Here is a 57,671-nt window from a genome sequence, read left to right on the forward strand (position 1 = left end):
TGGGGGATCTCCCTCTCAGGACCCCTACCCATCGTAGCCTTGGTAAGCCGTTACCTTACCAACTAGCTAATGGGACGCATGCTCATCTTTCACCGTTGTGACTTTAATAATCAAACCATGCGGTTTGGTTATGCTATGAGGTATTAATCCAAATTTCTCTGGGCTATCCCTCTGTGAAAGGCAGATTGCATACGCGTTACGCACCCGTGCGCCGGTCTCAAGGCCCGAAAGCCTCTACCCCTCGACTTGCATGTGTTAAGCCTGCCGCTAGCGTTCATCCTGAGCCAGGATCAAACTCTTCATCGTATATTTTAATATTATATAGTCGATGCTCTTCCTATCGGTTCTTTTCGAATCTTCCGATTCTACTGCTCTTATTCTTTTTGTTTTAAGATCTCTCTTAAAACGGCTGTCAATTCAATATGTCTACGAACGTGTCTTATTCTCTTTCCGCCTGTGTTTCAAAGCGGGTGCAAAACTAAAACTTCTTTTTGTTTCCTGCAAGAAAAATTTAAAGTTTTTTTTGAGATCTTTTCAATCCCGTTTTCTCTAATTTTTCTCCCAGTCTCTCAATGAACTTTCCGTGTTTTGCGGGGTGCAAATGTAAAAAGCATTTTCAAATCTCGCAAGCTTTTTCGAATCTTTTTTTTTTTGAAAATTTCTTTTCGCCAGATTCTCCTTTCCTGCCAGTATTTCGATGAACGCCTTCGCTGTTGCGGGTGCAAAAGTAGCACCTTTATTTACATTTACAAGCCTTTTTTTTATATAATTTCAATCTTTTTTATAAACGGCTGGTTATGCGTTTTTTACAAGGCGAAGTTTTTTTCATGATTTTGGAATTACTGGGGCTTTTAGCCGTTTTACTCTATTTTGTCTGGCTTTACCGAAAAGGCAATAAGATGCAAACCTTCGTTTTTTTACAGTTTTTTTAATCTCGAAAAGGTATTAAGATGTAAAGGTTTCTTTTTTTTCTTCGTTTTTTCTTCTGAAATGGTCTTTTATTGCCGATTTTTTCTTCTGAAAACTGATGGCCCTAGCCCCGATAGAAGCGGAAATCCTTTTTGTGGCGGGGTTCGCCGCAAAAAGATTGTAGCGGATAGCGGGAATAGCTTCTAATTAAATTGCAAATAGAAAGGCTTCGACTTCGATCAGCGAGACAATTGATATATATTATAGCTATTGGTAACTAGATAATGTTACGGATAAGACGCACTGATGCGCGTCTCTACGGAAAACTGGATCTTTAATTTATTCTATACATATATATGTATAAAAATAAACCCGACACGTTTTGGAAACTGTCGGGTTGTATAAATAAAATCTACTCTTATATATAGTATACTTATATATGTATACTTTGGTTTAAAGTGTCGATTGCTTCTTTTGTGATTTGAATACTTTTTAGTTTTGCCTGATGATCGAAGATTGGGCTTGTTACCATTAGTTCGTCGATTCTTGCGTAATCGATGAACTTTTTTAAATCGGTTACTAATTGTTCTTTGTTTCCTGTGAAAGTTCCAGCTGTCATTTGATTGACATGGAAACGTTCCTGTTCGTTCATAATGTCGTCTAATGACAGAACTGGCGGCTGTAAACCTTTGCGGTCGTTTCTAATTAAATTCAAGAACATTTGATACAGACTTGTAGACAATAGTTCTGCTTCTTCGTTTGTGTCTGCTGCAATGATATTCACACAAGCCATTGTTTTTGGTTTGTCTAAATATTCTGAAGGCTGGAAATTTTCGCGGTAGAACTCAAATGCCTGAATCATTAGTTTTGGCGCAAAGTGTCCGGCAAAGGCATAAGGCAATCCGTAAGCTGCTGCCAAAGCTGCACTGTCCATACTTGATCCTAAAATCCAGATTGGCACTTTTAAGCCTTCGGCTGGGAACGCGCGTACTTTTCCTGTTTCATTTTCGCTTGAAAAATATTCTTGAAGTTTGCTTACGTTTTGCGGAAAACGCTGTGCTTGCTCAAAAAAGTCTTTTCTGATTGCTTCTGCAGTTGGTTGATCTGTTCCTGGCGCTCTTCCTAAACCTAAATCGATTCGGTTTGGATAAAGCGTTTCCAAGGTTCCAAATTGTTCGGCAACTACTAAAGGGGAATGATTCGGAAGCATAATTCCACCAGAACCTACTCGGATATTTTTGGTCTGACTTGCTACATAACCTATCAAAACAACCGTTGCTGTACTCGCAACGTGTGCCATATTGTGATGTTCTGCAAGCCAAAATCGCTTGTATCCTAAAGTATCTGCTAATTGCGCTATGTCTTTTGTTTTGTGAAATGTTTCTGTGGCATTGCTATCCTGAGTGATGATAGCGAGGTCTAATAATGAGACTGAAATTGGGTTTTTCATATAAAAAAATGCTAGTCTACAAAATTAACTCATTTATACGGATGCCTTTTGTTTTCTAATGTTAATAGATTTATAATATTTCTAAAACATTCCAAAAATGGAATTTTTAATAATTAATTATTGTTTTACGATAATTAATTATACATTTGCAATATCAATCTAACTTTTCAATAAATGAAGACAACTCATATTGTATCCAAAATATTATTTTACTTTACCCGATTTTTGTCTGTGGTTTATTTCTTTTTGGCCGGATATTCTGTTTTTACATTAATTACGGGATTATTTTTGACTTTTAAGGACAACGGAAAGTATTTTCAGGTTTGTTATCCGTTTACAACTCATCCAATAATGTTAGGTGATTATAATCTGCCGTATATTCTTTTTGATTTTTTGGCTCCGCTGAGTTTGTACGGGCTTTTCTTTTTATTAAGCAGTAATGTATTCAAAATATTTTTTCAGCCTAAATTATTTACTCTTAACGGAATTTCTCATTTAAGGCGTTTCTATTTATCCAATTTATTAATTCCAGGTATTGTAATATTTGTGGCTTTCTTTTTTGTTCCGCTGGATAATGAAGTTTCACTTTTTATATTATTACACGGAATGCTGGGTGTTTTCGCTTACTTTTTAGCTGCCATTTTTAAACAAGGTTTAAACCTTCAGAACGAACAAGACTTATTTATATAACTATGCCAATAATTGTAAATGTTGATGTAATGCTTGCCAAACGCAAGATGCAAAGTAAAGAGTTGGCAGAAAAACTAGATATTACACCTGCCAATTTATCGATTCTAAAAACTGGAAAAGCAAAAGGAATTCGGTTTGATACTCTCGAAGCTATTTGTAAAATATTGGATTGCCAGCCTGGAGATATTTTAGAATACGTGGCAGAATAGCTTTCTTTTAAATTTTATTTCACTCTTAATAAATCGGTTTTTGAAGCCGACAGGTATTCTATTGCCTAATTTTTTCAAATCATAGTTTAATTCAATCATCAAAATCAATCAAAAAATGAACAGTTTATCAATCAAAAATCTCAGCAAAACGTATGAGAACGGCACAAAAGCGATTGCCGATTTATCGCTTGAAATTACAAACGGAATGTTTGGTTTACTCGGCCCAAACGGCGCCGGAAAATCGACTTTAATGCGAACTATTGCCGCTTTGCAGGAACCTACCTCGGGAATTATTGAATTTAACGGAATTAATATTCTGGAAAATTCAATGTTTATCAGGCAAAATCTGGGTTATCTGCCTCAGGAATTTGGTGTTTATCCTAAAATTTCTGCTTATCGTCTGCTCGATCATCTGGCAGTTTTAAAAGGAATCGTAGATAAAAAGGAACGTCAGGATCAAATTTTGTATTTATTACAGCAGACTAATTTACTACAGCATAAAGACAAAGCAGTTCATTCTTTTTCTGGCGGTATGCGTCAGCGCTTTGGAATTGCTCAGGCTTTGCTGGGAAATCCGAAGATTATTATTGTGGATGAACCAACTGCTGGACTTGATCCTGAGGAAAGAAATCGTTTCAATAATCTTTTAAGTGAAATTGGCGAAAGCATAATCGTAGTTCTATCGACTCATATTGTAGAAGACGTTCGTGATTTATGCCCTAAGATGGCCATTATCTCAAACGGAAAATTGATTTTGGAAGGAAAACCAAACGAAGCGATCGATTCTTTGAAAGATAAAATCTGGATGAAGGCGATTGAAAAAGCACAACTAAAAGAACATCAATCGAACTTTAATATCATTTCGTCCAACTTAAATTCAGGGAAAATCAATATTCACGTTTTCTCCCATCAACGCCCAGATTCTGGTTTCGAATTGATATCGCCAGATTTAAGCGATGTTTATTTTAGTGTTTTAGCTCAAAATCAACTTAAAAATTAATGTTATGCTTTCTAAATTAATTCAATTTGAATGGCATAACACCACCAGAAGCTGGACTTTTTATGCCACGTTTATCATTTATTTGGTTTCAGGATTTTTTGTGAGTGCTTTTGCGAATTTTTCTTTTTCGGGTGCTTACAAAAATAGTCCGTACGTGCTCACGTATGCGATTGGTCTAATTTCGTTGATGACGATTTTTTCGATTACACTTCAGGTCGCACAAAGTTTTTTAAAAGAATATGAAACGAAATTCGATTCGATTATTTTCTCCTCTCCTATTACTAAACTTCATTATTTAGCTCCAAAATTTATTACCGCATTTATAATCGCCGTAGTTTCTTTTGGAATGTTTATCGTGGGAATGATGGTTGGACACCAAATCTCTTGGATTCCTAAAAGCGAGATCGGTTCTTTTGAAATTATAAATTATCTCTGGCCGTATTTTGTAATTGTGATTCCGAATATTTTTCTGTGCCTTTCGATATTAACGGCTTTAGCCTGGCTTACACGAAGTAAGCTTTTAATTTATGTTGGGGGTTTATTAATCTACATCTTATATATAGCCGGTTCAATTTTTTCTAATTCGCCCATCTTTGCAAATGCTTCTCCCTCTTCGGCCAAAGCCATGTCTTTGGCTGCAAAAATAGATCCGTTTGGTTTGGCAGCTTTTTTAGAACAAACGAGATATTGGACTGCAATTGAAAAAAATACCGAACTGGTTTCGCTTTCTGGTAACTTTTTATTTAACCGATTGTTGTGGATTTCAGTTTCTCTACTTTTACTTTTTGCTTCGTATAAATTGTTTTCCTTCCGAAAAACAAAAACTAAAAATGTAAAAGTGTCAAAAATTATTTCAAAAGAAGTAAAAATCCTTTCTTCGGAAATTCCAAAAAGTGTCGAGTTCAAAACTTTCAGACACAACTTTGCTGTTTTTAGAAGTAATATCAAACTGGATATTTTTTTAGTTCTAAAAGGAATTCCGTTTTTAGTGATTGTTCTTTTATTCTCGGGATTATTGGCAATCGAAATTTCGGATGAAATTGACGGTGGAATCCGATTAGCCGAAAAAATTACGGATACAGCTTTAATGATTTCCACGATAATGGATCGCCTGCCATTTATTCTGATTTTAATTCTCCTTTTTTACAGCAGTGAATTATTAAACCGAAGCGAAAATTCGAGATTTGAAACGCTGGAAAATACAGCACCATATTCTCAATTTGTCGTTTTATTGGCAAAATTGACAGCGCTTTTTATTATTCCGTTAATCATAATTAGTATTAGTATTTTAATTGGATGCGCCTTTCAGATTGCGAATGCCAATGCTCCAATCGAAACTGGTCTTTATCTTTCTTTGTTTTATTATCTCGGATTTCCGTTGTTGTTGATTTCGATTTTGGTAATTGCTATTCAGACTTTTATTAAAAATAAATACATCGGACTTTCGGTTGCTGCTTTTGTCTGCATTCTGTTTTGTACGGGAATTGGAGAACAATTGGGAATTTCGCATCCGTTATTTCGATTCGGAGATTCTTTTAAGAGAGAATATTTTGATTTGAATGGTTTCGGAAAATACACTTTTCCGTTTCATATTTCGATGTTGTACAATTTCGGATTGGCTTTATTGCTTCTTACTTTGACAGAAATCTTATGGAAAAGAAATGCTTCAATCGTAAAAACCTTTCGAAGAAATTCATTTAATGGTATTCAAAAAGCAACATTCTACTTGGGAATTATTCTTTTTATTGGTTTTGGGAGTTATCTTTTTTATAAAACGAATATCGAATATCCGTATTTGACCGAAGAAGATCAGAATAACTGGAGCGAACAATATGAAAAGCAATTTAAAAAATACACCAATCTTGCTCAGCCCACGATTGTCTATGTAAAAAGTAAAGTTGATTTATTTCCTGAGGAAAATCGTTATGAAGTAAAAGGCACTTATGAATTGATCAATAATTCTGAAAAATCAATTAATAGTTTACTCCTATATATAGATCGAAATTCGAAACTGACTTCTGTTGAAATTCCGAATTCGAAAAACCTGGATGATGCTTCAACATTTCAGCATTATTGGTATCAATTGGAAAAACCTTTACAGCCCCAGCAGAAAATGAAAATGAGTTTTTCTTTTGAGTCTTCGTGGTCGCCATTTAAAGGTCATACTGCATTTAATTCTATAATCGAAAATGGTTCGTTTATGCGAATAAGCCGTTACTTTCCGCTTTTTGGTTATCAGGAATCGAATGAAATCAGCAGTAAAAAAGAGCGGACAAAAAGACATTTGAAACCTCAGTCGCATCTTAAAAAACTGGAAGACAAATCGAAAATTAAATATGATTTTATTGATTATGATGCTGTAGTTTCGACTTCTAAAAATCAAATGGCGATTGGCGTTGGAGATTTAATTGGGAATTGGAAAAAAGACAACCGTAATTATTTTCATTATAAATCTAACGGCAAGATTCCGTTTCGATTTGCTTTTTCTTCTGCTGAATATGAAATTCAAAAAACGAATTATAAAGGTATTTCCATTGAAGTTTTTTACGATAAAGGACATTCGAGAAATATCAAAAAACTAATTCAGGATGTAAAAAATACTCTAGATTATTGCCAAAGTAATTTTGGTAAATATCCGTATAAAACAATTCGCTATGCCGAAGTTTCTGCTTTCGCCGATGGATTTGCTGCGACTTCATATCCGTCGACGGTTTTTATGAAAGAGAATTTCGGATTCTACAGCAACCTCAACAACAAGGATAAGGAAGATGTAATTAATCAATTAACGGCGCATGAATTGTCGCATGAATGGTGGGGAAATTCACAAATTAGTCTGGAACAAAAAGAAGGAAGCTGGATTTTGACTGAAACTCTGGCGCAATACACCGAACTGATGTTGTATGAAAAAGAACATGGTTTGGAAAAGGCACTCGAAACTTTAAAAATTCATCTGGATTTATATTTGAGCAGTCGGAGTTATGATCCTGAAACGCCTTTGTATAAAACGAATTATGACACACCGCATTTACCTTATGATAAAGGAATGCTGGTGATGCATCAGCTTCGGATTTTAATTGGTGAAGAAAAAGTAAATCTGGCTTTGAAAAATTTTCTGAATCATTATAAATATCCAAATCCGTTTCCTGATTCTGAAAATTTATTAAAAGAAATTTATGCTGTAACGGATAAAAAGCTGCATTCTAAACTAGACGAAATGTTTAAGCAGATTATTACGTATTCTTCAAAAATAGAATCAGTTTCAAGTAGTAAGAAGAATGGTTTTTATGAGGTTTCTTTTAAAGTTTATTCTAAAAAGTATCAGGAAAATGCGACCGGAGAACGTAGACAAATTGATAATGATACCACTATAGATATTGGAATTTATGATGAAAACGGAAAATTATTATGTTTCCCTTTCGCTGTCAAAAACAATAAAATTGAAGGTAAAATCAAACTCAAAACAAAACCTCAACGCATTGTTATTGATCCGTTTATAATGAATATTGATACTTTTATAAAGGACAACGAAAAGGAAATTGATTAGTTTTTTTGCCATTATCCGAGCGATAGCGAACAGGCTAATCAATTCACCAATTTTTACTAATTTTTAATTTTAGTTTTTCGCAAATGCTCAAAATATAGCTCGCGATTTCAACCGCGGGACACGTTACGAATTGGGTGTAATTATATATTGTGTACCCGTGGTTGAAACTACGGGCTATGTTTGAAATAAAAACCAGTCAACAAATAGAAATTAGAGAAATTCGTGAATTGCTTCGCCTGTTCGCTATCGCTCGAGTCGTGGCAAAAAATTATTTCAGCTGAATCAAAAAAGGAAAATGATTTAAAACCTACATTTGTACATCAAAATACCAATTCGGTTTTAGCTTATATGCAAATGACACACAAAATTTTAATTATAGACGACGAAGAAAAACTGAGAAGTCTATTGGTTCGTATTATAAAATCGGAAGGATTTGAAGTTTTTGAAGCAAAAGATTTAAAGTCTGGTTTTAAAAAACTAGAGCAAACTGATATTGATGTTGTTTTATGTGATGTGAAACTGCCTGACGGAAATGGCGTTGATTTTCTTCAAAACATAAAAGGAAGTTTTCCGCTGACAGAGGTTATTCTGTTAACTGCTTTTGGGAATATTCCGGATGGTGTTCAGGCAATGAAAAATGGCGCTTTCGATTATATTGTAAAAGGCGACGACAACGACAAGATTATTCCGCTTCTTTATAAAGCGGTTGAAAAAGTGCATTTGCAAAAAAAGGTGCAGCAGCTTGAAAAACGCATCAACGATAAATATTCTTTCAATACCATTATTGGAAAATCGAAAGGAATTGAACAAGTTATTGATCTTGCCCAAAAAGTTGCCAAAACAGATTCGACTGTTTTATTGACTGGTGAAACTGGAACCGGAAAAGAAGTTTTTGCACAGGCCATTCACGAAAACAGCAATCGTGTAGGGAAATCTTTTGTGGCATTAAACTGCAGTACTTTTACAAAAGAAATTTTAGAAAGCGAACTTTTCGGTCATAAGCAAGGTGCTTTTACGGGAGCTGTAAAAGATAAGAAAGGTTTCATTGAAGAAGCAAACGGAGGAACATTATTTCTGGATGAAATTGGAGAAATGCCAATTGATCTTCAAGCCAAATTATTGCGTGTTTTAGAAACTTCCGAATATATTCCCGTTGGCGACACCACTCCGAAAAAATCAAATTTCAGATTAATTGCAGCCACGAACCGAGATTTAAAAACAGAAAGCGACGAACATCGTTTCCGTTCTGATTTGTATTTCCGTTTGAATATTTTCGAAATCAAATTGCCTTCTTTGCGAGAAAGAATTAAAGATATTCCGCTTTTGGCTAATTATTACGTGAAGCAGTTTTCTGAAAAAACGAATAAAAAAGCTTTAAATATCTCTGATGATTTTCTGCAAAAATTAGAAAATTATTCGTGGCCGGGAAATATCCGCGAACTTAAAAACATCATCGAAAGATCGGTTATTTTGAGTAATGGCGATACTTTAACTTCAGATGTTCTGCCGTATGAAATGCAACATCAGGCTGAAAATAATTCAAAACCAATGTCGGCTTTCTCGATGCAGAGTGTTGAAAAACTGCATATTCAAAAGGTTTTAAATTATACGAAAGGGAATAAAGCAGAAACGGCAAGATTATTAGAAATTGGAATTGCGACTTTGTATAGAAAGTTGGAAGAATATCAAATTCAATAACAATAACAAAATTCAATTTCAATATCAATTACAATTCTCAAAGCTTCAGAGAAGCACAATATTTATAGATTATTTATTGCCAATGAGAAAAAGCTCCAGAGGAGCGACACCTACGCAATCTGAAAAAATATGTCACCCCGCTGGGGCTCTGATAAATGTGGATTCATCATTTCTATAAATATTTCGCTCCTCTGGAGCTTGACAATAACATATCAAAACGAGAAAAGCTTATCAAAATGATAGGCTTTTTTTATGCCTGATTTTTGGCATAAAACTACATTCCTTTTATTGACAGCACTTTAGCTGTAACTCAACTTTTTCGGAACATATTTTGGCATAAGGAGGGGGAACATTAAAATTCATTCCAAATGAAAACTCAAGTTACCTCAATCTACAAACAAGCTGAACGCTTTGCCGAAATCACCAAAAAATCGATTATTTCCGGCAATATCGTGAGAGCAAAGAAATGTCTGGCTCTTGCCGAACGTTTGTTTATAACCGGAAGCATCGAAACTAAAAACGCCATTTCTAATGTGTATGTTTTTTCGGTTTCTTCTTTTATGGAAGTGCGCCACTGCAATATTTCACACCTATTTCCGCAGACACTTAAAGCGGAATATATCAAGCAGGTTAATGCCTCTGGTGTTTAATCACTTAATCGCTCCAACATAATCTAAAATCTGAATTCTAAAATCTAAAATAATATTATGATCACTTTTCTTTTACTCGGGCTAGCCGTTGTGCTGTTTGCCATTTGTTTTCTCTCTGTTGAATTCTTTGAAAAAATCTAAATCATGACTGCACTATTTATTATTTCAATCGCTGTTTTCGTGTATTTGGTTTATGTATTAATCAAACCCGAAAAATTTTAAATCATGTAAAAAGTGAAATGCTTTATGTGAAATGTAAACGCAAATTTTATTCATCAACTCATTTTACAAATCACCTCTCTCCTTTCACTAAAAAATATAAAAATTATGAACACAGAATTATTAGGCGTCATTGGTATTTTTATCCTAACTATTGTTTTAGCGATTCCTTTAGGAAAATATATTGCTAAAGTTTTCTTGGGAGATAAAACACTTCTTGACCCGATTTTCAATCCAATTGAAAAATTTATTTTTAAAATCAGCGGTATTAATTCGGCTGAAGAAATGAACTGGAAACAACACTTAAAAGCACTTTTAAGTATCAATATGGTTTGGTTCTTTCTTTGCTTTTTTGTCTTACTGTTTCAAGGGTCTTTGCCTTTAAATCCAGATAATAATCCATCTATGACGCCAGATTTGGCATTTAATACTGCCATTTCATTTTTAGTCAATTGCAACTTACAGCATTACTCAGGCGAAAGCGGGGTTTCTTACCTTTCACAAATCGTCTTGATGTTCCTTCAATTTGTTTCTGCCGGTATCGGAATGGCTGCTGCCGCAATGATTTTTACAGCAATGAAAGAAAGAACTACAGAAAAACTGGGTAATTTTTATAATTATTTCATCAAAAGCTGTACTCGTATTTTATTACCACTTTCAGCAATTGTAGCTGTAGCACTAGTATTTAGTGGTACTCCAATGACTTTTGAAGGAAAAGATGCTATTACAACACTTCAAGGCGACCATGTAGAAGTTTCTCGCGGGCCCGCTGCAGCCTTTATTGCAATTAAACATATTGGTACAAATGGTGGTGGATTTTTTGGAGCCAACTCAGCGCATCCATTAGAAAATCCAACTTATTTTACGAATGGAGTTGAGCTTTGGGCGCAAATGATTATTCCGTTTGCGATGATTTTTGCTCTTGGATTTTACCTCAACAAAAGAAAATTATCAAACATCATTTTTGGTGTAATGACAGTTGGATTTTTACTATTGGTTGTTCCAACAGTTATGAGTGAAATCAACGGAAATCCTGCTATCGAAAAAATGGGTATTGCGCAGGCAACCGGAGCAATGGAAGGAAAAGAAGTTCGGTTTGGCCCGGCAATTTCAGGTTTCTGGAGTATTGCTACAACGGTAATTTCTACAGGTTCTGTAAATAGTATGCACGATAGTTCAATGCCAATGTCTGGAGCTATGCAATTATTATCGATGATGGTAAATGCCTTTTACGGCGGATGTGGTGTTGGTATTTTGAACTACTATGTTTTCATTATTCTGGCTGTATTTATCTCCGGATTGATGGTCGGCCGAACTCCCGAATTTTTAGGCAAGAAAATCGAAGCGCGGGAAGTTAAAATTGCCGCTTTTATCGCCATTCTTCATCCTTTATTAATATTATCAGGAACTGCTTTAGCATCTTATTTTGCCGCACATGATACCGCAATGGGTTATTGGTTTAACGGAAATGCAACAGGTTGGTTAAATAATCCTGGTAATCACGGATTCTCAGAAATGTTATACGAATACACTTCAAGCGCTGCCAATAATGGTTCTGGTTTTGAAGGTTTGGGAGATAATAATCCGTTCTGGAATATCACTACAGGAATTGTATTGCTGTTAAGCCGTTTTATTCCAATCATTGGGCCATTAGCAATTGCAGGTTTACTGGCAGGTAAAAAATACATTCCAGAGAGTGCAGGAACTTTAAAAACCGACACCTCAATTTTCGGAATCATGACTTTTGCCGTAATCGCAATTATCGCTGCTTTATCGTTCTTTCCTGCGTTGGCTCTTGGACCTTTAGCGGAATTCTTTACACTAAAATAAAAATGCTGGATATTTTAAACACATAGGAACATAGAATTTTAATCTATAAAAAAGAATAAAAAGAAAACTCGTTTTCACACATAGTTAGAATAACGATTTTACCATTCGCATTTCAATATAGCCCGTGGTTTCAACCACGGGAAACGGGTTGCACGTTCACAGATTATGATATACGTTGCGTCCCAGCGGTTGAAACCGCTGGCTATATTCTATAATCTATGTGTTTTTAGCGCATAACATTTTACAAATAACATTTAACTTTTTACAAAAAAATGACAACTAATAAATCCACATCATTGTTTGAAAGTAAACAGGTAAAAGAAGCCTTAGCGCAGTCTTTTGTGAAGCTTAATCCAAAAATGATGATCAAAAATCCGGTAATGTTTACCGTAGAAATTGGAACAGCCATTATGTTTGCTGTTTGCGTTTCGATCTTAATGGGCGCAAATAACCAAGGTAGTTTTACTTATAACTTAATTGTGTTTTTAATTTTACTGGCAACACTTTTATTTGCCAATTTCGCCGAAGCAATTGCTGAAGCAAGAGGAAAAGCACAAGCCGACAGTTTACGAAAAACACGTGAAGAAACTCCGGCAAGACAAATTCTGCCAAATGGAGAAATCAAAAACATTAGTTCTTCAGCATTAAAAAAAGACGATATTTTCGTTTGCGAAGCCGGTGATTTAATTGCTGCCGATGGTGAAATTATCGAAGGTCTGGCTACAATCGACGAAAGTGCCATTACCGGAGAAAGTGCGCCTGTAATTCGTGAAGCTGGCGGAGATAAATCTTCGGTTACCGGAGGGACAAAAGTATTATCTGATAAAATTAAAGTAAAAGTTACTTCTGAACCTGGTGAAAGCTTTTTAGATAAAATGATAGCTTTGGTTGAAGGTGCGAGCCGTCAGAAAACACCAAACGAAATTGCCTTAACTATTTTATTAGCCGCATTTACTTTAATCTTCGTGATTGTGTGCGTTACGCTAAAACCGTTTGCCGACTATGCCAACGCACCCATCACGATTGCGGCTTTCATTGCTTTGTTTGTTTGTTTAATTCCAACTACAATTGGAGGTTTACTTTCTGCGATTGGTATTGCGGGAATGGACAGAGCGTTGCGTGCTAACGTAATTACAAAATCGGGTAAAGCGGTTGAAACTGCTGGGGATATTGATGTTTTACTTTTGGATAAAACAGGAACCATCACCATTGGAAACAGAAAAGCAACTAATTTTTATCCAACAAAAGGAATTTCTTTTGATGATTTCGTGAAATCGGCTGTTTTGAGTTCACTTGCTGATGATACTCCAGAAGGGAAAAGTATTCTCGAATTAAGTGAAATGTTAGATGTAAAAAGTGAAACGAAAGCGAGCTTTTTAAAAACTACTTCTGATATTTCACATACCATCAAATTTACTGCCGAAACCAGAACTTCTGGAGTCGTATTAAAAGACGGAACAAATATTAGAAAAGGTGCACAAGACGCTGCAAAAAATATTGCGCAGCAAGCCGGAAATTCTTTTCCTGAAGATACTGCCCAACAAGTTATTACCATTTCGTCTAACGGAGGAACGCCACTAGTAGTAATCAAAAACAATGAAATTCAAGGTGTTATCGAGCTTCAGGATATCATTAAAACCGGTATGAAAGAACGTTTTGAACGCTTACGCAGAATGGGAATCAAAACTGTAATGGTTACGGGTGATAATCCGCTTACGGCCAAATTTATTGCCGAAGCTGCCGGAGTTGATGATTTTATTGCCGAGGCTAAGCCTGAGGATAAAATGAATTACATTAGAAAAGAACAAGCTGAAGGACGTTTGGTTGCCATGATGGGTGACGGAACAAATGATGCTCCCGCTTTGGCTCAGGCGAATGTTGGAGTTGCCATGAACAGCGGAACTCAAGCTGCAAAAGAAGCCGGAAACATGGTCGATCTTGACAATGACCCAACGAAACTAATTGAAATCGTTGAAATTGGAAAACAGCTTTTAATGACTCGAGGTACTTTAACTACTTTTTCTATTGCAAATGACGTTGCGAAATATTTTGCTATTGTTCCTGCTCTTTTTATTACTGCGATTCCTGCGCTTCAAGGTTTAAACATCATGCATTTGCACAGCCCTGAAAGTGCCATTTTATCAGCGGTAATTTTCAACGCGATTATTATTCCAATTTTGATTCCGCTTGCGCTGAAAGGTGTTGACTATCGACCAATTGGAGCTAGTGCAATCTTAAAAAGAAACCTTTTGATTTATGGTTTGGGAGGTCTGATTGTCCCTTTTATAGGAATAAAAGTTATTGATTTACTGGTTGCCTTATTTATGTAAAAATCAAACCTGACAGGTTTTAAAAACCTGTCAGGTTTACAAAAACTCAATAAAAACATAGACTTTAGATTACTAAGCTTCAAAGAAAAAACTTAGAACCTTAGCAACTTAGTCCCTTAGAATCTCAAAAAAATGAAAAATCTATTTTCACTATTAAAACTTACCGTATTTACTTTGATTTTGTTTGCGGTTATTTATCCTTTAGCAATTTACGGAATCGCACAATTGGCTCCAAATCAAGGAAAAGGAGAAACAATTTCGGTTAACGGAAAAGTTGTTGGTTATCAAAAAATTGGTCAGAAATTCGATAAGTCGAATTATTTCTGGGGAAGACCATCAGCTGTTGATTATAATGCCGCCGGAAGTGCCGGAAGTAACAAAGGTCCAAGCAACGCTGATTATCTGGCTTTGGTTCAAAAAAGAATTGACACGCTTTTACTGGTTCATCCGTATTTGAAAAAATCTGATATTCCATCAGATATGGTTACAGCTTCAGGAAGCGGTTTAGATCCGAATATTTCTCCGCAAGGCGCTTTGATTCAGGTTAAACGAATTGCCAAAGAACGAAAACTTGATGAAGAGAAAGTGAAATCTTTGGTGGAATCTAAAATTAATTCGGCTGTTGTTGGGCCAGAAACTGTGAATGTTTTGGAATTGAATGTGGCGCTGGATGAGCTTCGCTAAAGCTCTAAGATGCTAAGGTTCTAAGATACTGAGATTCTAAGTTTTTCTCTTGCAAGGTTTTGAAAACCTTGCAAGTATGATAGACATATTAGAAATTATTGTACAGTGACCACACCGTTTGTCATTCCGAGGAACGAGGAATGTCCGCAAGCAGCTCGACAAAGATTGGCGATTAACTGTGCGGAGTTTCTAGTGTGATTTCTCCTTCGTCGAAATGACAAACTAAGCGATAAAAAATAATCTTTAAAATTAAATACCTACAAGGTTTCAAAAACCTTGCAGGAAACGGAAACGCCTTTTTACCCCAAATGCCCTAGCCCCGATAGTAGTGAAAATCCTTTTGTGCCGGGGTTCGGTACAAAAGATTGAAACGGATAGCGGGATTAGCTCCTAAAAAAATCTACTAATAAATAATTGAATACCACAAAAATGAAAAAAATAATACTTACTGCTTTAATCGCTTTTGGTTTTAGCAATTTACATGCGCAAGAAGAATCTAAAAGTCCGTTGACGTTTTCAGGATATGTAGAAACTTATTATAGCTACGATTTTGGGAAACCTGAGAATCATACTCGTCCCAGCTTTTTTTATAACTTTAATAAAAGCTATGAAGTCAACATTAATTTAGGTTTGGCAAAAGTAAATTATACGAAAGAAAATGTTCGTGGAAACTTTGCCTTAATGGCCGGAACGTATGCTGAATATAATATGTCGGCTGAACAAGGTTTGCTGAAAAATATCTACGAGGCAAATGTGGGTGTGAAAATTTCGAGAAACCATAATTTATGGATTGATGCAGGGATTATGCCTGCTCACATTGGTTTTGAAAGTGCCATTGGAAAAGACTGCCAGACTCTATCAAGAAGCATTCTGGCTGAGAATTCGCCTTATTATGAAGCGGGAGTCAAAATTGGTTATACTTCTGAATCGGGAAAATGGTACTTGGCAGCGATGTATTTGAACGGTTGGCAGAGAATTCAGAAAATCGATGGGAATCAAACTCCTGCTTTTGGAACGCAAGTTACCTACAAACCATCTGATCGGGTTGTTTTGAACTGGAGTACGTATGTTGGAAATGAACAGCCAGATATTGATAAAAAATGGCGCTATTTCAACAACTTTTATGGACAATTTAAGGTAACGGAAAAGACAAATATTACGGCTGGTTTTGATATTGGATCTCAACAATCGGCTAAAGGAAGTGATAAATATGATACTTGGTTTTCGCCCGTTTTGATTCTGCAATACAAACCAGTTGACAAGATTCAGCTTGCAGTACGAGGTGAATATTATAGTGATGAAAAAGGTGTAATTATCGCAACTGAAACCCCAAACGGTTTTAAAACTTATGGTTTTTCAGCTAACTTTGATTACTTAGTTTCTGATAATGTTATGTTTAGAATTGAAGCAAGAAATCTTTCGAGTAAAGACGAAATCTTCACCAATAAAGACAATCTTCCAACGGATACGAATACGTTTGTAACGACTTCGCTGGCGATTTCTTTCTAAACATTAAAAGATTTTTTACCATTAAGAGATTAAGAAAATTAAGTTTTAGCACCTCATTTAAATCTAGAATACAGAACATTAAGCTTAATGTTCTGTAGACTAAGAAAAGCTTAACTTCCTTAATCTCTTAATGGTTAAACCAAAAAATATGGAAAACGAAAATAATAACGCTCAGCACTTTCTAGATTTAATTCAGAAATCACGAAAGGGAAAGTTTAAAATCTACATTGGAATGAGTGCCGGTGTGGGAAAGACTTTTCGTATGCTTCAGGAAGCGCATTCGTTATTGAAAAACGGAATCGATGTAAAAATTGGCTACATTGAAACACACATGCGGAAGGAAACGCATGAATTACTTGCCGGTCTTCCGATTATTCCGAGACGGACCATTTTCTATAAAGGAAAAGAATTAGAAGAATTGGATGTTCAGGCGATTATCAATCTTCGTCCAGAAGTGGTTATTGTTGATGAATTAGCACACACAAATGTTGAGGGAAGCAAAAACGAAAAACGCTGGCAGGATGTTTTGGAAATTCTGGAAGCTGGAATAAATGTCATTTCGGCCGTTAATATTCAGCATATTGAAAGTTTAAACGAAGACGTAAAACGAATTACGAATATTGATGTTCAAGAAAGAATTCCTGATAATGTTTTGCGTCTGGCCGATGAGGTCGTGAATATCGATTTGACTTCGGAAGATTTGATTGCACGTTTAAAGGAAGGTAAAATTTATACGGCAGATAAAATTCCGACGGCTTTAACGAACTTTTTTAAATCGGAACAGATTCTGCAATTGCGTGAATTGGCTTTGAAAGAAGTAGCAAGTCAAGTGGTTCGAAAAGTAGAAAGCGAAGTACCGAATCTGCATGCTTTACGACATGAGAAACTTTTGGCCTGTATTAGCAGTAATGATAAAACGGCCAAAATTGTAATTAGAAAAGCAGCTCGCTTGGCAAGCTATTATAACGGAAGCTGGTATGTTTTGTATGTCGAAACTCCGCAGGAAAGCAGTACAAGAATTGCACTTGATAAACAAAGACATTTAATTAATAACTTTAAACTTGCCGTGCAATTAGGAGCCGAAGTTATTAAACTCGAAAATTCGAATATTGCCAATGCAATTTTGACAACCGTAGAAGAAAAACAAATTACAACTGTGTGCATCGGAAAACCGCATTTGAATTTATTTAAAGTAATTTTGTCTACAACAATTTTCAGACGTTTGCTAAACAAGCTGTCGTTATCAAATGTTGATCTTGTAATACTGTCGTAATTTTTCTAACCATTAAGATATTAAGAAAATAAAGGCTATACTTAATTTTCTCTTTGTAAGTTTCATTAAGTTCAAAAGCTTAATTTCCTTAATATCTTAATGGTTCAAATAAAAAAACTTGTTTTTAAATAAACGTCATGAGAATTAAAACCAAATTGAATCTGGGTGTTGGATTGTTATTTTTAATGATCATCATTCTCTCGTTAGTGAGTGCTTATTCTGTTTTTTTGATTAAGCAAGACACCGAGAATATTCTGAAATCCAATTATAATACTTTGGAATATTCCCGAAATATGATTTTTGCTTTAGACGGAATCAAATCGGGTTCAAAAGAGACGATTCAGAATTTTGAGGAAAATCTCGAAAAGCAGACTCAAAATATTACAGAACCAGGCGAAAAACAAGCCACTGAAAAACTGAAAGCGAGTTTTGCTCTTTTAGACAAAAACAATGCTGATGAATCTGTAAAAGCTCAGATTCGTCAGGATATTTTTGCGATTATGAAACTGAATCTGGACGCCATAAAACAGAAAAGCGATATCGCTAAACATTCGGCTGAAACGGCTAATTTGTCGATTGCCATTGTGGGAACTTTATGCTTTCTGATTGCTTTTAATTTATTGGTTAATCTACCCAATAATATTGCCAATCCGATTAGAGAATTAACGCAGAGTATTAAGGAAATTGCCAATAAAAACTATTCAGAACGTGTTCATTTTACGAGTCACAGCGAATTTGGAGATCTTGCGAAATCATTCAATACCATGGCGCAAAAGCTGGAAGAATATCATGATAGTAATGTTTATAAACTTCTTTTTGAGAAGAAACGACTGGAAACGCTGATCAATAATATGAATGATCCTATTATTGGTTTGGATAACGAAGGAATTGTTTTGTTTGTGAATGATGAAGCGCTGAAAATTATCGGTCTAAAATCGGAAGATATTATTGGAAAACCTGCATCTAAATTAGCCGTTTCCAATGATTTAATTCGTTCTTTGATTCTGAAAGAAACTGAAACTCCTAAAAAACAGGCTCTCAAAATTTTTGCTCACGGAAAAGAAAGTTATTTCGAAAAAGAGATTCACAATATCACAATAACGCCAACTGGTGAAGAAAAAGAAATTAATATTGGCGATGTCATTATTCTTCGAAATATTACGCTTTTTAAAGAATTGGATTTTGCTAAAACGAATTTTATTGCCACCGTTTCGCATGAATTAAAAACACCAATTGCTTCTATAAAATTAAGTCTTCAATTGCTTGAAAATGCTAAAACGGGCAATATGAACGACGACCAAAAACAATTGGTTGAAAGTATAAAAGATGACAGTCAGCGTTTGTTGAAAATTACAGGTGAATTACTGAATTTATCACAATTGGAAACTGGAAATATTCAGCTGAATATTGGAAAAAGCAATCCACAGGAAATTGTGAAATATGCCGTAGAAGCTGTAAAAGTTCAAGCAGATCAAAAACAGATTCTGTTAGTTGTTGATGCCAATGAAAATCTCAAAAACGTAAAAGCAGATGCTGAAAAAACAGGCTGGGTTTTAATTAATTATTTATCGAATGCCATTAGATATTCGTCTGAAAAAAGCACAATTCTTATTAAATTAAAAGAAGAAAATAATCAAATGTTTTTTCAGGTTATTGATACAGGAAAAGGAATTGATGCAAGATATAAAGACAGGGTTTTTGATAAATATTTTCAAGTTCCGGGAAGTCAAAAATCTGGAACAGGATTGGGATTAGCCATTAGCAAAGAATTTATTGAAGCCCAAAACGGAAGTGTTGGGGTCGAGAGTAATTTAGGATTGGGAAGCACATTTTGGTTTTCGTTGAAAGTTTAGATTTTTTTGCCACAAAGACACTAAGTCGCAAAGTTTTTTTAAGCCACAGATTGCACAGATTAAAAGGATTTTTAATGGCTTTGTCTAAATTTAATTATTTGTATCAATTTATTGCATCTGTCAGTCTGAGCGAAGTAGAAGACCTTTTGTACTGTAAAGCCCTTCGACTTCGCTCAGGGTGACACTCAGAATAATAAAAAATAAGCCAATCTTAATTCAATTACCTCATTTAAAACCAACAAATTAATATTCCCTTAAGGTTCAATTAAGCCCAAAATACCTGCGTCGAACATTCGTTAATTTTGTACAATATAACGACTAAGAAAATGTTCCACAAAACGATTTCCCTACTATTTCTATTCGGATTATTTTCTGTAAATGCACAGCAAAATGATTCGATTACAAAAATTGACAGTACTTCGCATCAGCTAAAATTCAATTACAAACAATTGATTATTCCTGGTGTATTAATTGGGTATGGTGTTATTGGACTTGAAAGCGATCAGCTGTTAAGCTTCAATTCGCAAATCAAAAAAGAAGTTACTGAAGACATTGACGAGAAAGTTACAATTGATGATTTTTCTCAATATGCGCCTGCTGCATCGGTTTATGCATTGAATGCTTTTGGCGTAAAAGGCAAAAACAATATGCGTGACCGCTCTGTGATATTGGTGACTTCGTATGCAATTATGGCTACAACGGTTTTAGGTTTAAAATCAATTTCACATGTAGAAAGGCCCGACGGAAGTTCAAACAACTCCTTCCCTTCCGGACATACTGCTACTGCATTTATGGGTGCCGAATTTTTATATCAAGAATATAAAGACAAATCAATTTGGTACGGAATTGCAGGTTACGCCGTTGCAACAGGAACTGGCCTTTTCAGAATTTACAATAACCGTCATTGGCTGACCGATGTCGCTGCTGGAGCTGGAATCGGGATTTTGAGTACGAAAATTGCCTATTGGATTAATCCGTATATCACTAAAAAATTGTTCAAATCATCAGCCGAAAATAAATCTACTTCTATGATAATGCCCTTTTATAATGGACAGCAATATGGTTTAGGATTTGCTAAGGTTTTTTAATTTATAATTTGTCATAAAATGCTATTATTCTTTATTTAATATTTTAAGTTTGTTAGAAAAACAAATCAAAAATTAAATGAGTTATATAGTTGTAGACATAGAATCAGACGGACCAATTCCTGGAGATTATTCCATGATATGCTTTGGTGCTGTGCTTGTAAATGAAAAGTTAGATAAAACTTTTTATGGAAAATTAAAACCTATTTCCGATAAGTTTGATCCGCAAGCTTTAGCAATTTCAGGTTTCGACAGAGAAACAACTTTAGAATTTGATGATCCAGAAGAGGTAATGCTAAATTTTGAAGAATGGATAAAAGAAAATTCAAAAGGAAGACCAATATTTATTAGCGATAATAATGGTTTTGACTGGATGTTCATTTGCTGGTATTTTCATCATTTTTTGAATAGAAATCCTTTTGGATATTCATCAAGAAGAATAGGTGATTTATACTGTGGTTTAGCAAATGATACTTTCGCTCAATGGAAACATCTTCGAAAAACAGAACATACGCATAATCCCGTTGATGATGCCATGGGAAATGCTGAAGCATTATTGCATATGAAAAATGAAATGCAACTGAAAATTGATTTAAAATAAACTCCAGAATTAAAGATTCATTTCCATAATCGGCATAAATCTATTTTTTATTGAAGTTTCAAATTCACCGATTTTTGTAAATCCGATTTTCTGGTAAAATTGTTCGGCATTTGGTTCTGAATCTAAAATGATTTTCTGGCATTTTTCATTTCGCATTCTTTCCAAAAAATCATTCATTAGAAAAGAACCAAATCCTTTTCCTATATATTCAGGTAAAATAAATAAGTTATCCAATTTTACCTGATTACTTTCTAATCTTAAATATGAATAATAACCAACAATCTGATTCTCATCAACCAAATTAAAAGCAGGATTTGTTTCGATATAATCTATCGTGATCGTTAGACTTTTACTCCATTTCTCCATTTGCTCATCCGAATATCCCCAATACGCTTTTGACTTTTTGGTGATTTCCGTTAAACGGATATGATCTTCGATTTTGGTTTTTTGGATGTTCATTTAAAATATCGGTCTAAAGTAATTTTCTATTTTCGACAATTGCTTTTTCATATTCGATTGAATCCATTTTCTGTAAATTATCAATCAAATAATCTATTTGTGCTAAACCAATTTCTTTATATCTTTTGATATCCTCTTCGCTTAATTTAATTTCTCTTTGAACATCTGCTATTCCGCCTAAAAAGCACCACAGAAAATATTCTTCATTAAACACTCGAAATATAAAATTCCAATCTTCAAAATACAAAATCTGTCCTTCTATAGCTGTAAAATCTAAATAATTTTCAGCATATCTAAAACCTTCAAAAGCTTTGTTTGTAATTCGAATACTGATAAAACTCTTTTTACTGATTATTTCATTAATCTCTTCAACAGTCTTATCGTCAACACGATATAAAAATCGGAGTTCGTCCAGAAATTCTTCATCACTAATAAAACCAATAACTCTTAGAAACTTGTGAAATCGTTTATCCCATTCTGCAAGTGTTAATTCTGTTCTTGTTATAAAACTCACTGTGCCTGTATAAACAATAAATATCATTACTCTTAATTTCTATAGTTAATGAACCTCTAGGTATTCGAAGTATTATTCTTAATCTCTCGAACTTCACGTTTCAATTCTAAAAGCAAATCTTTCATTGCTCCGGTTTCTGTCATTTCTTGTTTTTTATCCGAACGGCCAATATTACATTCATATTCCCAAATCTCCAAAATATCAGAAGCTTTCACTTCATAATTCGGATAAAAACTGTTATCAGATTCTAAAACCAAAGAGTTCTTTTTGTTTTTATTCAGACGCTTATACACCATTCCTTCATTTTTAGTAATCAGAATATAGGTTTTGCCATCCATCACCTCTCCTAGTTTTTCTACATAACGACCAATAATGATAGAACCGTCTTCGTGTGGAGGCATTGAATCGCCTTCAACGGGAAATCCGCGATGTTTTCCAGGTCCTAAAAACGGAAGTGTAATTTGCTGTAAACTTTCAATATATTCAGGATCAGCATATCCGTTCAAATATCCTGCTTTTGCTTTTTGAGATACAATTTCAATAAAATTTTCTCCAAAACTATCCACTTGAATGGGCAAAATAAGTCGATTGCCTTCCAGTTTTATCAAATTTTGCACATCAATTTTACGGATATCGACCGATAATATCAAGTCAATACTCATGTGAAAATATAATGCAATCTTCTTTAGAATATCATACGGTGCTTCCGAAGTTCCGTCTTCGTATTTCACGTATCTTCCTCTTGTAATACTAAGGTTTTCAGCTAATTTCTCCTGTGATATTTTATGCTTAACCCTTAACGCTCTGATGTTGTCTGAAAATAAGGACATAATAAATTTGTTATAATTTGGAACAGCAAATATACGTAAAATGTTCTAATCTGTACTAATTTTGCTTTATACAAAGAATTATTTTTTTGAAGTGATTACGAAATTAAACAATATAAATACCACTAAATCAATTGAACTATACTTTCCAGACATAAGTACGGAAGTAAAACTGCCTTTTTTTGACGTTGGTATCAGCGCTGGTTTTCCTTCGCCTGCTGATGACTTTATTGAATTATCTATTGATCTCAACAAAGAATTCATCAAACATAAATACACCACTTATTTTGCCAGAGTAAAAGGACATTCTATGAAAAATGTAGGCATCAATGACGGTGACTTATTGATTATTGATAAAAGCCTTGAACCGCAGAATAATAAAATTGCTGTTTGTCAAATCGATGGGGAATTTACTGTAAAACGCATCAGAATAGAAAAAGAGATTATCTGGCTTATTGCCGAAAATGAAGATTATCAGCCTATAAAAGTAACTCCTGAAAATAATTTTCTAATCTGGGGAATTGTAACTCATAGTATCAAAACTTTTTGAATTTAATGTCACGCTGAGCGAAGTCGAAGCGCTTTATAGCATAAATGGTCTTCGACTTCGCTCAGACGGACAAAATAGAACAAAAACACATTTAGAAATGTTTGCTTTAGTCGATTGTAATAATTTTTATGCTTCTTGCCAAAGAGTATTTGAACCGCATTTAAGAGGAAAACCTATTGTTATTCTCTCCAATAATGACGGCTGTGTTATTTCGCGTTCTGATGAAGCTAAAGCTTTAGGTATACCAATGGCAATTCCTGCTTTTAAATACGAATCTATTTTTAAGGAAAAGAACATTTTTGTTTATTCTTCAAATTATCCGCTCTATGGAGATATGAGCAATCGGGTAATGAATTTGCTTCGAACTTACACGCATGAAATTGAAATTTACAGTATTGACGAAGCTTTTCTAAAGTTTTCGGGTTACGATTTATTTGATCTGAACACACTTGGCTTAAAAATGCGTAAAGAGGTCACACAAGGAACAGGTATTCCCGTAAGTGTAGGTTTTGCGCCCACCAAAGCGTTAGCCAAAATGGCGAATAAAATTGCTCGAAAATTTGCCGATCGCACACAGAATGTTTATTCCATTGATTCTGAAGAAAAAAGAATCAAAGCCCTAAAATGGACTAAAATTGAAGATGTTTGGGGAATTGGGAGAAAACTTGCTAAAAGACTTAAAGCAAAAAAAATTAACACAGCTTATGAATTTACCCAACTTCCTGATGCTTGGGTAAGAAAAGAAATGTCTGTAGTTGGGCTTCGTTTAAAACATGAATTAGAAGGGAAACCAACTTTAGAATTAGAGGAAGCGTCAGACCGAAAAATGATTGCCACAACAAGATCTTTCGAAAAAAGATATACTACTTATGAAGAAATATCAGAGCGAATCAGCACATTTACAGCTTCTTGTGCCGAGAAATTAAGAAGACAGAATTGTCATTGCAATATGGTAACTGTTTTTATACAGACTAGTTTTATAAAAAACGAAGAATCTCATTATTCAAGAAGCATTACAATCACAACAGATTTTCCAACCAATTCTACAATAGAACTTAATACGGTTGCTCAAAAAGGATTTAAAGCTATTTTTAAAAAGGGCTATCGCTATAAAAAAGCAGGTGTAATTGTAATGGGTTTAACACCAAATAGCGAAACACAGCTGAATTTATTCAACACTTCAAACCCTAAACATCAACCTTTAATGAAGGTAATTGATGAAATGAATCGGAGTTATGGCAACAATAAAATTAAATTCGGCGTGCAATCTTTAGGACGACAATGGAAAATGAAACAAAATAGATTATCCCCTAAATTTTCTACTCTCCTTAAAGATGTTATTACAGTTAAAGTTTAATCAAACAACAGAAAAAGAACATTTTACGTTATATAAAGATGAAAAACACGGAATATGCTATAGTCGATATCGAAACCACAGGCGGAAATGCCAGTGGAAGCCGTATTACAGAAATTGCCATTATTATTCATGACGGTACAAATGTATTGGATCGTTACGAAACACTTGTAAATCCTGAACAGGACATACCTCCTTCTATTTTTGGATTGACAGGAATTAACAACGAAATGGTAGCCAATGCGCCCATTTTTGATGCTATTTCAGAGAAAGTTTTGGAAATGCTAACTGATCGTGTTTTTGTTGCGCACAACGTGAACTTTGATTATTCATTCGTTCATCATCAACTGGAGCAAGCTGGTTTTAAATGGTCGGCAAAAAAGCTTTGTACAGTTCGTGCAGCTCGAAAAATCAAACCTGGACTGGGTTCTTATAGTTTAGGAAATCTGTGCAATTCTTTAAATATATCTTTAGAAAACAGACACCGTGCCGGCGGAGATGCCGATGCGACTGCTCTTTTATTTTCGCTTTTATTGGAATGGGACGATGCTGGAGAGATTGATAAAATGATCAAGAAAACAGCGCAAGATCAGCGCTTGCCGCCCAATTTACCACAAGAAGATTTTAATAATTTACCTGACAAACCAGGAGTCTATTATTTTTATAATCAGGCAAAAAAAGTGATTTATGTTGGAAAAGCAATCAACTTAAAAAAGCGTGTCACTTCTCATTTTACAGGAAATAATATCAAACCGCAAAGACAACATTTTTTAAGAGACATTCACGGAATTTCTTTTGAAGTCTGCGCGACCGAACTAATGGCGCTTCTTTTAGAATGTACTGAAATCAAAAAACTTTGGCCCACTTATAACAGAGCCTTAAAACGTTTTGAAGCCAAATATGGCATTTATCAATACGAAGCTCGAAACGGCTATAAATATTTGGCAGTTGGTAAATTGAGTAAATTTCAGACTTGTATTCATGAGTTTAATAGCCAATACGATGGCATTAATTTATTGCGAACTCTAGCCGAGCATTTTGAAATCGATCATCGTTTTTGCAAATATACAAGACCAGAAGAAGGCGAATTTTTCCAAAACAATGATACAAAAGATTTGCCAGACGTTTCATTTCATAACCAACAAGTCGACAATGCTATTGAATTTTTATTGAATAACAGACCAAGTTTTGCCATTATAGATAAAGGACGTTCTACAGACGAAAGAAGCTGTATTTGGATCGAAAATGGTCATTTTCATGGAATGGGCTACATTCCGAGAGATGTTGCCATCAACGATTCTGATGAAGTAAAAAATTATGTTACGCCTTATAAAAGCAATCAATATATTGAACAGTTAATTTTTGCTTACGCAGAAAAACATCCGAGAAAAATATTCTTTAACAAACAACTTTTCATTTCCTAAACCAATAAAAATAGAGCTGTAAAACTAAAATCTGAATTATGACACTATTTAGCGACACCGAATTATTTACTACAGGTTTGGGAGGAAAAAAAATATTTGACATTCCAGATTCTGAATTAATTTTAATCGATAACTTTTTTACCAAAGAAGAATCTGATGCTTTTTACGAGAGAATACTTCGCAAAACCAAATGGAGAGAGTATGAAATGGAAATTTACGATAAAACTTATACCGTTCCGCGAATGATTTCTTGGTATGAAGATAAAGATAATCCTGGGGCAGATCCAAACGGACCAGATTGGACTTATGAATTGTTAAAAATTAGAGGCCGTGTAGAAAAAGAAACACAGCTTGATTTTAATACTGTATTATTGAATTTATACCGAGACGGAAATGATGGCGTAGGTTGGCATAGCGACAAAGAACATAATACAGGTCCAAATCCTATTATTGCTTCCGTTACTTTTGGAGAAACGAGAATGTTTAAACTTCGCCATAAATTCAGAAAAGAAATTCCGCCAATTGAGATTCCGCTGCATCATGGATCCTTTTTGTTGATGGCTGGAACTACTAATAGTTTTTGGCAACATCAAGTTCCAAAAACGGCTCGAGATGTTTTACCAAGGATCAATCTTACCTTTAGAAGAACTAATCGAAATCTTTGATTTTTATAGCATTGAATCTTTAAAAAGAAGCAATTTTTACTCCAAACAACGTAAGATATTCCTTCTTTAAAAAGTTAAAACATGCACTATATGAACCTTTTACTAGGCAAAACCTATCTTTTTTACTATTTTTGCAACCTTTTTTAAAATACAATACCGTAATGGCTTATTCGAACAATGATTTAGCGCGTTTCTTAGACGCACAGAACAAACTTTATCTTACCGCTCTTTCTGAAATCAGTAAAGGGAAAAAAGAAACACACTGGATGTGGTTTATTTTCCCGCAAATAAAAGGCTTAGGAAAAAGCGATACTGCAAATCTTTATGCCATTAATGATTTAAAAGAAGCTACAGATTATTTGGAACATCCAATTTTGGGAAAACATTTAATCGAAATTTCAGAGTTGCTTGTGACTTTTAAAATGAAATCGGCTGACGGAATTTTTGGAGATTTAGATGCTCGAAAATTGCGTTCATGCATGACTTTGTTTTCTTTGGTTGAAAATGCAAATCCGATATTTCAGGAAATTTTGGACGCTTTCTTCTCTGGAGAAACCGATCCGCTTACTTTGTCTATTATTAATTCAACTATAAAATCTGTTGATGAACCAGTTACCATATAACTAGCGTTTTCAACGATTATTTACATTTAAAAGACACTAATTATAGTGTCTTTTTTTTGTTTGCAAACTTAGCAGTTTAATAAAACTGAAACATAAATCATTCATTTAAAAAGAATTAATCTTAAATTGCATAATTAACCTCAAATCTAAACCAAATTATGACCGAAAAAATCAAAGCTTTACAAATTATCCATCTTGGCATTTGCGTAGGAACCATTATCGCTTATTTTATTGTGGGCGATATTTCGCTAGAAACACTACAAGTTCCTACTGTTGATTCTGCTTCCATAATATATCTTGCAATTCCTGTTCTAGCCTTTGTTTTGAGTAGTATATTATTTAAAGCGCAATTAAAACAGATTGACCCAAAGCTAAAACTTGAAGACAAATTGCCTATCTATCAAACAGCTTCAATTATGCGATGGGCAGTTTTGGAAGGCGCTGCTTTTATTATTTTATTTCTTAAACCTGATTTTATACTATTTGGAATTCTTCTCATTATCTATCTTCTTTTTCTAAGACCAACAGAAGAAAAAATTAATAACGATTTATCCAATTAGTAAACCACACATACCTTAAATAAAAAAGCATCTTGAAATAGATCAAGATGCTTTTTTATTTAGTAGTTTTTCAACTTCAAATAGAAAATATTATTCGCTTGGTTTTGTTAAATAGTAAACTGGAATTCCAGTTAGCATAATTAATACTCCCCAGCCACAGGTTGAAAATTTTGTAATTAATAACGAAACACAAATTGCTGATGCTACAATAATATACACCATTGGCAAAAACGGATATCCAAAAGCTTTATAAGGTCTTTCTACATCTGGCATTTTTTTTCTTAGAATAAAAATTCCGTAAATAGTCAAAATGTAAAAAATCAGTACAATTATAATTACAAAATCTAATAAATCGCCATATTTCCCTGTTAGACATAAAGCTGAAGCCCAAACACATTGCGCCCAAAGTGCCCAAGCAGGAACACTCGAACTATTTAAAACAGCAGCTTTTTTGAAAAATAAACCATCTTTTGCCATTGTATAATAAACTCTTGCTCCAGCCATAATTAATCCGTTGTTGCAGGCAAAAGTCGAAATCATAATCATAATTGCGATAATCAAAGCTCCAATATTTCCAAAAATATAATCTGAAGCCACAACTGCAACACGATCAAACTTTGCTGTTGCAATTTCGTCAAACGGAATTACAGCCAAATACATCAGATTTGTCACAACATAAAGACAAGTAACAATAAACGTTCCTAGAAACAGGCTAAGACCAACATTTCGTTTCGGATTTTTAATTTCACCCGCGATAAAAGTCACACCGTTCCACGCATCGCTAGAAAACAATGATCCAACCATTGCTGCCGAAATTCCAGAAATTAGAGCCGTTCCACTAATTGGAAGCCATGAACCGCTTTCTTTGTCAAATGTTTTTGTACTCCATCCGTCTGCCCAGTTTGCATCCCAAACAGAAGCTTTGGCGGCAAGCGTTAATCCAAAAATAACTAAACCAAGAAGCGATAAAATTTTAATTATGGTTAAAACGGTTTGTAGAATTTTTCCGTTTTTCACTCCACGACTATTAATAAAAGTCAGAATGATAATGGTTAAAATCGAAACTAGTTGCGCTGCATTCAGTTTAAAGGCGCCTAATTCGTAAAGAATATTTTCATCACTTAACGGCTCATACAAATAAGCTGCAAATTTTGAAAAAGCCACCCCAACTGCCGCGATAGTTCCAGTCTGAATAACCGCAAAAAAACTCCAGCCGTATAAAAAGGCAATCAGCTTATTATAAGCTTCTTTCAGGTACACATATTGTCCTCCTGCTTTTGGGAACATCGCACTCAATTCGCCGTAACTAACTGCTGCGACAACAGTAATAAATCCAGACAAAAGCCAGATCAAGGTAAGCCATCCCGCCGAACCCACTTGTCTGGCTATATCGGCGCTTACAATAAATATCCCGGATCCGATCATAGAGCCAACCACAAGCATGGTTCCGTCTAAGAGGCCGAGTTCTCTTTTAAAATGTTCTTGGTCGTTTTCTTGCATTTTTATTGGTTTAGGTTGGCTAAAGATATACTTTTTTTGGAAATTTCAATTAAAGAAAACGATTTCATGATATTTATTGCATTAGGAAACTTTTAGTCTATTTAGTAAAAAAATTAGAGACTTTTCTTGTTTAAAATTTATTTGTCTTTGAACATTATATTGACTTATATTTATCACGAAACTAACTAACCTTTGAATTATACATTTAGACAATGTGTTAAAATTAGCATTCCCCATGAAATTACAAATTTTTACATTTTTATTCTTTTTACTTACTACTATTTCCCATTCACAAATACCTGTCGCTGGCGAACTTGATACTAGCTTTGGAGATTCTGGAACCTTAACTCTTGATGAAAAAATGTATCTTTTACCTTATTCAATTAAGGTTCAACCCAAAACAGGGGATATACTTATTGCCGGTTGTTATGAAAAGACCGAAGGGCATTTTGTTGGATTTATAAGAAAGTATGATTTTTATGGCAATCCTAAAAAAGATTTCGGAACAAACGGCTTTCTCGAAATATCTGATTTAGTTTATAAAAGCTATGTACTATACAGAACATATTTTGAATCTTCTGATAATGATTCTCGTATTTATATACGAGGAGCACGCTCTAATTTAGATGGTTCATCTGTTTATTTTATAAGTAGATATTTGTCAAATGGAACCCTAGACACAAGTTATGGAACAAATGGTTCAATTGATATTCATGGCCAAATACATGGAAATTATATTTACTCTCTCCTATTAAACCCTATTACTCAACATCAAACTCTTAATCGCTATAATTTATCCGATGGATCCTTAGATTCGTCATTTAATAATGGAGATCTTCCTTTTTCAAATTCAGAAATTACATTATATCGAAACCAATATGACCAAATAAACTTTCAAGATGATGGAAAAATAATTTTATCTGGATACGAAGGTCAAAGAGGTATTATTGTGTGTTTTGACAATACTGGCCATATCGATACAGGTTTTGGCGTTAATGGATTTTATAGAGCCGATCCGAATTATGTTAAAGATATTTTTTTTACTAAAATTCAATCTGATGGGAAAATTATTTTCCTAAATCGACAATTTACAACAAACAATCCTGCAACTATTTTAGGACGATTAAACAAAGATGGAAGTCTAGATACGAGCTATGGCGATTCTGGTTATTTCAGACATAGGCTATATGGCTCAATCTTTTTTGCAGACATAGCTCTACAATCCGACGACAAAATAATTTTTTGTGGCAGTTACAATTTCGAGAATAATGACGATAATTTTCTATATACTACAAGAGTATCTAAAGAAGGTAAACTTGATTTTTGGAAAAATGATTTACCAAGTATCTACTCTGAAAATTGGTCTCTAGCTTTAGTAAAAGATTCTTATTTGTTTTCATTAGGACTTAAAAGCCCTAATGTATTCGAAAAAAATTTTCCTCTTATTAGGAAAATGTTTTTAAAACAACCTGAAATTTCAATTAACGGAAGTAGTCTTCCAGATAATGCAACAGATATAGTTCTACCTACAACTGATGGTATTTTGTACACTATAGATAATGTGGTATTATCTCAAGGCGATATTAAATTTCGCTTAGACAAGTCAGATAATTTATATTGGGGCAAATCAGAATCAGCACCATTTCTTTCTGGAATATCTACTATGGGAGCTGAAACTATTAAAATAGACACACCAGGAACCTACAAAATCAATTTTAATATAAAAACTGGTGCTTATAGTCTTATTAATAATACATTGGGAATAGAAGATTTTAACAATCAAAAATTGAAATTTGTTTTTTATCCAAATCCTTCAAAAGAAAAAATAACTTTTAATGAGAACTTGAAATCAATAAAAGTTTATGCTACAGATGGAAAATTAATAAATAGTAATTTGGTTAATAACGAAATCAATATTAGCAGTTTTCCAAAAGGAGTTTATTATTTTCAAGTCGTGACAGAAAACGATACTATAATTGGAGATAAATTCATTAAAGAGTAGAAAACATATTGAACAAGACAGAAGAAATAATCAATAAGATCGCCCAAGATAAATTAGATTTTCATCTTGGGTTGCATATTTTGCTAGAAGAAGATTATAGTTTTAAAGAGCTTTTTAATACTCTACATAACTATATTATCAATTCTATTCCAAACAAAACAGATTATAATTCAGAAGCGTATCAAAGAGCAATAAATAGTATTCCACTAAAACCAACTTTCACGCCAATTATAATCTTAAAAAGTTTCTCCAATAAAATTGCTTTCTATAAATTGGCTTCACTGCCAGAAAATGAAAATAAAAAAGTAATAACTTCTTTACTTTGGATTTTTAAAATTACAGATACAGAAAGAAGAAATACAGAATGCAAAAACGGCTGTGGTCATTTTTGGCATGAATTAGAATAACTTTTAAATGAGTTTTTCAATTTTAAATTGAAAAACAACAGAACAATCTTTTATCCTTGGTTTTGAAGCATTAGAATTTTTCATTAATTTTAAATAAAAACAGCATCATGACTTGGGATCCAAAAAAATACAACGAATTTAAAGAAGAACGTTCTAAACCTTTTCATGATCTTACAAGTCATATTGTTGACAAACCCAATCTGAAAGTTATAGACCTGGGGTGCGGAACGGGTGAACTTACCCAAAAATTATATCAAAAACTTACCAATCCGTTTGTTTTGGGTATCGATAATTCTGCTGAAATGTTAGCGAAAGCACCAATACAAGAAAATCTTGAGTTTAAAGATAAAACCATTTTAGAACAGATTGCTGATGAAACCAAATGGGATTTGATTTTTTCAAACGCCGCATTACAATGGATTGATAATCATTACGAGCTTTTCCCAAAAATTATATCGTGCATTAATTCAGGCGGACAGCTAGCTGTTCAGATGCCGCAGCAAAATGAAAATATCCTCAATAAAATACTTTTCCAATTGGTGCAGGAAGAGCCCTTTGCATCGTATCTTAAAAATTGGACACGTCCTTCACCAGTATTGACTTTAGATGAATATGCCAAAATCCTTTTCGAAAATGGCGGTACCGATTTGGTTCTGTATGAGAAAGTTTATCCTATAATTTCTACTAATAAAGATGACTTTTTTGAGTTCATTTCGGGTTCTGCCTTAACTGCTTATCAAGAAAGATTGAATGAGCAGGAATTTACCGCTTTAACAACAGAATTTAAGAAAAGAATAGATGCTTATTTTCCTTCAGTTCCTTCAATCTATGCGTTTAGACGATTGATTATTTACGCTAAATTTTAAAGAGACGATTCACTGAGTGAGCCTTTAATCTTTAAACAAAAACAAAAATTTTTTTTGTTTATTTTAATGCATCGCAAATTCCTTTTTCACTTCAAAATTAAATTTAAAAGTTGCTTTTTTTACCAATATTCCAATAAAAAAAGCCCTCAAAAAAAACGCAACAAATTAACAACCAAATACTTAAATAAAATTATTTAGAATGGAAATATTTTTGTTTAGCATCTATTTTTTTTCTTAAAACCATAAGATAAATTTTACTATATTTGAGATAATCATTATAAAAGCATTTACAAAGAGCGAAATACCTTAACAAGTGTTTAACGTATAATATAGATTAATTTCCCCCAAATAATTATTTATTCATACTGACAAAAAACGCAAAAGGCACTTTTTCATTAACCTACTAATTTTAAGATTATGTCTAAACTGCAAGCTTTAAAAAACTTTCGTTTCCCAAATGTTTTCATCCTTATTTTAATCGTTTTTATTTCGTGTGCATTGCTAATCTGCATCAATTTTTTTACAATTAAAATCTTATCTGCCAATAGAGCTTATGTAAACGGGGAATCACATTATTCGAAAGGACAAAAAGATGCATCAAGACATTTAATTACCTATTTATTCACCAAAAACCATACACAATGGAAATTGTTTCTTGAAGAATTAAAGGTGCCCCAAGGAGATGGTATTGCAAGAATCACGCTTTTGAAAGCTGGAGACAATAAAGTTGCTCGCAATGGATTTTTAATTGGCCGAAATCACGAAGATGATCTAGATGATCTTATCTGGCTATTCGAAAATTTTAAAAATGTCAGCTTTTTATCTAAAGCCATAAAAGAATGGGGAGAAGGAGATCAATTAATTTTTGATTTATTTGTTATCGGCCAGCAGATTAATGCAAAAATCGAACATAATATTTTAACCTCAACAGATCAGAAAAAACACTTAAAGCAAATTAGCTCAATAAGCGACCAATTAACTATTAACCAACGTAACTTTTCTAATACGCTTGGTGAAGGAACCCGAAAAATAAAAGATTTACTAATTATCACAAACATCTTTTTTATTCTGGTTATAATCTGCAGCGTTTGCCTTTATTATTCGATAATGGTCAAAAGACTACTAGTTTCGAAGAAAGAAACAGAAGTGAAAAATGAAAATCTGATTATTGTAAATCGCGAATTGGATCGATTTGTCTACAGCGCCTCTCACGACTTGAGATCCCCAATTACTTCTTTAAAAGGCCTTATCGAAATAACAGCATTGGAGGACGACGCACAACAGGTTCGGAACTATTTAGAAATGATGCATCAAAGCCTTGAAAGGCAAGATCAGTTTATAAGTGACATTATTGATTATTCTAAAAACAAAAGAAAGGAAATAATCCTGGAGCCCGTAAGCCTGAAAGAGTTGTGCAATGAAGCCATCCTTCAATTAATGCATATTGAGAATGCAAACAGAATTAAATTCACGCAAGAACTTTTAGTAGATCAGATTGAAAGTGACGGTCTTCGTTTAAAAATAATCATCAACAACCTACTATCCAATGCTATAAAATATGCCGATTGCAGTAAACAAGAAATGTTTATTACAATAAGAACCTATTTGAGCGAAGGATTAAATAAAATTGAAGTAACAGATAACGGAATTGGAATTCATGATGATCATAAAGCCAATATTTTTGACATGTATTTTGGAACAAACAAAAATAAAGGCTCGGGATTAGGCCTTTATATCGTCAAGGAAGCAGTTGAAAATATTAAAGGAGATATTTCTGTTTTTTCAGAAAGCAGTGTTGGAAGTAAATTTATAGTAACAATACCAAATTCATATGCCACATAGATCTCAATTTATAATTATAGAAGACAATTTGATTGATCAATTTGTCACTAAAAAATTACTTAAAAAAGGACTTGACATTAATCCTATCTACATAGCTAATAATGGACGAGAAGGAATTAATTGGATACTAAAGAATCAGCCGCAAAATCCTTTGATTATTCTTTTAGACATTCAGATGCCTATTATGAATGGTTTTGAATTTTTGGAAGAATTTGACAGATTACCAGAAGATTTAAAAAAAAGAACTGAAATTTTTGTACTTTCTTCGACCTTAGATATCGATGAAATTAAAAAAGTCAAAGAGAATAAATATGTGTCCGCCTTTTGGACTAAACCTTTTAGATTAGAAATATTGAAAAATGCTTTTCTAGAAGCTTAATTTAAAACGCGATTTACCTGAGAGAAAGCTCTTGTGTAATATGGTTCTTTTGTAGAAGAAATCATAACACCGCCATGAGTTGATGAATGTACGAATTTAATCTCACCATCAACATTTTCAACAACCATACCTACATGATTTATATGACGTCTGCCGTTAGTTCTAAAGAAAATTAAATCGCCTTTTTGAGCCTCATCTGAAGCAACTTTTGTTCCTATTCGAGATTGTTCTATTGAGCTTCTCGGCAGTTTAATATCAAAATTACCAAAAGTACAGAACATTAATCCCGAACAGTCGAAACCTGCTTTTGTTGTTCCGCCTGATCTATATCTAATACCTATATTTTCAGTTGCACTTGCTATTATCTGATCAATTAATCCAGAATAATCTCCTGTCCTTACAACAGTTGAATCTCTTTTTATTTCTGGAGCAGCTTGAGCTACTTGATTAGAAGGAGTATCTATTTGTGAATTATTATCTTGTAATGCTTTTGCAGACTGAATCGCATCTGCTTTTTCTTTTGGAACGCGAATTTTTAACAGATACCCAACAGGAACTTTTCCTTTAATTGATGGATTCTGGCGTTCTAATTCTGCAACCGTAATACCATATTCTTTAGAAATTCCGTATTTTGTTTCTTTAGGCTTAACTTCTCTTATAAGCTCAACATCTGTTGAAACTACTTCTGAAGCAACTGGAGTTTCATTTGGCGAACTACTATTCGTCGCTACGTTATTGGAAGGAATATTTATTTGCTGTCCTATTTTTAAGCCTTCTGTTTCCAAAGATGGATTTGCTTTCTTTAGATCCTCAACAGAAACATTATATTTTTTAGAAATTCCCCAAAGCGTTTCTTTTGAGGCTACTTCGTGAGTTCCAGAAGCATTAAGAGGAGTATCGTTTACTGCAATTTCTTCATTTTTTGACTTTATTTTTGCAGTACTTTTATTTTTATTGGGAATTAAAAGTGTTGAATTTAGTTTTAATACCTTAGGAGCATTTGGATTTGCATCTGCAATATCTTTTACTTTCACTCCATATTTTTTAGCAATAACAGAAAGATTTTCCCCTTTTGAGATCTTATGCTTAATGAAATTATCCTGCGCAAAAGCTCCAACACTGAAAAAAAACAACACTATTATTAACCGATAAATCATACTCTCTTATTAAAGTGTTTACACTTTTTTAAATTATACATTTATTTCAACTCAAAAAAAGCAAATATATTGCCTAAAAAGCGAATTTAACTTTTTAAAGTAAAAAAATCGGTATTTTTAACAATTATTTTACCTCAAATTAACAGCCTCGGCATAAAAATTGAGCCAACTTTTTGAAAAGCAGTTTTTTATAAAAAACAACCTTTTTAAAAATTTCTAACCAAACTAAAACCTAAGATTGTGAAAAAATTACTCTACATTGTCATTTTATTGCCTTTTATTACAAATGCGCAAACAATAAGCGGAATTGTTAAGTCTGAAACCACTAATTTACCAATCGAAGATGCAAACATATATGCATTACGAGCTCAAATAGGTACCATAACTAATGATATTGGAGAGTTTTCATTAAGCAAAGCAAAAGCAAGCGATACACTCCAGGTATCACATATTGGCTACCTAACAGCAAAAATTGCAATTGCTGATTTTAAAAAGTCAAATTTTATCATTTCACTTAAAGAAGACATCGAAACTCTTAATAATATTGAGATCACTAATCGTCAGGCGAAATTAAAATCTAAACTTGACTTTATTCGTCTCGAATCCTTAAATAATGTTCTTTACTCTTTTGGTTCGACAGTCGTAAATGGCAAAATTTACATCATAGGCGGTGACATCAGCGAAGAAGAGAATGTACTAAAGATTTTAAAGGAAAGAAGCATAAGCTATGACAACGATCCTAACTTCCAAAAAAAATATCTACAATTACTTCAAATGCAAGTAGCCAAAAAATTTTACAGGGAAGACTTGCTTATTTACGATACTAAAACAGATGTATGGGAGAAATCAAATACAAAATTCAAGAGAAGAGCTTATCATAACGTAAATTGCTACAACAATACGCTTTATGTTTTAGGAGGTAAAAGAATGTCCACAAATCAAAGATTTGAATATTTAGAAAACGAAATTGAAGTTTTTGACATTAATAAAAACTCGATTAACATTGACAAAACCAATCCTCATATGGCTGCAGACTTTGCTTCTTTTGTCTATAAAGACAATATTATTGTCATGGGCGGCTCTACAAAAAAGACTGAAAAAGGAGAAAAAACTTTTACAGACAAAGTACACATGTACAACATCACTTCTGGATTATGGTATGAGCTAGAAAAAATGCCTGTTGCCAAAGAAGTAAAAGGAGTTTTGATTGGCGATAAAATTTTTACTGTCGGAAATAATGACAACAAAAGCTTATCTGAGATTCAGAGTTTTGATTTAACAAACGAAACTTGGAAAAATGAAGCAACTCTAATTTCTCATTTAGAAAATCCGGCAATTGCTTACAATGTTGATGATATTTACCTTTTTGAAGATGGGAAGCTTTCAATCTACAATACAAAATCAAAACAAATTAAAGAATACTTTGTTGATCTTCAATTAAGAGATGCCACCATGCATCTTATAGACAACAAATTGTACATTCTTGGAGGCTATTCATTTGGTTCGTTCATGAAAATTCCTTCATCAAAAGTGTACAGCATTTCTATTGACGAATTTGACACTACCGCACCAAACCGTATTAGAATTTTGTCTCAAAATAATGTTGCTCAAAGAAACTAACTCATGATAAAAATGCTCTGCAAAAAAACAGGGCTTTTTTTTATGTCTTATTTTAAAAATAGAAATAAACTTTGATTTTAACTGAAAGTCTATTTCATTTCATTGGAACTCAAAAAATTTAATACTAAATTTACTTCAAATCAGCCACTATAATTTAGAAGCTCATCTTTGAAGAATTTAATCCAAGACAAAACTTATTTACCGTGAAAAAATTACTGTACATTATCGTTTTAATCCCTTTTATTACAAATGCGCAAACAGTAAGTGGAATTGTTAAATCTCAAGCGACAAACTTACCGATAGAAAATACCAATATCTATTCATTAAATACTAAAATTGGAACTTTAACCAATGGAAAAGGAGAATTTTCATTGAATAATAAAATAAATCCAAATGACACTCTTCAGGTTTCTCATATCGGATACATCACAACAAAAATTGCAATTACAGATTTGAAAAAATCAAATTATGTTATCTCTCTTGAAGAAGATGTTGAAACTTTAAAAAATGTAACTGTAACCGATAATAGGTGGTCGAAATTAAAATCGAAACTTGAATTCACCAAACTATCACCTTTGGAGTATGGTATTTATTCTTTTGGCTCCGTAGTAGCAAATGGTAAAATTTATGTTATTGGAGGTGACAATAGTGAACAATGGAATGTTTTAACTACTATAAAATCAAAAGACATTGGTGGAGGTGATCCTAATAGATTTAATGATCCTATTTTTTTAAACAAATATCTTCAAGAGATTGGAGGCGATCAAGGTAAAGTTTTTTACAAGGGAGATCTCCTTATTTATGATCCAAAAACAGATGTATGGGAGAAATCAAACCAAAAATTAAAAAAACGAGCTTACCATAGTATAAATTTTTACAATAACACACTGTATGTTTTGGGAGGAAAAAGAGGGCCTCTAGGCAATAAAAAACATGAATTTCTAGATAATGAAATTGAAGTTTTTGACCTTAACACAAATCAAATTGCAATTGACAAAACAAATCCACATAAAGCCGTAAACTTTGCTTCCTTCACCTACAAGGACAACATTATTGTTATGGGTGGATCAATAAAATCAACTGTAAGAGGTGCAAAAATTTTTACAGATAAAGTACATCTGTACAATTTAACTTCTGGCCTTTGGTATGAGTTAGCAAAAATGCCAGTAGCCCAAGAAGTAAGCGGAGTTTTAATTGAGGACAAAATTTTCACAATTGGCAATACCGACAATAGAAGTTTTTCTGAGATTCAGAGTTTCGATTTGACAAATGAAAGCTGGAAAAAGGAAGCAACTTTACTTTGCCGACTCGAAAATCCTGCAGTTACATACAATGAAGACACTATCTACATGTTTGAAGACGGAAAACTGTTCGTTTACAATACAAAATCAAAACTAATTAAAGAATTTTATATTAATCTTGAGCTAAAATGTGCTGCAATGCACTTTATTAATGACAAATTATATATCATTGGAGGATACGATTTCAGCAATTACTACGCATCTCCTTCATCAAAAACATACAGCATTTCTATAGATGAATTTGAGACCACAAGACCTTACCGAATTAGAGTTCTATCACAAGATAGTTTAGCAAACAAAAACTAATCTCATCAACATATTGCTTAAAAAAAACAAAAGCCCTGTTTTCACAGGGCTTTTGGATTATATAAAATTTAAATATTAAGCTTTTCCGGCTGCAATTAAATTTAATGCAGAACCTGCAACAAACCAGCCAATTTGACCTGCGTTGTAGGTATGGTTTGCCAAGATAATATCTTTTGTACCATCTGCATGAACAAATTCTAATGTTAATGGTTTGCCCGGAGCAAATTCTGTTAAATCTAAGAAATTAATGGTATCATCTTCTTGGATTTTATCGTAATCTGCTTCGTTTGCAAATGTCAATCCTAGAAGACCTTGTTTTTTAAGGTTAGTTTCGTGAATACGAGCGAAAGATTTCACCAATACCGCTTTAACTCCTAAGAAACGAGGTTCCATAGCCGCATGCTCACGAGAAGAACCTTCTCCGTAGTTATGATCTCCAACTACGATAGATGGAACTCCAGCCGCTTTGTATGAACGAGCTACAGCAGGAACAGCATCATATTCGCCAGTCAATTGGTTTTTAACAGAGTTTGTTTTTTGATTGTAAGCATTTACCGCTCCAATCAACATATTGTTTGAAATATTATCTAAGTGCCCACGGAAACGCAACCAAGGTCCAGCCATAGAAATGTGGTCTGTAGTACATTTTCCGAATGCTTTAATTAACAATTTAGCACCAGTAATATTTTTACCGTCCCAAGCATCAAATGGAGCTAATAATTGTAAACGCTCTGAAGCTGGATTAACCACTACTTGAACACTTGAACCATCTTCTGCGGGAGCTTGAAAACCTGGATCTTCAGCATAGAAGCCTTTAGCAGGAAGTTCGTCTCCTGTTGGCTCGTCAAGCATTACCTCTTCTCCATCTTCGTTGATTAATTTATCTGTCAATGGATTAAAACTTAAATCACCTGCAATAGCTAAAGCTGTTACCAATTCTGGCGATCCTACAAAGGCCAAAGTATTTGGATTACCATCTGCACGTTTTGAGAAGTTACGATTGAAAGAGTGTACAATGGTGTTTCTTTCTTCTTTTTCTGCTCCTTCTCTATCCCACATACCAATACATGGTCCGCAGGCATTTGCAAAAACTGTTGCCCCAATTTTATGGAAAGTATCAATAAATCCATCTCTTTCGATTGTAGAACGAACTACCTCAGAACCTGGAGTAATTGTAAACTGTGATTTTGTTTTTAAATTTTTATCGGCAACCTGTCTTGCCAATGAAGCTGCACGAGAAATATCTTCGTAAGAAGAGTTAGTACAAGAACCAATCAAACCAACTTGAATTTGTAATGGCCAATTATTTTTAACCGCTTCTTCTTTCATTTTAGAAATTGGAGTAGCTAAATCTGGAGTAAAAGGACCATTTAAATGCGGTTCTAATGTAGATAAGTCTATTTCGATAACTTGATCAAAATATTTTTCTGGATCTGCATACACTTCTGGATCTCCTGTTAGGTAAGAAGCAATTTTATCTGCAGCATCAGCCACTTCTGCTCTATTTGTCGAACGTAAGTAACGGCTCATTGAATCATCGTAACCAAAAGTTGAGGTTGTAGCTCCAATCTCAGCTCCCATATTACAAATTGTTCCTTTACCTGTACAAGACATCGCTGTTGCACCTTCACCAAAATACTCTACAATAGCTCCAGTACCACCTTTTACAGTTAGAATACCTGCAACTTTAAGAATAACATCTTTTGGAGCTGTCCATCCCGATAATTTACCAGTTAATTTAACTCCGATTAATTTAGGAAATTTAAGTTCCCAAGCCATTCCAGACATAACATCTACAGCATCTGCTCCACCAACACCAATTGCGACCATTCCTAAACCACCTGCATTTACAGTATGAGAATCGGTACCAATCATCATTCCGCCCGGAAATGCATAATTTTCAAGTACAACTTGGTGAATAATTCCAGCTCCTGGCTTCCAGAAACCAATTCCGTATTTATTAGAAACAGAAGATAAGAAGTCAAAAACCTCATTACTCTGTGTTTTTGCTCTTGCCAAATCGGTTACAGCATCTACTTTTGCCTGAATTAGGTGATCACAGTGAACCGTTGTTGGAACCGCCACTTTAGATTTACCAGCATGCATAAACTGTAATAATGCCATTTGTGCAGTTGCATCTTGACAAGCTACGCGATCGGGTGCAAAATCAACGTAATCAATTCCTCTTCCAAACGCCTTATTAGGATTTCCATCCCAAAGGTGATTGTATAAAATTTTCTCTGTTAAAGTAAGCGGACGACCAACAATCTCGCGCGCTTTATCAACGCGACCTGGCATGTTTTCGTACACTTTTTTAATCATTTCGATATCAAAAGCCATAGATTTTTTGTTTTTATTATTCTTTTTTGAACATGACAAGTTACAAAAAATAGAACAATTATTACTAAAAAAGCCCGAGTTTTACGACTCGGGCTTTAAAGATATTATTAAATAATCTTTCGATTACATAACTAATTGTTTGTTAGAAGGTGCGAACTTAGTTAAGTTAATACCATCTACCGCAGCAGTGTATTCTTCCATTGTTGGAGTTCTACCTAAGATTGTAGAAAGAACCACAACTGGAGTAGAAGAAAGTAAAGATTCTCCTTTTTTACCTTCTTTATCTTCTACAACTCTTCCTTGGAATAAACGAGTAGATGTCGCCATTACTGTATCTCCTTTAGCTGCTTTTTCTTGGTTACCCATACAAAGGTTACATCCTGGACGCTCTAAGTATAACATGTTTTCGTATTCTGTACGAGCTTCACCTTTAGGAGCGTTATCGTCAAATTCGAAACCTGAGTATTTTTGTAAAACTTCCCAGTCACCTTCTGCTTTTAACTCATCAACGATATTGTAAGTAGGAGGAGCAACTACAAGAGGAGCATTAAATTCAACTTTTCCTGTTTGCGCTTCAACGTTTTTCAACATCTGTGCAAGGATTTTCATATCTCCTTTGTGAACCATACAAGAACCAATAAATCCAAGATCCACTTTTTTCTCTCCACCATAGAAAGATAATGGTCTGATGGTATCGTGAGTATAACGTTTAGAAACGTCTTTATTATTAACATCTGGATCAGCGATCATTGGCTCAGCAATTTGATCCAAATCAACTACAACTTCAGCATAATATTTAGCATTTGCATCTGGAGTTAAAGCTGGTTTCTCTGCAGATTTAATTTCAGCAATTCTCTTATCTGCTTTATTGATCAATCCTTGAAGAACGTGTTTCTCGTTATCCATTCCTTTGTCGATCATGATTTGGATTCTGCCTTTAGCAATTTCCAATGATTCGATTAAAGTATCATCTTCAGAAATACAGATAGACGCTTTTGCTTTCATTTCAGCAGTCCAGTCAGTAAACGTAAACGCTTGGTCAGCAGTTAATGTTCCAATGTGAACCTCAATAATTCTTCCTTGGAAAACATTTTCTCCTCCAAATTGGTGAAGCATTTGCGCCTGAGTAGCATGAACCACATCACGGAAATCCATGTACCCTTTCATATCTCCTTTGAAAGTAACTTTTACAGACTCTGGAATTGGCATTGAAGCTTCTCCAGTAGCCAATGCAAGAGCAACAGTTCCTGAGTCAGCACCAAAAGCAACACCTTTTGACATTCTTGTATGAGAGTCACCACCAATGATGATAGCCCATTCATCAATAGTAATATCATTAAGCACTTTGTGGATTACATCTGTCATTGAATGATAAACTCCTTTCGGGTCACGAGCTGTGATTAAACCGAAATCGTTCATGAATTTCATCAATTTAGGAATGTTTGCTTGCGCTTTTTTATCCCAAACCGAAGCAGTGTGACAACCAGATTGGTAAGCACCATCAACAATTGGAGAAATTACTGTAGCAGCCATAGATTCTAATTCCTGAGCAGTCATTAGACCTGTAGTATCTTGAGAACCTACAATATTTACTTCTACACGAACGTCAGAACCAGCGTGTAATACTTTACCTGGCGCAATACCAACTGCATTTTTGTTAAAGATTTTCTCTACTGCAGTAAGACCTTGTCCTTCATAAGAAACCTCTTTTGATGGAGCGTAAACAAGAGGTGCTTCAACATTTAAAACTTTCGCAGCCAATGTTTGAAGTTTTTTACCAAATACGATAGCATAAGAACCACCCGCTTTGATAAATTCCATTTTTTGAGGAGTAAATGCTTTAGAAACATCAATCAATTCCTGATCGCCATTATAAAGTTTTTTCTCTTTAATATTTATAGTAAGAACCGTTCCTGTAGCAACAGAATATGCTTGCTCTAAAATTGGCTCATCATTTTCATTACGAATAACGTTACCTTCTGCATCAACTTTCTTTACCCAGTTTTTAAGGTCTAAACCAATACCACCAGTAACATCAACTGTTGTTAAGAAAATTGGAGAAATTCCGTTTGTTCCTCCAACAATTGGAGCGATATTAACGAATGGAATATATGGACTTGCTTGCTTTCCTGTCCAAAGTGCTACGTTGTTTACACCTGACATTCTAGAAGAACCAACTCCCATTGTTCCTTTTTCAGCAATTAGCATTACACTTTTATCTGGGTGCTGTGCTTGTAATGCTTTAATTTCTTGTTGCGCCTGAGGAGTAATCATGCACTGACCATGAAGTTCACGATCTGAACGAGAGTGGGCTTGATTTCCTGGAGAAAGTAAATCTGTAGAGATATCACCTTCACCAGCAATAAAAGTAACCACTTTAACTTCGTCTGCTACTTCTGGAAGTTTTGTAAAAAACTCAGCTTGAGCATAACTTTCAAGGATTTCTTTTGCAATTGCATTATCATTTTTGAATGCCTCTACCAAACGATCTGTATCTGCTTCGTAAAGGAAAACTTGGGTCTTCAATACTTTTGCCGCTTCTTTTGCGATAGCAGTATCATTACCTAAAGCCAAGTCAAGCAATACTTCAATTGACGGCCCACCTTTCATGTGTGAAAGCAACTCAAAAGCAAAAGCTGGAGTGATTTCTTTTACTACCGATTGACCAAGAATAATTTCTTTTAAAAACTTTGCTTTTTCACCTGCAGCACTTGTAGTACCTGGTAATGTATTGTAAATAAAAAACTTAAGAGAGTCTTCGCGATTGGCGTTATCTGCATCTTTAATTTGGGAAATGATTTCGCTTAATAATTCAGCTCCATCAATTGGTTTAGGGTGTAACCCTAGATTTTTTCTTTCTTCAATTTCTTGAATGTAATCCTGATAAATATTCATAATAAAAGCGGATTTATTTTTTTGAGGCAAATTTAAGCATTAAAGGCGATAATTAAAAAAAATTTAATAGAACAAGCCTTTTCAAAAATTATTATTGCTAAAAAACGATTTTGACTGCTTGTTTTTGACAAAAACTCAATTTTACATCAAAATAATGAATTATTAACATTTAAAGATCTTTTCTTTAACAAAGTCGAAATTTGATGTTAGAAAACAAGTAAGTTTTTACCTCTATTTTCATGAAGAATCTTTCTAAATAAGCAATTATAACGTTATAGTTGGGATTTTAGACGTCTTTTGAGAAGAGTTTTTGACTTGCTAAAAACAAAAAATCCTGACAATAAATTATCAGGATTCTATAAATGTAAATTTTAATTTTACATTAATTTTTTAATAATAACTTCTTCTGTTATACCTTCAGCATCAGCTTTATAGTTTTTAATAATTCTGTGTCTCAAGATACCCGTCGCAACGGCTTGAACATCCTCAATATCTGGTGAAAATTTCCCATTAAAAGCCGCATGTGCTTTTGCTGCTAGAATTAAGTTTTGCGAAGCCCTTGGTCCTGCTCCCCAATCTAAATAGTTTTTCACAAAATCGTTAGTTAAACTATTATCTGGACGAGTTTTGCTTACTAGAGTTACCGCATATTCTATAACATTATCTGCAACAGGAATTCTGCGAATTAGGTGCTGAAAATCGATAATTTCTTGAGCTGTAAATAATGGATTAATTTCTGTTTTAACATCAGAAGTTGTTCTTTTTACAACTTGAACTTCTTCTTCAAAAGTTGGATATTCCAATTTAATAGCAAACATAAAACGGTCTAATTGCGCTTCTGGCAAAGGATAAGTACCTTCTTGCTCAATAGGGTTTTGAGTCGCTAAAACAAAATATGGCAAATCTAATTTATGATGTTGTCCTGCAATTGTCACCGATCTTTCTTGCATGGCTTCTAGCAAAGCTGCTTGTGTTTTTGGTGGCGTTCTGTTTATCTCATCAGCCAAAATAATATTAGAAAAAATGGGACCTTTAATGAATTTGAAGTTCCTATTTTCATCTAAAATTTCACTTCCTAAAATATCAGAAGGCATCAAATCTGGCGTAAACTGAATTCTTTTAAAATCCAGACCTAAGGCCTGAGACAAAGTATTAATCATTAAGGTTTTTGCTAAACCAGGAACTCCAATTAAAAGTGCGTGTCCTCCAGAAAATATACAAAGTAAAATTTGATCTACAACGGCGTCTTGCCCTACAATGATTTTCGCTATTTCTTTTTTTAATTCATTTCTTTTTTGAACTAAATTGTGAATTGCTGTTACGTCAGACATTTATGAATGTATTTAAAATTAAAAAGAGTTAATTCTATGAATTCATAAAACTAACTCTTTTTATTTATTTATTAAAACTTATTTTTTCAACCAATTGTTTGCAAAAGAACAGTCTTTATACTCACCGATAATTTTGATGTAAGTATCTTTAATTTTAGCATCAAACCATTTTGCAATGGCATTAATCTGCTTTTCTTTTAATGCTAATTCTTTGATCTTAGTATAATCTTTAGCATAATCTGCAGTATGATCTTCAATTCTGTTGGTAACTGTAATTAACTTATATGTTTTTTTACCTTTATCATCAGTATTTAAAAGTGGCTGAGAAATCTCATCTCCTTTTAAATTTGAAACCTGGCTGTATAAAGTCGGATCCATTTTTGTCAACTCAAATCGAGTATCTTGTGTGGTTGGATTTACCAATGTTCCTCCGTTTGCTCTAGTTTCCTTTTCATCAGATTCTGTTCTTGCCGCTTCAGCAAAAGTCAATTCTTTATTGATGATTTTATTTCTAATATTTGTAATTCTTTCTTTTGCTTCTTTTAAAGCTGCTTCAGAAACAGTTGGAGCAATCAAAATATGACGAAGCTCTACTTCTTGCCCTTTAATTTTTTCTACCATAATAATATGGTATCCAAAAGTAGTTTCAAATGGCTGAGAGATCTCACCCGCTTGCAAACTAAATGCAACATCTTTAAACTCTTTAACAAAAGGAGTTTTTCTTGTCATTTTATAATATCCTCCGTTTGGTGCAGATCCTGGATCTTGAGAATATAAAACTGCTTTTGTTGCAAAACTAGAACCTTCTAAAACGTCTTGTCGAATTGCATTTAACCTATCGATAACTTTTTGCTTGTCTTCTTTAGAAATTTTAGGCTCAACAACAATCTGCGCTACTTCCATTTCGGCTCCAAAAGTTGGCAATTCATCTTTTGGGATTTTCTTAAAGAAATTACGAACTTCTTCTGGAGTGATTTCAACATCTTTAACGATCTTATCTCTCATTTCTGATGCTAGTTTTTGCTCCTTTAAGATATCAGCAAAATATGTCTTGAACTCTTCTACAGAACTTTTTTTATAATATTCAACAACTTTATTGATATCTCCTACCTGTTGCGTCATGTAATTAAGACGATCTTCCATCATTCCTCTTACCTCTGCATCACTTACAATAATACTATCCTGAATTGCTTGGTGAGCATATAATTTATCTTCTAAAAGTTTACCAAGCATCTGGCATCTTGTAATATCTTTTACAGATCCCCCTTGCGCAGTAATTTCTAAAAATCCTTTATCGATATCAGAATCTAAAACGATGTAATCTCCTACTGTCGCAATAATTCCGTCGATTTTCAATTTCCCACCAGAAGGAACTTCAATTGGTTTTTGAGCCACAACATCAGGAATAATTTCTTGCGCTGAGATAATTGGAGTAAAAAAAAGAAAAAAACAAATTGTTAGTGCAAACCTGTAATCAATTGTTTTTAGCTGTAATTTTTTTAATAGCATTATTTTAATTTTTATTTGAATGTAAGCCTGTTTTAGATAATCCCTCTGAAACTATGTATGTTCATCAAACATAAATAATTAAAGTATAGTTCTTTCGTAACTTATAACGAACAAAAATAACAATTCAATTACATAATCCAACTATCCGATATAGTATTAACAAAAAATTATAGGATAGTTCTCTTTCAATGTATGAAATCATGTATTCCGGTTTTTCTAATTCAATGAAAGACAGTTTCTAATTGCTCTCAAAATTTAGTTTTAAACATCAATAAATAACTAATTATAAGCATCATAAAAAAAAAGTTCTCAACACTACAACGTTTTCGTTACAAACTGTTTTCTTACAAATTAAAATTAAATCAAAAAAAATTTACTTTAGATGCGTAATTAACAATTTAAAGGACGAAAAAATAGCAATATATACATTTTTAAACCTAATAATTAAACAATTACAAAGCTTACTATTTAACTTAACCACATCTATTATGAAAAAACCTATTTTAAAATTATGCCTTATTACGGCATTTAGCGCACTTCTGTATTCGTGTTCTGAAAATGAAATCAACCAATCGGATGCAAAAACTGAAAGTCAAAAATTTAAAATCATTGATGTTACGCATCACGATGGCAAACCTTTCAGTACAGGAGCTTCAGGCAATTCTTCAACAGGAAAATATGTTGATAATCCTGGCGGAGGTGTTATGATGCAAGCTTTCTATTGGGATGTGCCCGCTGGAGGAAATTGGTGGAATACAGTAAGCAGTAAAGTAACGGCTTGGGGAAATGCTGGAATTGGCTCAATTTGGCTTCCACCTGCTTCAAAAGCACAAAATGGAGCATTTTCTATGGGATATGACCCAACAGATTATTTTGATTTTGGCGACTATAACCAGAATGGAACAACGGAAACAAGATTCGGATCAAAAACCGAATTAGTAAATTTGATTACAGCTGCACATGCAGAAAACATAAAGGTTTATGCGGATATTGTCATTAACCATAACAGTGGCGGACAATCTGAAGCGAATCCTTTTACTGGAACAAATACTTGGACTAATTTTAATGGAATCGCGTCTGGAAAGTTCAAACGTACTTATGCTAATTTTTACAAAAACAGCTATGGCAATAATGACGAAGGCTCGTTTGGAGGATTTCCTGACTTATGCCATGCCGATCCTTATGTAAAAGATTGGTTGTGGATTAGAGCTGATGGAGTTGGTAAATACTATAAAAATACCATGAAATTTGATGGCTGGAGATTCGACTATGTAAAAGGATTCGGTGCTTGGGTTGTAAATGCTTGGAATGCTAATGTAGGCGGATTTTCTGTTGGAGAATTATGGGATTCAAATGTAAATGTATTAAATGACTGGGCAAACGCAGCAAATAGCTCTGTTTTTGACTTTGCTTGTTACTACAAAATGAATGACGCTTTTGACGGAAATAATCTTGCTCTTTTGAATGATGATATGATGTGGAAACGTAATCCATACAAAGCTGTGACTTTTGTAACCAATCATGATACAGATGAAATTTGGAGCAAAATGCTTGCGTACTCCTATATATTAACTCACGAAGGTTATCCAACTATTTTTTATAGAGATTATGAAGAATGGCTAGATAAAAACAAATTAAATAATCTAATCTGGATCCATAACAACAAAGCAACAGGAACAACTTCTATTTTATATTCTGATAATGACGAATATGTTGCACGAAGAAATGGATATAACGGAAATCCAGGATTGGTAGTTTACATTAATAACTCTGACGTTTGGCAAGAAAGATGGATTCAGACCAATTGGGCTAATACTCAAATTAAAGATTTTACAGGAAACTCAACTTGGTACCCAACTACTCAGGCAGACAAATGGGTAAAAATACAATGTCCTCCAAAAGGATATTCAATTTGGTCAATTAATCAGTAATTTTAAAAATGACTATTTAAGGCTGTTGCAAAAAAGCCTTATTTTTTTGTTTAAAAATCCCGTTAGAAGTAAAGACTACCAAATTTAGGAACTGAATATTTTTATAAAGCCGTAATTTAATAGTACTTTTGCAACCTATTTATACGAAATATGAGCTTTTTAAAAGAAATACAACGCAGAAGAACATTTGGAATTATATCGCATCCCGATGCCGGTAAAACGACATTAACAGAGAAATTACTTTTATTTGGAGGTGCAATTCAAGAAGCAGGAGCTGTAAAGAATAACAAAATTAAAAAAGGAGCAACGAGTGACTTTATGGAAATCGAACGCCAAAGAGGTATCTCGGTTTCGACTTCTGTGCTTGCTTTTAATTATAAAGATAAAAAAATCAATATCCTTGATACTCCTGGACACAAGGATTTTGCTGAAGATACATTTAGAACTTTAACTGCCGTAGACAGCGTAATTGTTGTAATTGACGTTGCTAAAGGGGTTGAGGAACAAACAGAAAAATTAGTTGCTGTTTGTAGAATGCGTAATATTCCTATGATTGTTTTCATCAACAAATTAGACCGTGAAGGTAAAGATGCTTTCGATCTAATGGATGAAGTAGAACAAAAATTAGGTTTGAAAGTTACACCGCTAAGTTTCCCAATCGGAATGGGTTACGATTTCCAAGGAATTTATAATTTATGGGAAGAAAATATTAACCTTTTCAGCGGAGACAGTCGTAAAAATATCGAAGAAACAATTGCTTTTTCTGATGTACAGAATAATCCAGAATTAGATAAAATTGTGGGTGAAAAAGCAGCTAATAAACTTCGCGAAGAATTAGAATTAATTGACGAAGTATATCCAAAATTTGAACGTCAAGATTATTTGGATGGAAAAATTCAACCTGTATTCTTTGGTTCTGCTTTGAATAACTTTGGTGTTCGTGAATTATTAGATTGTTTCATTACAATTGCACCATCTCCAAGAGCTAAAGATTCTGAGACTCGTACAGTTGAACCTACAGAGGAGAAAATGACTGGATTTGTTTTTAAAATCCACGCCAATATGGATCCAAAACATCGCGACCGTTTAGCCTTTATCAAAATTGTTTCTGGAACTTTCGAAAGAAATAAGCCTTATTACCACGTTCGTCAGAAGAAAAACTTGAAATTTTCAAGTCCGAATGCCTTTTTTGCTGAGAAAAAAGAAATTGTAGACATTTCTTATCCTGGTGATATTGTTGGTTTACACGATACTGGAAACTTTAAAATTGGAGATACTTTAACAGAAGGAGAAATAATGAGCTTTAAAGGAATTCCAAGTTTCTCTCCAGAGCACTTTAGATACATTAACAACGCCGATCCGATGAAAGCTAAGCAATTAGAAAAAGGTGTAGATCAGTTAATGGATGAAGGTGTAGCGCAGTTGTTTACTTTAGAGATGAATAATCGTAAAGTTATCGGAACTGTTGGAGCGCTTCAGTATGAGGTAATTCAATATCGTTTAGAGCACGAATATGGCGCTAAATGTACTTACGAGAACTTCCCTGTTCATAAAGCGTGCTGGGTAAAACCGGATGATGCTAAAAACGAAGAATTCAAAGAATTTAAACGTATCAAACAAAAATTCCTTGCTCATGATAAATATGGTCAATTGGTATTTTTAGCTGATTCTGATTTCACTATTCAAATGACACAAAGTAAATATCCTAGTGTTAAATTGTATTTCACATCAGAATTCGATTAATTTCTTTTGAAAGAAAAAAAACATAAAAGGCCTGTCTAATTTACTAGACAGGCCTTTTATTTACATTCCCCACAATATGCAAATTTAATTATTGTCCTGTATAATTAATTCCTAATCCACCAGCAATATAAATTTTAGTAAGTTCTTCTGAAGCAATAATCATATTTTGTTGCAATATATTTCCCTTAACCGATTTTATGTTAAAAGGGATTTGTTTGGCAAGATAGTAGTCATTTCCACTTATCGTAACCATAAGCGTTTTGCTGTCTTTTGAAACTTCTGTTGTTATAGAAAATTCCCCAGTTTTTGCATTTATTTTCACTGCGTTTCCAGAATTGTTAACAGAAAGTGATAAGTTAGAATACGCATCTCCCCTAAATGGTCTTTTAGACTTAGCTTCAATTAACTTGCCTTTAATTATTATCAAAACCTCTTTATCTACAGTTTGATTATATGCAACTTTACCTTGAGCGTAATAAGCTGGTTCCGGACAATTTGCCTCTGTTTCTATAATTTGTTTTTCCTGTCCAACAACGTTATTTGAAGCAAGTAAAATAGTGGCGGCTACTGCAGCATATTTAAAATTACTTATTCTTGACGTTTCATCATATTGAAATTCTTCTTCTAGTTGAGAAACTTTTAATCTGGCGCAAATGCTTTTGCCTTTGTTTTCTGAAATGAATTTAGCTACCTCAGAGTTGGTTTTTCTACTCAAATCAATTACATTTTTCATACAAGAATTACAAAATGAACCATTTGAATTTGGAATCATTTTATCAAAATTTTCAGAACATGGACTTGCTATTTCTAAGGTGAATTTCTTTTTCATACTGTAATTATTTAAGTTAAAAATCACGAAAGGATTATTATACTTATATAGAGTATGTTTTTGAATAAAAGGTTGGGAAAAGAATAAAAAAATATTTGGCATAAAAAAAAGCGCTAATGAAATCAGCGCTTTTTTATAATTTGAATTAATCAACCTTTACTAAGTCATTATATTTCAAAATTTAATCTTTTTTAGGCAATAGCAAGTTAAATAAATACTTTCTTGAAAAGAAAATTACCCGACTAAAGTAAATTAAATCCGACAAACTGCATTTTAACTCAAAAGCCATAAAAAAAGCCCCTTAAAAAAGGGGCTTTTAAAGTTTATGCTTGTCCAGTTGGACCAAAATTAAGCGGAATTGGCGCTTGTTCCGTTTCTTTGATTTCGCCATGAGCTGCTTCAAATCTATGGATATTTTCACCTATTGCTTTTAATAATCTTTTAGCATGTTGTGGTGTCAAGACAATTCTTGATTTTACCTTGGCTTTAGGAATACCTGGCATAATACTCACAAAATCTAAAACAAACTCAGATGATGAGTGATTGATAATTGCAAGATTAGAATAAATTCCTTCTGCAATAGTTTCGTCCAACTCAATATTAATTTGCTCTTGTTGTTGTTTCGGATTACTCATAGTTTCCTAATTAATAAATGTATTCTTCTTTATTTGCCATCATTTCGTTGTAATCGTCTTTAGATCCTACGATAGTGTTATCGTACTCTCTCATACCAGTTCCCGCAGGAATTCTGTGTCCAACAATTACATTTTCTTTTAATCCTTCTAAGTCATCTACTTTACCAGCTACTGCAGCTTCGTTAAGTACTTTCGTTGTCTCCTGGAATGAAGCCGCAGAAATGAATGATTTAGTTTGTAACGAAGCTCTCGTAATACCTTGAAGAACTGGCGTTGCAGTTGCAGTGATTACATCTCTTGCTACAACAAGATTTTTATCTGTACGTTTCAATAATGAATTTTCATCACGTAATTCACGAGGTGTAATGATCTGACCTGGTTTCAATACTGAAGAATCTCCAGCATCTTCAACCACTTTCATACCGTACAATTTATCGTTTTGAACGATGAAATCTTTAGTATGGATTAATTGGTCTTCTAAGAATAAAGTATCACCTGGATCCTGAACTCTTACTTTACGCATCATTTGACGAATAACTACCTCAAAGTGCTTGTCATTAATTTTTACCCCTTGTAAACGGTAAACCTCTTGAATTTCATTTACCAAGTACTGTTGTACAGCAGCTGGACCTTGAATTCTTAAGATATCATCTGGTGTAATCGCACCATCAGACAATGGAACTCCCGCTCTTACGAAGTCATTCTCTTGTACTAAGATTTGGCTAGAAAGTTTAACTAAATACTTTTTAATCTCACCAAATTTAGATTCGATAACGATCTCACGGTTACCTCTTTTGATTTTTCCAAAAGAAACAACACCATCAATTTCAGATACAACTGCTGGGTTAGAAGGGTTACGAGCCTCAAGAAGCTCAGTAATTCTTGGTAAACCTCCCGTGATATCGCCCGCTTTAGAAGAACGACGTGGGATTTTTACTAATACTTTACCTGCTTTAATTTTCTCACCGTTTTCAACCATTAAGTGTGCACCTACTGGTAAGTTGTAAGAACGAATCAATTCACCTTCTTTACCATACACTAATAAAGTTGGGATTAATTTTTTGTTTCTAGCTTCAGAAATTACTTTTTCTTGGAAACCAGTCTGCTCATCGATCTCAACCATGAACGATTGTCCTTGCTCTAAATCTTCGTAAGCAATCTTACCAGTAAACTCAGAAACAATTACACCGTTATATGGATCCCATTTACAGATTACAGTTCCTTTAGCTACAGTTTCTCCATCTCCAACAAAGATACTAGAACCGTAAGGAATGTTATGCGTGTTTAAAACAATTCCTGTTTTCTCGTCAACTAATTTTAATTCAGTTGAACGTGAAACTACGATATCAACAGAGTTACCTTCTCCGTCTTCTCCTTTAACTGTTTTTAAATCTTCAATTTCAAGTCTACCTGCGAATCTTGTAACAATACTAGACTCTTCAGAGATACCTCCAGCAACCCCTCCAACGTGGAACGTACGAAGTGTCAACTGTGTACCTGGCTCTCCAATAGACTGAGCTGCAATAACTCCGACAGCTTCACCTCTTTGTGTCATTTTACCAGTAGCTAAGTTTCTACCGTAACATTTAGCACAAATACCTTTTAAAGCTTCACAAGTTAATGGAGATCTAACCTCTACTTTTTCAATTGGAGAAGCTTCAATAGTTCTCATAATTGCTTCAGTAATTTGCTCTCCAGATTTAACCATTACTTCATTAGTAAGAGGATTAATAACGTCTTGCAATGCAACACGTCCTAAAATTCTTTCTCCTAAAGATTCAACGATTTCCTCATTTTTCTTCAATGCAGCAACTTCAACACCTCTTAAAGTTCCACAATCTTCGATGTTAACAATAACATCTTGAGAAACGTCATGAAGCCTTCTTGTTAAGTAACCAGCATCGGCCGTTTTAAGAGCCGTATCCGCAAGACCTTTACGAGCACCGTGAGTAGAAATAAAGTACTCAAGGATCGAAAGACCTTCCTTAAAGTTAGAAAGAATCGGGTTTTCAATAATCTCACCACCACCAGCAGTAGATTTTTTAGGCTTAGCCATCAAACCACGCATACCAGTTAACTGACGAATCTGTTCCTTAGAACCCCTCGCCCCAGAGTCAAGCATCATATATACAGAGTTGAAACCTTGTTGGTCTTCTCTAATATTTTTCATTGCTAACTCTGTTAACTGAGCATTTGCTGAAGTCCATACGTCAATAACTTGGTTGTAACGCTCGTTATTTGTAATAAGCCCCATGTTATAGTTAGTTGAGATACCTTCAACTTGCTCTCTAGCATCTGCAATTAACTTCGTTTTTTGTTCTGGAATTCTAATATCACCTAAAGAGAATGATAAACCTCCTCTAAATGCAAATTTATAACCCATATCTTTCATATTATCCAAGAAAGCTGCCGTTGTAGGTACATCAGTCACACTTAAAATGTGTCCGATAATATCTCTAAGGTTTTTCTTAGTCAATACGTCGTTGATATATCCAGCTGCTTCAGGTACTACTTCGTTAAATAATACACGTCCTGCAGTTGTTTGAATAATTTGATACACTAATTCTCCAGCGTCATTAAAATCTTTTGCTCTAATTTTTACACGAGCATTCAATTCTAATCTTCCTTCGTTTAATGCAATGTTTACTTCCTCAGCAGAATAGAATGTTAAATCCTGACCAATAATTTTGTGGTCTTCTGTAGAAATACGCTCTTTGGTCATATAGTATAGACCTAAGACCATGTCCTGAGAAGGTACCGTAATTGGTGCACCATTTGCAGGGTTCAAGATATTATGAGAAGCCAACATTAATAACTGAGCTTCTAAAATAGCCTCTGGCCCTAATGGTAAGTGAACCGCCATCTGGTCACCATCGAAATCGGCGTTGAATGCCGTACATACTAATGGGTGTAACTGGATCGCTTTTCCTTCAATTAATTTTGGCTGGAAAGCCTGAATACCAAGTCTGTGCAAAGTAGGAGCACGGTTAAGTAATACTGGGTGTCCTTTAATTACGTTTTCAAGGATATCCCAAACTACAGGCTCTTTCTTATCAATGATTTTCTTAGCAGATTTTACTGTTTTTACAATACCTCTTTCGATCAATTTACGGATAACGAATGGTTTGTATAATTCAGAAGCCATATCTTTTGGCAATCCACACTCATATAATTTTAACTCTGGACCAACGACAATTACCGAACGAGCAGAATAATCCACACGTTTTCCTAAAAGGTTTTGACGGAAACGTCCTTGTTTACCTTTTAACGAGTCAGATAATGATTTTAATGGTCTGTTAGATTCTGTTTTAACAGCAGAAGCTTTACGTGTGTTATCGAATAATGAATCTACAGACTCTTGCAACATACGTTTTTCGTTTCTTAAGATAACTTCTGGAGCTTTAATCTCCATTAATCTTTTCAAACGGTTGTTACGGATGATTACACGACGATATAAATCGTTCAAATCTGAAGTTGCAAAACGACCTCCATCAAGTGGTACAAGCGGACGTAATTCTGGTGGGATAACTGGAACCACTTTCATAATCATCCATTCTGGACGGTTTTCGCGGTTTTCGTTAGACTCACGGAAAGATTCAACAACTTGTAATCTTTTTAAAGCTTCAGTTTTTCTTTGTTTAGACGTTTCATTGTTAGCGCTGTGTCTTAATTCATAAGATAAAGCATCTAAGTCAATACGAGCTAATAAATCCATAATACACTCTGCTCCCATTTTGGCAACAAACTTATTTGGATCTAAATCATCTAAATATTGGTTTTCTTGCGGAAGAGTATCTAAAATATTTAGGTATTCTTCTTCAGTTAAGAAATCTAATCTTTGTAATGATTCTCCATCTGCATTTTTAGCAATACCAGCTTGGATTACTACGTATCTTTCGTAGTAAATGATCATATCTAATTTCTTAGATGGAAGACCAAGGATATAACCAATTTTGTTTGGAAGAGAACGGAAGTACCAGATGTGAGCAATTGGCACAACAAGGTTGATGTGTCCTACTCTATCACGACGTACTTTTTTCTCAGTAACTTCAACACCACAACGGTCACAGATGATACCTTTGTAACGAATTCTTTTATACTTACCACAAGCACATTCGAAATCTTTTACTGGTCCGAAGATTCTTTCGCAGAAAAGTCCGTCACGCTCTGGTTTGTGAGTTCTATAGTTAATTGTTTCTGGCTTTAAAACCTCTCCTCTTGATTCTTTCAAGATAGATTCTGGTGAAGCCAATCCAATAGAAATTTTGTTAAATCTTTTTACTGGATTCTTATCTTTATTATTGTTTCTGTTATTCATCATAGTTTTTACTATTGATTTATTTGCAATTAAAAAATTGAATTTAGATTTATAATCTACTCTTAAAAAGATAAGAGTTAATCATTCAGCTACTACCTCGGGTTACTTCTCTAAACCTCAAATTCTTATTTGAAGCGCTAGTTATAAAATGCCTGGCATTGTTATAAAAAATCGGAACGGGTTACGGGTATAAATCTTTAAAAACTTCTAACATTTAGTAAACAGTCCCAGTCCCAGTGTTCAGCGCTAA

Annotated in this window: 43 protein-coding genes and 1 rRNA gene; 30 read left to right on the plus strand and 14 right to left on the minus strand. The window is 33.9% G+C overall.

Translation table 11 applies throughout. The features are described 5' to 3' along the window. Together NCC77_RS00005 and NCC77_RS00010 are read right to left on the minus strand one after the other, a co-directional pair. Positions 1-306, minus strand: a 16S ribosomal RNA gene (locus tag NCC77_RS00005); the annotation flags it as partial. A 1,036-nt stretch (positions 307-1,342) separates the two neighbouring features. Then, the gene (locus NCC77_RS00010) at positions 1,343-2,359 is read right to left on the minus strand and encodes an LLM class flavin-dependent oxidoreductase (protein WP_250833837.1); all 1,017 of its coding nucleotides are present in this window, start codon (positions 2,357-2,359) and stop codon (positions 1,343-1,345) included. Positions 2,360-2,533: 174 nt separating this feature from the next. On the opposite strand from NCC77_RS00010, the gene NCC77_RS00015 reads away from it, so the two are divergent. From NCC77_RS00015 to NCC77_RS00085, 15 genes are all read left to right on the plus strand, one after another. Beyond that, entirely contained in the window at positions 2,534-3,049 is a 516-nt protein-coding gene (locus tag NCC77_RS00015) for a DUF2975 domain-containing protein (protein ID WP_250833838.1), read from the plus strand. A gap of 2 nt (positions 3,050-3,051) precedes the next feature. After that, positions 3,052-3,258 (plus strand): helix-turn-helix domain-containing protein, encoded by a 207-nt coding sequence (locus tag NCC77_RS00020; RefSeq protein ID WP_012024053.1) that lies wholly within the window; start codon positions 3,052-3,054, stop codon positions 3,256-3,258. Between the two features lie 115 nt (positions 3,259-3,373). Continuing rightward, positions 3,374-4,258: an ABC transporter ATP-binding protein gene (locus NCC77_RS00025; RefSeq protein ID WP_250833839.1), complete on the plus strand. Its 885-nt coding sequence runs from the start codon at positions 3,374-3,376 to the stop codon at positions 4,256-4,258. A 4-nt stretch (positions 4,259-4,262) separates the two neighbouring features. Then, positions 4,263-7,802: an ABC transporter permease/M1 family aminopeptidase gene (locus NCC77_RS00030; RefSeq protein ID WP_250833840.1), complete on the plus strand. Its 3,540-nt coding sequence runs from the start codon at positions 4,263-4,265 to the stop codon at positions 7,800-7,802. Positions 7,803-8,156: 354 nt separating this feature from the next. Then, positions 8,157-9,500: a sigma-54-dependent transcriptional regulator gene (locus NCC77_RS00035; protein ID WP_250833841.1), complete on the plus strand. Its 1,344-nt coding sequence runs from the start codon at positions 8,157-8,159 to the stop codon at positions 9,498-9,500. Positions 9,501-9,868: 368 nt separating this feature from the next. Continuing rightward, a complete protein-coding gene (locus tag NCC77_RS00040) occupies positions 9,869-10,150 on the plus strand; it encodes a DUF7674 family protein (protein ID WP_071636641.1) in 282 nt (93 codons plus the stop codon). 144 nt (positions 10,151-10,294) lie between these two features. Then, positions 10,295-10,372, plus strand: a complete 78-nt coding sequence (kdpF, locus tag NCC77_RS00045; RefSeq protein ID WP_081909388.1) for a K(+)-transporting ATPase subunit F — start codon at positions 10,295-10,297, stop codon at positions 10,370-10,372. 105 nt (positions 10,373-10,477) lie between these two features. Further along, positions 10,478-12,199, plus strand: coding sequence for a potassium-transporting ATPase subunit KdpA (kdpA, locus tag NCC77_RS00050; RefSeq protein ID WP_250833842.1), 1,722 nt, complete (start codon positions 10,478-10,480; stop codon positions 12,197-12,199). A 272-nt stretch (positions 12,200-12,471) separates the two neighbouring features. Beyond that, positions 12,472-14,529 carry a potassium-transporting ATPase subunit KdpB gene (gene kdpB, locus NCC77_RS00055; RefSeq protein ID WP_250833843.1) on the plus strand — a complete coding sequence of 686 codons (2,058 nt, stop codon included), beginning with the start codon at positions 12,472-12,474 and terminating at the stop codon, positions 14,527-14,529. Between the two features lie 132 nt (positions 14,530-14,661). After that, positions 14,662-15,213 carry a K(+)-transporting ATPase subunit C gene (locus tag NCC77_RS00060; protein ID WP_250833844.1) on the plus strand — a complete coding sequence of 184 codons (552 nt, stop codon included), beginning with the start codon at positions 14,662-14,664 and terminating at the stop codon, positions 15,211-15,213. A 429-nt stretch (positions 15,214-15,642) separates the two neighbouring features. Further along, positions 15,643-16,722 carry a porin gene (locus NCC77_RS00065; protein WP_250833845.1) on the plus strand — a complete coding sequence of 360 codons (1,080 nt, stop codon included), beginning with the start codon at positions 15,643-15,645 and terminating at the stop codon, positions 16,720-16,722. Between the two features lie 148 nt (positions 16,723-16,870). Next, positions 16,871-17,995 (plus strand): sensor protein KdpD, encoded by a 1,125-nt coding sequence (locus tag NCC77_RS00070; protein WP_250833846.1) that lies wholly within the window; start codon positions 16,871-16,873, stop codon positions 17,993-17,995. 137 nt (positions 17,996-18,132) lie between these two features. Further along, positions 18,133-19,848: an ATP-binding protein gene (locus NCC77_RS00075; protein WP_250833847.1), complete on the plus strand. Its 1,716-nt coding sequence runs from the start codon at positions 18,133-18,135 to the stop codon at positions 19,846-19,848. Positions 19,849-20,174: 326 nt separating this feature from the next. Beyond that, positions 20,175-20,936, plus strand: coding sequence for a phosphatase PAP2 family protein (locus NCC77_RS00080; RefSeq protein ID WP_250833848.1), 762 nt, complete (start codon positions 20,175-20,177; stop codon positions 20,934-20,936). Positions 20,937-21,012: 76 nt separating this feature from the next. Beyond that, positions 21,013-21,534 carry a 3'-5' exonuclease gene (locus tag NCC77_RS00085; protein ID WP_250833849.1) on the plus strand — a complete coding sequence of 174 codons (522 nt, stop codon included), beginning with the start codon at positions 21,013-21,015 and terminating at the stop codon, positions 21,532-21,534. Between the two features lie 9 nt (positions 21,535-21,543). Here the strand turns inward: NCC77_RS00085 and NCC77_RS00090 are convergent, their stop codons facing one another. The 3 genes from NCC77_RS00090 to NCC77_RS00100 are packed head-to-tail and all read right to left on the minus strand — an operon-like array spanning position 21,544 to position 23,337. Beyond that, a complete protein-coding gene (locus NCC77_RS00090; protein WP_250833850.1) occupies positions 21,544-21,993 on the minus strand; it encodes a GNAT family N-acetyltransferase in 450 nt (149 codons plus the stop codon). A gap of 13 nt (positions 21,994-22,006) precedes the next feature. Then, a complete protein-coding gene (locus NCC77_RS00095) occupies positions 22,007-22,534 on the minus strand; it encodes a hypothetical protein (protein ID WP_250833851.1) in 528 nt (175 codons plus the stop codon). Between the two features lie 29 nt (positions 22,535-22,563). Then, positions 22,564-23,337, minus strand: coding sequence for an XRE family transcriptional regulator (locus tag NCC77_RS00100; RefSeq protein ID WP_095928784.1), 774 nt, complete (start codon positions 23,335-23,337; stop codon positions 22,564-22,566). Between the two features lie 91 nt (positions 23,338-23,428). On the opposite strand from NCC77_RS00100, the gene NCC77_RS00105 reads away from it, so the two are divergent. The 6 genes from NCC77_RS00105 (at position 23,429) to NCC77_RS00130 (ending at position 28,510) form a co-directional block, all read left to right on the plus strand. After that, the gene (locus NCC77_RS00105; protein ID WP_250833852.1) at positions 23,429-23,884 is read left to right on the plus strand and encodes a LexA family protein; all 456 of its coding nucleotides are present in this window, start codon (positions 23,429-23,431) and stop codon (positions 23,882-23,884) included. A gap of 97 nt (positions 23,885-23,981) precedes the next feature. Next, a complete protein-coding gene (locus tag NCC77_RS00110) occupies positions 23,982-25,241 on the plus strand; it encodes a Y-family DNA polymerase (RefSeq protein WP_250833853.1) in 1,260 nt (419 codons plus the stop codon). A 38-nt stretch (positions 25,242-25,279) separates the two neighbouring features. After that, on the plus strand, positions 25,280-26,662 hold the full coding sequence (locus tag NCC77_RS00115; RefSeq protein ID WP_250833854.1) for an exonuclease domain-containing protein: 1,383 nt from the start codon (positions 25,280-25,282) through the stop codon (positions 26,660-26,662). Between the two features lie 38 nt (positions 26,663-26,700). Further along, the gene (locus NCC77_RS00120) at positions 26,701-27,327 is read left to right on the plus strand and encodes an alpha-ketoglutarate-dependent dioxygenase AlkB family protein (RefSeq protein WP_250833855.1); all 627 of its coding nucleotides are present in this window, start codon (positions 26,701-26,703) and stop codon (positions 27,325-27,327) included. 161 nt (positions 27,328-27,488) lie between these two features. Then, positions 27,489-27,950 carry a DUF1810 domain-containing protein gene (locus NCC77_RS00125; protein WP_250833856.1) on the plus strand — a complete coding sequence of 154 codons (462 nt, stop codon included), beginning with the start codon at positions 27,489-27,491 and terminating at the stop codon, positions 27,948-27,950. 158 nt (positions 27,951-28,108) lie between these two features. Then, entirely contained in the window at positions 28,109-28,510 is a 402-nt protein-coding gene (locus tag NCC77_RS00130; RefSeq protein ID WP_250833857.1) for an MFS transporter, read from the plus strand. Positions 28,511-28,600: 90 nt separating this feature from the next. Here the strand turns inward: NCC77_RS00130 and NCC77_RS00135 are convergent, their stop codons facing one another. After that, positions 28,601-30,010 (minus strand): APC family permease, encoded by a 1,410-nt coding sequence (locus NCC77_RS00135; protein WP_250833858.1) that lies wholly within the window; start codon positions 30,008-30,010, stop codon positions 28,601-28,603. A gap of 235 nt (positions 30,011-30,245) precedes the next feature. Here NCC77_RS00135 and NCC77_RS00140 point away from each other — a divergent pair, with 235 nt between their 5' ends. The 5 genes from NCC77_RS00140 to NCC77_RS00160 all read left to right on the plus strand — a co-directional run bounded on the left by NCC77_RS00140 (position 30,246) and on the right by NCC77_RS00160 (position 35,506). Continuing rightward, entirely contained in the window at positions 30,246-32,012 is a 1,767-nt protein-coding gene (locus tag NCC77_RS00140) for a T9SS type A sorting domain-containing protein (RefSeq protein WP_250833859.1), read from the plus strand. Between the two features lie 8 nt (positions 32,013-32,020). Further along, positions 32,021-32,419 carry a DUF5958 family protein gene (locus NCC77_RS00145; protein ID WP_250833860.1) on the plus strand — a complete coding sequence of 133 codons (399 nt, stop codon included), beginning with the start codon at positions 32,021-32,023 and terminating at the stop codon, positions 32,417-32,419. Between the two features lie 107 nt (positions 32,420-32,526). Continuing rightward, positions 32,527-33,285, plus strand: coding sequence for a methyltransferase domain-containing protein (locus NCC77_RS00150; RefSeq protein ID WP_250833861.1), 759 nt, complete (start codon positions 32,527-32,529; stop codon positions 33,283-33,285). Between the two features lie 417 nt (positions 33,286-33,702). After that, a complete protein-coding gene (locus NCC77_RS00155; RefSeq protein WP_250833862.1) occupies positions 33,703-35,127 on the plus strand; it encodes a sensor histidine kinase in 1,425 nt (474 codons plus the stop codon). After that, positions 35,117-35,506: a response regulator gene (locus tag NCC77_RS00160; protein WP_250833863.1), complete on the plus strand. Its 390-nt coding sequence runs from the start codon at positions 35,117-35,119 to the stop codon at positions 35,504-35,506. Before NCC77_RS00155 ends, NCC77_RS00160 begins: the two co-directional genes overlap by 11 nt. Here the strand turns inward: NCC77_RS00160 and NCC77_RS00165 are convergent. Further along, positions 35,503-36,663 (minus strand): C40 family peptidase, encoded by a 1,161-nt coding sequence (locus NCC77_RS00165; RefSeq protein WP_250833864.1) that lies wholly within the window; start codon positions 36,661-36,663, stop codon positions 35,503-35,505. The two genes, NCC77_RS00160 and NCC77_RS00165, sit on opposite strands and share 4 nt — an antisense overlap. A gap of 240 nt (positions 36,664-36,903) precedes the next feature. Here NCC77_RS00165 and NCC77_RS00170 point away from each other — a divergent pair, with 240 nt between their 5' ends. Next, positions 36,904-38,283 carry a Kelch repeat-containing protein gene (locus NCC77_RS00170; RefSeq protein WP_250833865.1) on the plus strand — a complete coding sequence of 460 codons (1,380 nt, stop codon included), beginning with the start codon at positions 36,904-36,906 and terminating at the stop codon, positions 38,281-38,283. A gap of 203 nt (positions 38,284-38,486) precedes the next feature. After that, positions 38,487-39,890: a Kelch repeat-containing protein gene (locus NCC77_RS00175; RefSeq protein WP_250833866.1), complete on the plus strand. Its 1,404-nt coding sequence runs from the start codon at positions 38,487-38,489 to the stop codon at positions 39,888-39,890. A gap of 75 nt (positions 39,891-39,965) precedes the next feature. Here the strand turns inward: NCC77_RS00175 and NCC77_RS00180 are convergent, their stop codons facing one another. The 4 genes from NCC77_RS00180 to NCC77_RS00195 form a co-directional block, all read right to left on the minus strand. Next, positions 39,966-42,230 (minus strand): aconitate hydratase, encoded by a 2,265-nt coding sequence (locus tag NCC77_RS00180; RefSeq protein ID WP_250833867.1) that lies wholly within the window; start codon positions 42,228-42,230, stop codon positions 39,966-39,968. Positions 42,231-42,353: 123 nt separating this feature from the next. Beyond that, entirely contained in the window at positions 42,354-45,125 is a 2,772-nt protein-coding gene (locus tag NCC77_RS00185; protein WP_250833868.1) for a bifunctional aconitate hydratase 2/2-methylisocitrate dehydratase, read from the minus strand. A gap of 377 nt (positions 45,126-45,502) precedes the next feature. Beyond that, the gene (locus tag NCC77_RS00190) at positions 45,503-46,456 is read right to left on the minus strand and encodes an AAA family ATPase (RefSeq protein ID WP_095928768.1); all 954 of its coding nucleotides are present in this window, start codon (positions 46,454-46,456) and stop codon (positions 45,503-45,505) included. 78 nt (positions 46,457-46,534) lie between these two features. Beyond that, positions 46,535-47,965, minus strand: a complete 1,431-nt coding sequence (locus NCC77_RS00195) for a peptidylprolyl isomerase (protein ID WP_250833869.1) — start codon at positions 47,963-47,965, stop codon at positions 46,535-46,537. A 488-nt stretch (positions 47,966-48,453) separates the two neighbouring features. On the opposite strand from NCC77_RS00195, the gene NCC77_RS00200 reads away from it, so the two are divergent. Continuing rightward, positions 48,454-49,896, plus strand: coding sequence for an alpha-amylase (locus tag NCC77_RS00200; protein ID WP_250833870.1), 1,443 nt, complete (start codon positions 48,454-48,456; stop codon positions 49,894-49,896). Between the two features lie 150 nt (positions 49,897-50,046). Continuing rightward, positions 50,047-51,639 (plus strand): peptide chain release factor 3, encoded by a 1,593-nt coding sequence (locus tag NCC77_RS00205; RefSeq protein ID WP_160781177.1) that lies wholly within the window; start codon positions 50,047-50,049, stop codon positions 51,637-51,639. A gap of 88 nt (positions 51,640-51,727) precedes the next feature. On the opposite strand, the gene NCC77_RS00210 is transcribed toward NCC77_RS00205, so the two are convergent. The 3 genes from NCC77_RS00210 to rpoC form a co-directional block, all read right to left on the minus strand. Beyond that, on the minus strand, positions 51,728-52,468 hold the full coding sequence (locus NCC77_RS00210; RefSeq protein WP_250833871.1) for a hypothetical protein: 741 nt from the start codon (positions 52,466-52,468) through the stop codon (positions 51,728-51,730). A gap of 323 nt (positions 52,469-52,791) precedes the next feature. Then, the gene (locus NCC77_RS00215; protein WP_055094614.1) at positions 52,792-53,103 is read right to left on the minus strand and encodes a DUF3467 domain-containing protein; all 312 of its coding nucleotides are present in this window, start codon (positions 53,101-53,103) and stop codon (positions 52,792-52,794) included. 10 nt (positions 53,104-53,113) lie between these two features. After that, on the minus strand, positions 53,114-57,424 hold the full coding sequence (rpoC, locus tag NCC77_RS00220; RefSeq protein ID WP_250833872.1) for a DNA-directed RNA polymerase subunit beta': 4,311 nt from the start codon (positions 57,422-57,424) through the stop codon (positions 53,114-53,116). Between the last annotated feature and the right edge of the window lie 247 nt (positions 57,425-57,671).

Origin of the sequence: Flavobacterium tyrosinilyticum, from assembly GCF_023656565.1 — a bacterium.
Lineage (GTDB): Bacteria > Bacteroidota > Bacteroidia > Flavobacteriales > Flavobacteriaceae > Flavobacterium > Flavobacterium tyrosinilyticum.

Excerpts from the sequence above, each read along its gene's own strand:
- NCC77_RS00040 (WP_071636641.1), top strand. The coding sequence starts at position 9,869 with ATGAAAACTCAAGTTACCTCAATCTACAAACAAGCTGAACGCTTTGCC.
- NCC77_RS00020 (WP_012024053.1), top strand. The coding sequence starts at position 3,052 with ATGCCAATAATTGTAAATGTTGATGTAATGCTTGCCAAACGCAAGATG.
- NCC77_RS00030 (WP_250833840.1), top strand. The coding sequence starts at position 4,263 with ATGCTTTCTAAATTAATTCAATTTGAATGGCATAACACCACCAGAAGC.
- NCC77_RS00120 (WP_250833855.1), top strand. The coding sequence starts at position 26,701 with ATGACACTATTTAGCGACACCGAATTATTTACTACAGGTTTGGGAGGA.
- NCC77_RS00135 (WP_250833858.1), bottom strand. The coding sequence starts at position 30,010 with ATGCAAGAAAACGACCAAGAACATTTTAAAAGAGAACTCGGCCTCTTA.
- NCC77_RS00160 (WP_250833863.1), top strand. The coding sequence starts at position 35,117 with ATGCCACATAGATCTCAATTTATAATTATAGAAGACAATTTGATTGAT.
- NCC77_RS00180 (WP_250833867.1), bottom strand. The coding sequence starts at position 42,230 with ATGGCTTTTGATATCGAAATGATTAAAAAAGTGTACGAAAACATGCCA.
- NCC77_RS00205 (WP_160781177.1), top strand. The coding sequence starts at position 50,047 with ATGAGCTTTTTAAAAGAAATACAACGCAGAAGAACATTTGGAATTATA.
- NCC77_RS00010 (WP_250833837.1), bottom strand. The coding sequence starts at position 2,359 with ATGAAAAACCCAATTTCAGTCTCATTATTAGACCTCGCTATCATCACT.
- NCC77_RS00200 (WP_250833870.1), top strand. The coding sequence starts at position 48,454 with ATGAAAAAACCTATTTTAAAATTATGCCTTATTACGGCATTTAGCGCA.
- NCC77_RS00155 (WP_250833862.1), top strand. The coding sequence starts at position 33,703 with ATGTCTAAACTGCAAGCTTTAAAAAACTTTCGTTTCCCAAATGTTTTC.
- NCC77_RS00130 (WP_250833857.1), top strand. The coding sequence starts at position 28,109 with ATGACCGAAAAAATCAAAGCTTTACAAATTATCCATCTTGGCATTTGC.
- kdpB (WP_250833843.1), top strand. The coding sequence starts at position 12,472 with ATGACAACTAATAAATCCACATCATTGTTTGAAAGTAAACAGGTAAAA.
- kdpF (WP_081909388.1), top strand. The coding sequence starts at position 10,295 with ATGACTGCACTATTTATTATTTCAATCGCTGTTTTCGTGTATTTGGTT.
- NCC77_RS00190 (WP_095928768.1), bottom strand. The coding sequence starts at position 46,456 with ATGTCTGACGTAACAGCAATTCACAATTTAGTTCAAAAAAGAAATGAA.
- NCC77_RS00195 (WP_250833869.1), bottom strand. The coding sequence starts at position 47,965 with ATGCTATTAAAAAAATTACAGCTAAAAACAATTGATTACAGGTTTGCA.
- NCC77_RS00060 (WP_250833844.1), top strand. The coding sequence starts at position 14,662 with ATGAAAAATCTATTTTCACTATTAAAACTTACCGTATTTACTTTGATT.
- NCC77_RS00140 (WP_250833859.1), top strand. The coding sequence starts at position 30,246 with ATGAAATTACAAATTTTTACATTTTTATTCTTTTTACTTACTACTATT.
- NCC77_RS00075 (WP_250833847.1), top strand. The coding sequence starts at position 18,133 with ATGAGAATTAAAACCAAATTGAATCTGGGTGTTGGATTGTTATTTTTA.
- NCC77_RS00035 (WP_250833841.1), top strand. The coding sequence starts at position 8,157 with ATGACACACAAAATTTTAATTATAGACGACGAAGAAAAACTGAGAAGT.
- NCC77_RS00090 (WP_250833850.1), bottom strand. The coding sequence starts at position 21,993 with ATGAACATCCAAAAAACCAAAATCGAAGATCATATCCGTTTAACGGAA.
- NCC77_RS00080 (WP_250833848.1), top strand. The coding sequence starts at position 20,175 with ATGTTCCACAAAACGATTTCCCTACTATTTCTATTCGGATTATTTTCT.
- NCC77_RS00015 (WP_250833838.1), top strand. The coding sequence starts at position 2,534 with ATGAAGACAACTCATATTGTATCCAAAATATTATTTTACTTTACCCGA.
- NCC77_RS00150 (WP_250833861.1), top strand. The coding sequence starts at position 32,527 with ATGACTTGGGATCCAAAAAAATACAACGAATTTAAAGAAGAACGTTCT.
- NCC77_RS00125 (WP_250833856.1), top strand. The coding sequence starts at position 27,489 with ATGGCTTATTCGAACAATGATTTAGCGCGTTTCTTAGACGCACAGAAC.
- rpoC (WP_250833872.1), bottom strand. The coding sequence starts at position 57,424 with ATGATGAATAACAGAAACAATAATAAAGATAAGAATCCAGTAAAAAGA.
- NCC77_RS00070 (WP_250833846.1), top strand. The coding sequence starts at position 16,871 with ATGGAAAACGAAAATAATAACGCTCAGCACTTTCTAGATTTAATTCAG.
- NCC77_RS00165 (WP_250833864.1), bottom strand. The coding sequence starts at position 36,663 with ATGATTTATCGGTTAATAATAGTGTTGTTTTTTTTCAGTGTTGGAGCT.
- NCC77_RS00115 (WP_250833854.1), top strand. The coding sequence starts at position 25,280 with ATGAAAAACACGGAATATGCTATAGTCGATATCGAAACCACAGGCGGA.
- NCC77_RS00095 (WP_250833851.1), bottom strand. The coding sequence starts at position 22,534 with ATGATATTTATTGTTTATACAGGCACAGTGAGTTTTATAACAAGAACA.
- NCC77_RS00110 (WP_250833853.1), top strand. The coding sequence starts at position 23,982 with ATGTTTGCTTTAGTCGATTGTAATAATTTTTATGCTTCTTGCCAAAGA.
- kdpA (WP_250833842.1), top strand. The coding sequence starts at position 10,478 with ATGAACACAGAATTATTAGGCGTCATTGGTATTTTTATCCTAACTATT.
- NCC77_RS00025 (WP_250833839.1), top strand. The coding sequence starts at position 3,374 with ATGAACAGTTTATCAATCAAAAATCTCAGCAAAACGTATGAGAACGGC.
- NCC77_RS00065 (WP_250833845.1), top strand. The coding sequence starts at position 15,643 with ATGAAAAAAATAATACTTACTGCTTTAATCGCTTTTGGTTTTAGCAAT.
- NCC77_RS00185 (WP_250833868.1), bottom strand. The coding sequence starts at position 45,125 with ATGAATATTTATCAGGATTACATTCAAGAAATTGAAGAAAGAAAAAAT.
- NCC77_RS00085 (WP_250833849.1), top strand. The coding sequence starts at position 21,013 with ATGAGTTATATAGTTGTAGACATAGAATCAGACGGACCAATTCCTGGA.
- NCC77_RS00210 (WP_250833871.1), bottom strand. The coding sequence starts at position 52,468 with ATGAAAAAGAAATTCACCTTAGAAATAGCAAGTCCATGTTCTGAAAAT.
- NCC77_RS00100 (WP_095928784.1), bottom strand. The coding sequence starts at position 23,337 with ATGTCCTTATTTTCAGACAACATCAGAGCGTTAAGGGTTAAGCATAAA.
- NCC77_RS00215 (WP_055094614.1), bottom strand. The coding sequence starts at position 53,103 with ATGAGTAATCCGAAACAACAACAAGAGCAAATTAATATTGAGTTGGAC.